This window comes from Elioraea rosea (assembly GCF_007644105.1).
Lineage (GTDB): Bacteria > Pseudomonadota > Alphaproteobacteria > Acetobacterales > Acetobacteraceae > Elioraea_A > Elioraea_A rosea.
The window spans coordinates 171,137-223,826 of record NZ_VFAC01000002.1; the positions used below are offsets into that span (position 1 = coordinate 171,137).

General features: G+C 69.2%; 65 protein-coding genes, 1 tRNA gene and 1 pseudogene (2 of these 67 cut by a window edge). 34 read left to right on the forward strand and 33 right to left on the reverse strand.

Going from position 1 to position 52,690, the window contains the following annotated elements:
• The 6 genes from FIF60_RS02440 to FIF60_RS02465 form a co-directional block, all read right to left on the reverse strand.
• A protein-coding gene (locus tag FIF60_RS02440; protein WP_204251070.1) for a prolyl oligopeptidase family serine peptidase crosses the window boundary here: on the reverse strand, positions 1-1,081 show its 5' portion. It extends 1,094 nt beyond the left edge of the window; 1,081 of the gene's 2,175 nt are visible here — the first part of the coding sequence; the start codon lies at positions 1,079-1,081; its stop codon lies off the left edge, out of view.
• A 2-nt stretch (positions 1,082-1,083) separates the two neighbouring features.
• Complete coding sequence (locus FIF60_RS02445; RefSeq protein WP_144183485.1) at positions 1,084-1,482, reverse strand: RidA family protein; 399 nt, start codon at positions 1,480-1,482, stop codon at positions 1,084-1,086.
• Between the two features lie 86 nt (positions 1,483-1,568).
• The gene (locus FIF60_RS02450) at positions 1,569-2,405 is read right to left on the reverse strand and encodes an alpha/beta fold hydrolase (protein WP_204251071.1); all 837 of its coding nucleotides are present in this window, start codon (positions 2,403-2,405) and stop codon (positions 1,569-1,571) included.
• A gap of 301 nt (positions 2,406-2,706) precedes the next feature.
• Positions 2,707-4,173, reverse strand: a complete 1,467-nt coding sequence (locus tag FIF60_RS02455; RefSeq protein WP_204251072.1) for a carotenoid oxygenase family protein — start codon at positions 4,171-4,173, stop codon at positions 2,707-2,709.
• Complete coding sequence (locus FIF60_RS02460; protein ID WP_144183489.1) at positions 4,173-4,589, reverse strand: DUF6220 domain-containing protein; 417 nt, start codon at positions 4,587-4,589, stop codon at positions 4,173-4,175. The genes FIF60_RS02455 and FIF60_RS02460 overlap by 1 nt, the downstream gene beginning before the upstream one ends.
• Complete coding sequence (locus FIF60_RS02465) at positions 4,586-5,050, reverse strand: NAD(P)H-dependent oxidoreductase (RefSeq protein WP_204251073.1); 465 nt, start codon at positions 5,048-5,050, stop codon at positions 4,586-4,588. The genes FIF60_RS02460 and FIF60_RS02465 overlap by 4 nt, the downstream gene beginning before the upstream one ends.
• A 233-nt stretch (positions 5,051-5,283) precedes the next feature.
• Between FIF60_RS02465 and FIF60_RS02470 the strand changes: the two genes are divergently transcribed.
• Positions 5,284-6,171, forward strand: a complete 888-nt coding sequence (locus FIF60_RS02470; protein ID WP_144183491.1) for a LysR family transcriptional regulator — start codon at positions 5,284-5,286, stop codon at positions 6,169-6,171.
• 16 nt (positions 6,172-6,187) lie between these two features.
• On the opposite strand, the gene FIF60_RS02475 is transcribed toward FIF60_RS02470, so the two are convergent.
• Complete coding sequence (locus tag FIF60_RS02475) at positions 6,188-7,087, reverse strand: LysR family transcriptional regulator (RefSeq protein WP_144183493.1); 900 nt, start codon at positions 7,085-7,087, stop codon at positions 6,188-6,190.
• A gap of 99 nt (positions 7,088-7,186) precedes the next feature.
• On the opposite strand from FIF60_RS02475, the gene FIF60_RS02480 reads away from it, so the two are divergent.
• Both FIF60_RS02480 and FIF60_RS02485 read left to right on the forward strand, forming a co-directional pair.
• Complete coding sequence (locus tag FIF60_RS02480; RefSeq protein WP_144183495.1) at positions 7,187-8,269, forward strand: aldo/keto reductase; 1,083 nt, start codon at positions 7,187-7,189, stop codon at positions 8,267-8,269.
• Positions 8,270-8,271: 2 nt separating this feature from the next.
• On the forward strand, positions 8,272-8,610 hold the full coding sequence (locus FIF60_RS02485) for an Atu4866 domain-containing protein (RefSeq protein WP_144183497.1): 339 nt from the start codon (positions 8,272-8,274) through the stop codon (positions 8,608-8,610).
• A 62-nt stretch (positions 8,611-8,672) separates the two neighbouring features.
• Here the strand turns inward: FIF60_RS02485 and FIF60_RS02490 are convergent, their stop codons facing one another.
• Complete coding sequence (locus tag FIF60_RS02490; RefSeq protein WP_144183499.1) at positions 8,673-9,101, reverse strand: VOC family protein; 429 nt, start codon at positions 9,099-9,101, stop codon at positions 8,673-8,675.
• Positions 9,102-9,169: 68 nt separating this feature from the next.
• Positions 9,170-10,018 carry a helix-turn-helix domain-containing protein gene (locus FIF60_RS02495; RefSeq protein WP_204251074.1) on the reverse strand — a complete coding sequence of 283 codons (849 nt, stop codon included), beginning with the start codon at positions 10,016-10,018 and terminating at the stop codon, positions 9,170-9,172.
• On the opposite strand from FIF60_RS02495, the gene FIF60_RS22310 reads away from it, so the two are divergent.
• From FIF60_RS22310 to FIF60_RS02520, 5 genes and pseudogenes are all read left to right on the forward strand, one after another.
• Positions 9,959-10,393, forward strand: a complete 435-nt coding sequence (locus FIF60_RS22310) for a VOC family protein (protein ID WP_338032056.1) — start codon at positions 9,959-9,961, stop codon at positions 10,391-10,393. The two genes, FIF60_RS02495 and FIF60_RS22310, sit on opposite strands and share 60 nt — an antisense overlap.
• 13 nt (positions 10,394-10,406) lie before the next feature.
• Positions 10,407-10,757: pseudogene (locus tag FIF60_RS02505) on the forward strand (DUF1428 domain-containing protein).
• A 133-nt stretch (positions 10,758-10,890) separates the two neighbouring features.
• The gene (locus tag FIF60_RS02510) at positions 10,891-11,439 is read left to right on the forward strand and encodes a glutathione S-transferase family protein (protein WP_204251075.1); all 549 of its coding nucleotides are present in this window, start codon (positions 10,891-10,893) and stop codon (positions 11,437-11,439) included.
• Positions 11,440-11,524: 85 nt separating this feature from the next.
• Positions 11,525-11,920, forward strand: coding sequence for an anthrone oxygenase family protein (locus FIF60_RS02515; protein ID WP_204251076.1), 396 nt, complete (start codon positions 11,525-11,527; stop codon positions 11,918-11,920).
• 7 nt (positions 11,921-11,927) lie between these two features.
• Positions 11,928-12,338 carry a hypothetical protein gene (locus FIF60_RS02520; RefSeq protein ID WP_144183505.1) on the forward strand — a complete coding sequence of 137 codons (411 nt, stop codon included), beginning with the start codon at positions 11,928-11,930 and terminating at the stop codon, positions 12,336-12,338.
• A 9-nt stretch (positions 12,339-12,347) separates the two neighbouring features.
• Here FIF60_RS02520 and FIF60_RS02525 read toward each other — a convergent pair whose 3' ends face one another.
• The 3 genes from FIF60_RS02525 to FIF60_RS02535 all read right to left on the reverse strand — a co-directional run bounded on the left by FIF60_RS02525 (position 12,348) and on the right by FIF60_RS02535 (position 14,540).
• Positions 12,348-12,812, reverse strand: coding sequence for a cupin domain-containing protein (locus FIF60_RS02525; protein ID WP_144183507.1), 465 nt, complete (start codon positions 12,810-12,812; stop codon positions 12,348-12,350).
• A gap of 4 nt (positions 12,813-12,816) precedes the next feature.
• A complete protein-coding gene (locus FIF60_RS02530; protein WP_144183509.1) occupies positions 12,817-13,233 on the reverse strand; it encodes a hypothetical protein in 417 nt (138 codons plus the stop codon).
• Between the two features lie 200 nt (positions 13,234-13,433).
• Positions 13,434-14,540: an alpha/beta fold hydrolase gene (locus FIF60_RS02535; protein WP_204251077.1), complete on the reverse strand. Its 1,107-nt coding sequence runs from the start codon at positions 14,538-14,540 to the stop codon at positions 13,434-13,436.
• On the opposite strand from FIF60_RS02535, the gene FIF60_RS02540 reads away from it, so the two are divergent.
• The gene (locus tag FIF60_RS02540) at positions 14,539-14,871 is read left to right on the forward strand and encodes a glutathione S-transferase family protein (RefSeq protein WP_158639030.1); all 333 of its coding nucleotides are present in this window, start codon (positions 14,539-14,541) and stop codon (positions 14,869-14,871) included. The two genes, FIF60_RS02535 and FIF60_RS02540, sit on opposite strands and share 2 nt — an antisense overlap.
• A gap of 28 nt (positions 14,872-14,899) precedes the next feature.
• Here the strand turns inward: FIF60_RS02540 and FIF60_RS02545 are convergent, their stop codons facing one another.
• From FIF60_RS02545 to FIF60_RS02555, 3 genes are all read right to left on the reverse strand, one after another.
• Entirely contained in the window at positions 14,900-15,793 is an 894-nt protein-coding gene (locus tag FIF60_RS02545; protein ID WP_144183515.1) for a sigma-70 family RNA polymerase sigma factor, read from the reverse strand.
• A 2-nt stretch (positions 15,794-15,795) separates the two neighbouring features.
• On the reverse strand, positions 15,796-16,257 hold the full coding sequence (locus FIF60_RS02550; RefSeq protein WP_144183517.1) for a carboxymuconolactone decarboxylase family protein: 462 nt from the start codon (positions 16,255-16,257) through the stop codon (positions 15,796-15,798).
• A 91-nt stretch (positions 16,258-16,348) separates the two neighbouring features.
• Entirely contained in the window at positions 16,349-17,212 is an 864-nt protein-coding gene (locus tag FIF60_RS02555; protein WP_144183519.1) for an NmrA family NAD(P)-binding protein, read from the reverse strand.
• 84 nt (positions 17,213-17,296) lie between these two features.
• Here FIF60_RS02555 and FIF60_RS02560 point away from each other — a divergent pair, with 84 nt between their 5' ends.
• Positions 17,297-18,244 (forward strand): LysR family transcriptional regulator, encoded by a 948-nt coding sequence (locus tag FIF60_RS02560; RefSeq protein ID WP_144183521.1) that lies wholly within the window; start codon positions 17,297-17,299, stop codon positions 18,242-18,244.
• Positions 18,245-18,278: 34 nt separating this feature from the next.
• On the opposite strand, the gene FIF60_RS02565 is transcribed toward FIF60_RS02560, so the two are convergent.
• From FIF60_RS02565 to FIF60_RS21475, 4 genes are all read right to left on the reverse strand, one after another.
• On the reverse strand, positions 18,279-18,842 hold the full coding sequence (locus FIF60_RS02565; protein WP_158639031.1) for a GNAT family N-acetyltransferase: 564 nt from the start codon (positions 18,840-18,842) through the stop codon (positions 18,279-18,281).
• A gap of 722 nt (positions 18,843-19,564) precedes the next feature.
• Positions 19,565-19,641 (reverse strand) — tRNA-Arg (locus FIF60_RS02570).
• Between the two features lie 82 nt (positions 19,642-19,723).
• On the reverse strand, positions 19,724-20,137 hold the full coding sequence (dksA, locus tag FIF60_RS02575) for an RNA polymerase-binding protein DksA (protein WP_239451472.1): 414 nt from the start codon (positions 20,135-20,137) through the stop codon (positions 19,724-19,726).
• A 189-nt stretch (positions 20,138-20,326) separates the two neighbouring features.
• Positions 20,327-20,770, reverse strand: a complete 444-nt coding sequence (locus tag FIF60_RS21475) for a flagellar assembly protein FliX (RefSeq protein WP_158639032.1) — start codon at positions 20,768-20,770, stop codon at positions 20,327-20,329.
• A gap of 178 nt (positions 20,771-20,948) precedes the next feature.
• On the opposite strand from FIF60_RS21475, the gene FIF60_RS02585 reads away from it, so the two are divergent.
• The 12 genes from FIF60_RS02585 to otnC all read left to right on the forward strand — a co-directional run bounded on the left by FIF60_RS02585 (position 20,949) and on the right by otnC (position 30,028).
• Complete coding sequence (locus FIF60_RS02585) at positions 20,949-22,058, forward strand: flagellar basal body P-ring protein FlgI (protein WP_144183529.1); 1,110 nt, start codon at positions 20,949-20,951, stop codon at positions 22,056-22,058.
• A gap of 1 nt (position 22,059) precedes the next feature.
• The gene (locus tag FIF60_RS02590) at positions 22,060-22,401 is read left to right on the forward strand and encodes a rod-binding protein (RefSeq protein WP_144183531.1); all 342 of its coding nucleotides are present in this window, start codon (positions 22,060-22,062) and stop codon (positions 22,399-22,401) included.
• Positions 22,402-22,430: 29 nt separating this feature from the next.
• Positions 22,431-22,829, forward strand: a complete 399-nt coding sequence (locus FIF60_RS02595) for a hypothetical protein (protein ID WP_144183533.1) — start codon at positions 22,431-22,433, stop codon at positions 22,827-22,829.
• Between the two features lie 76 nt (positions 22,830-22,905).
• The gene (locus FIF60_RS02600) at positions 22,906-23,460 is read left to right on the forward strand and encodes a permease (protein ID WP_144183535.1); all 555 of its coding nucleotides are present in this window, start codon (positions 22,906-22,908) and stop codon (positions 23,458-23,460) included.
• A 5-nt stretch (positions 23,461-23,465) separates the two neighbouring features.
• Positions 23,466-23,981, forward strand: a complete 516-nt coding sequence (locus FIF60_RS02605) for a hypothetical protein (RefSeq protein WP_144183537.1) — start codon at positions 23,466-23,468, stop codon at positions 23,979-23,981.
• A gap of 10 nt (positions 23,982-23,991) precedes the next feature.
• Entirely contained in the window at positions 23,992-24,807 is an 816-nt protein-coding gene (locus tag FIF60_RS02610; protein ID WP_239451464.1) for a RibD family protein, read from the forward strand.
• Positions 24,804-25,793, forward strand: coding sequence for a zinc-dependent alcohol dehydrogenase (locus FIF60_RS02615; RefSeq protein ID WP_144183539.1), 990 nt, complete (start codon positions 24,804-24,806; stop codon positions 25,791-25,793). Before FIF60_RS02610 ends, FIF60_RS02615 begins: the two co-directional genes overlap by 4 nt.
• Before the next feature lie 13 nt (positions 25,794-25,806).
• Complete coding sequence (locus tag FIF60_RS02620) at positions 25,807-26,208, forward strand: 6-pyruvoyl trahydropterin synthase family protein (protein WP_144183541.1); 402 nt, start codon at positions 25,807-25,809, stop codon at positions 26,206-26,208.
• Entirely contained in the window at positions 26,205-27,248 is a 1,044-nt protein-coding gene (locus FIF60_RS02625; RefSeq protein ID WP_144183543.1) for a glycosyltransferase family 4 protein, read from the forward strand. The genes FIF60_RS02620 and FIF60_RS02625 overlap by 4 nt, the downstream gene beginning before the upstream one ends.
• The gene (locus FIF60_RS02630; RefSeq protein ID WP_144183544.1) at positions 27,245-28,105 is read left to right on the forward strand and encodes a class I SAM-dependent methyltransferase; all 861 of its coding nucleotides are present in this window, start codon (positions 27,245-27,247) and stop codon (positions 28,103-28,105) included. The genes FIF60_RS02625 and FIF60_RS02630 overlap by 4 nt, the downstream gene beginning before the upstream one ends.
• 4 nt (positions 28,106-28,109) lie before the next feature.
• Positions 28,110-29,393: a 3-oxo-tetronate kinase gene (gene otnK / locus FIF60_RS02635; RefSeq protein ID WP_144183546.1), complete on the forward strand. Its 1,284-nt coding sequence runs from the start codon at positions 28,110-28,112 to the stop codon at positions 29,391-29,393.
• Positions 29,390-30,028 (forward strand): 3-oxo-tetronate 4-phosphate decarboxylase, encoded by a 639-nt coding sequence (otnC, locus tag FIF60_RS02640; protein WP_144183548.1) that lies wholly within the window; start codon positions 29,390-29,392, stop codon positions 30,026-30,028. Before otnK ends, otnC begins: the two co-directional genes overlap by 4 nt.
• Before the next feature lie 82 nt (positions 30,029-30,110).
• Here the strand turns inward: otnC and FIF60_RS02645 are convergent, their stop codons facing one another.
• The 5 genes from FIF60_RS02645 to FIF60_RS02665 all read right to left on the reverse strand — a co-directional run bounded on the left by FIF60_RS02645 (position 30,111) and on the right by FIF60_RS02665 (position 34,991).
• Positions 30,111-30,566 carry a hypothetical protein gene (locus FIF60_RS02645; RefSeq protein WP_204251078.1) on the reverse strand — a complete coding sequence of 152 codons (456 nt, stop codon included), beginning with the start codon at positions 30,564-30,566 and terminating at the stop codon, positions 30,111-30,113.
• Positions 30,563-30,829, reverse strand: a complete 267-nt coding sequence (locus tag FIF60_RS02650) for a hypothetical protein (RefSeq protein ID WP_144183550.1) — start codon at positions 30,827-30,829, stop codon at positions 30,563-30,565. Before FIF60_RS02650 ends, FIF60_RS02645 begins: the two co-directional genes overlap by 4 nt.
• Before the next feature lie 230 nt (positions 30,830-31,059).
• Positions 31,060-32,016 (reverse strand): branched-chain amino acid transaminase, encoded by a 957-nt coding sequence (locus tag FIF60_RS02655; protein WP_144183552.1) that lies wholly within the window; start codon positions 32,014-32,016, stop codon positions 31,060-31,062.
• A gap of 119 nt (positions 32,017-32,135) precedes the next feature.
• Complete coding sequence (locus FIF60_RS02660; RefSeq protein ID WP_239451465.1) at positions 32,136-33,266, reverse strand: bifunctional 2-methylcitrate synthase/citrate synthase; 1,131 nt, start codon at positions 33,264-33,266, stop codon at positions 32,136-32,138.
• Between the two features lie 60 nt (positions 33,267-33,326).
• Positions 33,327-34,991, reverse strand: coding sequence for an MmgE/PrpD family protein (locus FIF60_RS02665; protein ID WP_144183556.1), 1,665 nt, complete (start codon positions 34,989-34,991; stop codon positions 33,327-33,329).
• A gap of 173 nt (positions 34,992-35,164) precedes the next feature.
• Between FIF60_RS02665 and FIF60_RS02670 the strand changes: the two genes are divergently transcribed.
• The 3 genes from FIF60_RS02670 (at position 35,165) to FIF60_RS02680 (ending at position 38,574) form a co-directional block, all read left to right on the forward strand.
• Positions 35,165-36,541, forward strand: coding sequence for a dihydroorotase (locus FIF60_RS02670; RefSeq protein ID WP_144183558.1), 1,377 nt, complete (start codon positions 35,165-35,167; stop codon positions 36,539-36,541).
• A 5-nt stretch (positions 36,542-36,546) separates the two neighbouring features.
• Positions 36,547-37,530 (forward strand): N-carbamoyl-D-amino-acid hydrolase, encoded by a 984-nt coding sequence (locus FIF60_RS02675; RefSeq protein ID WP_144183560.1) that lies wholly within the window; start codon positions 36,547-36,549, stop codon positions 37,528-37,530.
• Between the two features lie 63 nt (positions 37,531-37,593).
• Positions 37,594-38,574, forward strand: a complete 981-nt coding sequence (locus FIF60_RS02680) for an N-carbamoyl-D-amino-acid hydrolase (protein WP_144183562.1) — start codon at positions 37,594-37,596, stop codon at positions 38,572-38,574.
• Between the two features lie 6 nt (positions 38,575-38,580).
• Here the strand turns inward: FIF60_RS02680 and FIF60_RS02685 are convergent, their stop codons facing one another.
• Both FIF60_RS02685 and FIF60_RS02690 read right to left on the reverse strand, forming a co-directional pair.
• Positions 38,581-39,015, reverse strand: coding sequence for a tetratricopeptide repeat protein (locus tag FIF60_RS02685; protein WP_144183564.1), 435 nt, complete (start codon positions 39,013-39,015; stop codon positions 38,581-38,583).
• The gene (locus FIF60_RS02690) at positions 39,012-39,713 is read right to left on the reverse strand and encodes an aspartate/glutamate racemase family protein (protein WP_239451466.1); all 702 of its coding nucleotides are present in this window, start codon (positions 39,711-39,713) and stop codon (positions 39,012-39,014) included. The genes FIF60_RS02685 and FIF60_RS02690 overlap by 4 nt, the downstream gene beginning before the upstream one ends.
• A gap of 96 nt (positions 39,714-39,809) precedes the next feature.
• Between FIF60_RS02690 and FIF60_RS02695 the strand changes: the two genes are divergently transcribed.
• From FIF60_RS02695 to mtnA, 3 genes are read left to right on the forward strand one after another with little or no spacing between them, the layout of a single operon-like run.
• Complete coding sequence (locus FIF60_RS02695; protein WP_144183566.1) at positions 39,810-40,244, forward strand: DUF983 domain-containing protein; 435 nt, start codon at positions 39,810-39,812, stop codon at positions 40,242-40,244.
• Between the two features lie 7 nt (positions 40,245-40,251).
• Complete coding sequence (locus tag FIF60_RS02700; RefSeq protein WP_144183568.1) at positions 40,252-40,731, forward strand: UPF0262 family protein; 480 nt, start codon at positions 40,252-40,254, stop codon at positions 40,729-40,731.
• Complete coding sequence (gene mtnA, locus FIF60_RS02705; RefSeq protein WP_144183570.1) at positions 40,731-41,816, forward strand: S-methyl-5-thioribose-1-phosphate isomerase; 1,086 nt, start codon at positions 40,731-40,733, stop codon at positions 41,814-41,816. The genes FIF60_RS02700 and mtnA overlap by 1 nt, the downstream gene beginning before the upstream one ends.
• Here mtnA and FIF60_RS02710 read toward each other — a convergent pair.
• Together FIF60_RS02710 and FIF60_RS02715 are read right to left on the reverse strand one after the other, a co-directional pair.
• The gene (locus FIF60_RS02710) at positions 41,798-43,825 is read right to left on the reverse strand and encodes a TRAP transporter permease (RefSeq protein WP_144183572.1); all 2,028 of its coding nucleotides are present in this window, start codon (positions 43,823-43,825) and stop codon (positions 41,798-41,800) included. The two genes, mtnA and FIF60_RS02710, sit on opposite strands and share 19 nt — an antisense overlap.
• 68 nt (positions 43,826-43,893) lie before the next feature.
• Positions 43,894-44,907, reverse strand: coding sequence for a TAXI family TRAP transporter solute-binding subunit (locus tag FIF60_RS02715; RefSeq protein ID WP_144183574.1), 1,014 nt, complete (start codon positions 44,905-44,907; stop codon positions 43,894-43,896).
• A 168-nt stretch (positions 44,908-45,075) separates the two neighbouring features.
• Between FIF60_RS02715 and FIF60_RS02720 the strand changes: the two genes are divergently transcribed.
• The 4 genes from FIF60_RS02720 to FIF60_RS02735 are packed head-to-tail and all read left to right on the forward strand — an operon-like array spanning position 45,076 to position 48,039.
• On the forward strand, positions 45,076-45,918 hold the full coding sequence (locus FIF60_RS02720; protein WP_144183577.1) for a transporter substrate-binding domain-containing protein: 843 nt from the start codon (positions 45,076-45,078) through the stop codon (positions 45,916-45,918).
• On the forward strand, positions 45,915-46,667 hold the full coding sequence (locus FIF60_RS02725) for an amino acid ABC transporter ATP-binding protein (RefSeq protein WP_275426702.1): 753 nt from the start codon (positions 45,915-45,917) through the stop codon (positions 46,665-46,667). Before FIF60_RS02720 ends, FIF60_RS02725 begins: the two co-directional genes overlap by 4 nt.
• A gap of 13 nt (positions 46,668-46,680) precedes the next feature.
• On the forward strand, positions 46,681-47,361 hold the full coding sequence (locus FIF60_RS02730; RefSeq protein ID WP_144183582.1) for an amino acid ABC transporter permease: 681 nt from the start codon (positions 46,681-46,683) through the stop codon (positions 47,359-47,361).
• 6 nt (positions 47,362-47,367) lie between these two features.
• Complete coding sequence (locus FIF60_RS02735; RefSeq protein WP_144183584.1) at positions 47,368-48,039, forward strand: amino acid ABC transporter permease; 672 nt, start codon at positions 47,368-47,370, stop codon at positions 48,037-48,039.
• 181 nt (positions 48,040-48,220) lie between these two features.
• On the opposite strand, the gene FIF60_RS02740 is transcribed toward FIF60_RS02735, so the two are convergent.
• The 3 genes from FIF60_RS02740 to FIF60_RS02750 form a co-directional block, all read right to left on the reverse strand.
• Positions 48,221-48,784: a D-Ala-D-Ala carboxypeptidase family metallohydrolase gene (locus FIF60_RS02740; RefSeq protein WP_144183586.1), complete on the reverse strand. Its 564-nt coding sequence runs from the start codon at positions 48,782-48,784 to the stop codon at positions 48,221-48,223.
• An 86-nt stretch (positions 48,785-48,870) separates the two neighbouring features.
• The gene (locus FIF60_RS02745) at positions 48,871-49,251 is read right to left on the reverse strand and encodes a winged helix-turn-helix domain-containing protein (protein WP_144183588.1); all 381 of its coding nucleotides are present in this window, start codon (positions 49,249-49,251) and stop codon (positions 48,871-48,873) included.
• 4 nt (positions 49,252-49,255) lie between these two features.
• Entirely contained in the window at positions 49,256-49,672 is a 417-nt protein-coding gene (locus FIF60_RS02750; RefSeq protein ID WP_144183590.1) for a rhodanese-like domain-containing protein, read from the reverse strand.
• Positions 49,673-49,771: 99 nt separating this feature from the next.
• On the opposite strand from FIF60_RS02750, the gene FIF60_RS02755 reads away from it, so the two are divergent.
• Together FIF60_RS02755 and FIF60_RS02760 are read left to right on the forward strand one after the other, a co-directional pair.
• Entirely contained in the window at positions 49,772-50,788 is a 1,017-nt protein-coding gene (locus tag FIF60_RS02755; RefSeq protein WP_239451467.1) for a cysteine synthase A, read from the forward strand.
• 16 nt (positions 50,789-50,804) lie between these two features.
• A complete protein-coding gene (locus FIF60_RS02760; RefSeq protein WP_144183594.1) occupies positions 50,805-51,545 on the forward strand; it encodes an SDR family oxidoreductase in 741 nt (246 codons plus the stop codon).
• On the opposite strand, the gene FIF60_RS02765 is transcribed toward FIF60_RS02760, so the two are convergent.
• Both FIF60_RS02765 and FIF60_RS02770 read right to left on the reverse strand, forming a co-directional pair.
• A complete protein-coding gene (locus FIF60_RS02765; protein ID WP_144183596.1) occupies positions 51,539-52,321 on the reverse strand; it encodes an ABC transporter permease in 783 nt (260 codons plus the stop codon). The two genes, FIF60_RS02760 and FIF60_RS02765, sit on opposite strands and share 7 nt — an antisense overlap.
• Positions 52,318-52,690 carry the 3' portion of an ABC transporter permease gene (locus tag FIF60_RS02770; protein WP_144183598.1) on the reverse strand. 809 nt of this gene lie beyond the right edge of the window, so only the last 373 of its 1,182 coding nucleotides appear in the window; its start codon lies beyond the right edge, outside the window — the gene reads right to left on this strand; its stop codon occupies positions 52,318-52,320. Before FIF60_RS02770 ends, FIF60_RS02765 begins: the two co-directional genes overlap by 4 nt.

The following is a 52,690-nucleotide window of genomic DNA, read 5'->3' on the forward strand; positions in this document are numbered from 1 at the left end:
CGAATTCTGGATCGGCGGCAGCCAGATCAAAAGTGACGATCCTGCTGCGCGCAGCACCTTGCTGCGTGGCCAGGATGACACTCGTGCCGATGCACCCGATCACGGCCCAGAAGTGATCGAAGTTCGACACGAGCGTGCGCGACGGCCAGCCGGGGCGCGTGAGATCGACGATCGTAGGTGTGCTTCCGCCCGACCCGGGGGACGAGAAGATCGCGGCGTGGCGGCCATCGTCGGTCACTGTCGTGATGATGTGCACGAGATGCGGCTGGTCGGGCGTCGCATGGAGGACGCGGTCGTGGGCCTGCGCCGTTCCGAGCGCATGGAAATGCACAGCATGGCCACCCACCGGCGCCGCCGACGGCGTGTTGTCGGCGGGCGCAGGAAAGCCCGAATAGAAGAATCCGGAGCCGTCCTTGGCCCAGGCGATGGTCGTGAACCGCGCCCAGCGAATCTCGTCCTCAAGAAATACGCCGCTCGCGACGTCGAGGATGCGGATCGTCCGCCAGTCGCTGCCGGACTCCTGCACCCCAAAAGCGACGAGCCTGCCGTCCTCGGAGGGTGACCATTCCGCGAGTGCGGTCGTGCCGTCGCTCGACCACGCATTCGGGTCGATCAGCACACGATCAGGCCCGTCCACTCCCTCACGCATGATGAGCACGGCTTGGTTGTGGAGCCCGCCGTTGCGCGTGAAGAAGTAGCGGCCGCCCCGCTGCAGCGGCGCGGTGAGCCGCTCGTGATCGAACAGCGTGGTCAGCCGCGCGTGGAACGCATCGCGCATAGGCAACGTTGCGAGATAGGCACGGGTGGTGCGGTCCTGCGCGGCCATCCAGGCGGCGACCTCGCGATCACTGCGCGCGTCGTTCTCGAGCCAGCGGTAGGGGTCGGCGATCCGGTAGCCGAAACGCTCGTCCACGACATCGCTGCGCCGCGTTTCCGGGTAGCTGATCGCCGGCATGGCGGCCTCCGTTGCCTGGCCTTGGGCCAGACGGATGGGAAACAGACGTGACAGCGCGGTGACGAGAGCGGTGCCGAGCATGCCGGCGAGCAAGGCACGGCGGCGCGATGCGGGCAGGTCTCGCATTGTCAGGGACTGACCGGACTGCGCGCGATCACCTTGATCTCGAAGTCGAACCCGGCGAGCCACGTGACGCCGATCGCGGTCCAGGTCGGATGCGGCGGGTTGGGGAAGTGCTGGTTCTTGACCTTCATGAAGGTCTCGAACTGCACCTGCGGGTCGGTGTGGAAGCTGGTCACATCGAGGATGTCATCGAAGCCGCAGCCGGCCGATCCGAGCGTCGCCCGGAGGTTCTCGAAGGCGCGCTGCACCTGGCGCTCGAAAGCGGGCTCTGGGCTGCCATCGTCGCGGCTGCCGACCTGGCCGGAGACGAACAGCAGGTCGCCGGATCGGACTGCGGCGGAATAGCCATGCTTCTCGTACAGGGCGTGGCGGTTGGGTGGAAAGAAGGCTTCGCGTTGGGTCATTGGCTCACTCCTTCGATTGCGGTGGACAAGGGTGCTGTCGTGGCGGCGCGTCACGCGGCCGCCGCTGCCGTCGGCCGCACTCCCGCTCAGCTCTTTACAAAGGCGAGCAGGTCACGGTTCAGCACACCGGCGTTGACCGTGAGCATGCCGTGGGAGAAGCCCGGATAGGTCTTCAGCGTGCCGCTCTTCAGCAGCCGGACCGCGATCCTGGCCGAGCTGTCGATCGGCACGACCTGGTCGTCCTCGCCGTGCATCACCAATGTCGGCACGGTGATCGCCTTCAGGTCCTCGGTCTGGTCGGTCTCCGAGAATGCCTTGATGCCCTCGTAATGGGCCTTGGCGCTGCCGCTCATGCCCTGCCGCCACCAGTTCTGGATTACGCCTTCATGCGCGGTCGCACCCGGGCGGTTGAAGCCGTAGAACGGCCCCGCCGGCACATCGCGGAAGAACTGCGCACGATTGGCCGCCAGCGCATGGCGGAAGCCATCGAACACCTCCATCGGCAGGCCGCCCGGATAGGCATCGGTGCGGAGCATGATCGGCGGGATGGCTGCCACCAGCACGGCCTTGGCGACGCGGCCGGCCGGCTGGCCGTGCTTCGCGACGTACCGCACCACTTCGCCGCCGCCCGTGGAATGCCCGATATGGACGGCGTTGCGGAGGTTGAGGTGCTCGGCCACTGCGAACGCATCCGCCGCGTAATGATCCATGTCGTGGCCGTCCGACACCTGGGCCGAGCGGCCATGGCCACGCCGGTCATGCGCGACGACGCGATAGCCGTGCTGCAGGAAGAACAGCAACTGCGCGTCCCAGTCGTCAGACGAGAGCGGCCAGCCGTGATGGAACACGATGGGCTGGGCGTCGCGCGGGCCCCAGTCCTTGTAGTAGATCTCGACGCCGTCGTTTGTCGTCACGGTTGGCATGGTGGCTCGTCCTTCTGTGGAGGTGGTGCTCTGTGCTCCTGCCGCGCGCGGCAGGCCGGCGAGAGCGACCATCGCGGCCGCTCCCAGTTCGATGATCTCGCGCCGTGTCGGCGCCTAGCTCATGGCGGAGGCCTCGTGTCCTGCCGACAACGCGCCTCTCCACATGAAGGCTTCGCGTTGGGTCATGAGAATTGCTCCATGATCGTTGGTGGGCGATGCGCGCTGGAAAGGTCACGCCTCTCTCGCAGCGATCACGCTCGCCGCAGGTGTCGCCTTCTGGCTCGATCAGTGGGCTCGGAGCCTACGTCTCGCGATCATCGAGCCAGGAACCATGGACCCCGGCGGGAACCCATGCCGGCATCTCGATCGCGGCGATCGGTCCCGCTGCTACCCGCGTGGCATCGAGGATCCAGAGTTCGGCCTGTCGTGTCCGCAGATCGGTGATGTAGGTGAGGAGCCAGCCATGATCCTCGCCCTGGCCAGTCGGGTCGGCCGCGAAGCACGGTTCGCCGGCATAGACACCCATCGGCAACGAGAGGTGCTGGCGCTCGCCAGTCGAAAGGTCGTACTTGGCGATACCGCAGGTCTCCGTCCCACCCCCCGGGAACGAGCAGGCGTATGAGTAGCGGCTCTCACGCCCCGTATAGGCGAGGTTCATCGTAGGGAACTCGGTGACGAGGTCGTCCATGATCTCATTGCGGGCCGTGCGCTGCGCCGGATCGATCGTCCAGCGCGAGCGGTAGCAACCGCCGACCGGCATCGCGTCATGCGGCGCAGACCCATTGATGAAGTCGCTGGCCGACCTCCACGAAGGCTCGTGCATGAACGGGCCCTCAATGACGATCCGCCCGCTCCCATCCTCCCAGGAATTGGCGAGGTGGATGGAGACGTGCGGATCGACGGCGATCCAGACCGGCGGTTCACCGCCGGAACGATCACGCTTCATGACGCCGACGCGCCCGCGATAGCCGCGGTCGAAATCATAGGGGAAGGCGAGACCGTTCTGGAGATTGAGGACGAGCGAGCCGTCAAACCAGATGACGTGGTTTTTCGTGATCGCGAAGTCGTGGATCACAGACGGACCAGGTCCCTCGATGATCTCGGACGTCACGAGCCGACCCGCCTTATCCGCGACGTGATAAGTGAGATGGGGAGGCAGCGGCGAATTGCCGATGAAGATCATCTCACCGGTCGCGGGACAGATCTTCGGGTGTGCCGTCATCATCGTCTTGAGCGCACCGTCGAAATCGTACGCGCCGACGGTCTCGAGCTCGGGCGTTATTTCGAAGGGCAGGTTCACCTCCTGCAGAGCGAGGATGCGGCCCGCATGGCGCACGATGCTGGTCGCCGCAGCACTGGCGTGGAGGTCCATCGTCCCGTCCTCGCGGAAGAGCTTGGCGCCATCCAGCGCTGGTGTGCGCATCCACCTGTTCCGGTACCATTCGACGCGGCCGCCGGAGAGACGGATGCCGTGCACCATGCCCGAACCGTAGAACCAGGCGCCCGGGTTGATCCCGTCCTTTGGGTTGTGACCATTGCGGAAGTAGCTGCCCGACAGGGCCGACGGGATCACGCCACGAACAGGAAGCGTGAAGGAAGTCGTCTCGTCCATGACCGGCTTGAAATGGCCGGTCATGAAGGCGGGCAGCCTGTCGCCGTCCGCGTGCCGGCCCGCGGCCAGCGCTTCGAAGGTGAGGATGGAAGAAGCTACGGTGGTTGCTGCAAGGCTGCTTGCTATGCGCAGGACGTCGCGGCGGGTGGCGTTCATCAGTTCGATCCCTTCGTCGCCTGGACGTGAGCCCGGCGGCGCTCGATCTTTGCGAGAAGAACGAGACTCGCGACGAGCACGAGCGCACCGTTGACGGGATGATAGGCAAGGAGCGGTGAGCCATCCCCGCCGGCCAGCACGAACTGCACGAGGGTGATGACGGCGAGGAGTCCTGCCCACCAGCCGAAGCCGCGCAGGCAACCCACGGAAAGCGCGCCGAGAAGCAGCACCAGCACAGGGAGTGCGAGAAGCGAGCCGAGGATGGCATGCGTTGAAAAATCGCTTCCTCCGAACAGCGCTTGTCCCGCCAGGAGGAACTGACCGAGGACCCCGGCCGGCACGAGCCATCCGCTTGCGGTGAACCAGAACGGCGTGCCGCGCTCGAGGTCCCGGAGGGTGTCGTGGACCGGCTTCATCGCGCGGCCCCTGCAACGATGGGCGACGTCGCGAAGCGGGAGAGCGCGTCGCGGTAGTCCCGCCCGGCATTCGCAAGGGCCACCGCGTCCAGGTCGGCGGTGCCGTACAGGAGAAACGTGTCCCGCCAGTCCATCGCAAAGCGGTTCACCGTGGCGCGAAGCGGCACGAGAAGCTCAGCAACCGTGAAGCGGTTGCGCCCTTCCCGCCGATAGGTGGCCTCGGCGGCGCCCATTGACGCTGCGATCATGACGGGCTTTCCGGAGAGACCGGCGCCCTCCGTATCCGGGCGGATGTAGCCCATCCGGGTGAGCACCTTGTCCTGCCAATCCTTCATCACCGCAGGGGTCGAGTACCACTGCATTGGGAACTGAAGGACGATGCGCTCAGCACCGAGAAGCCGGGCTGCTTCGCGCTCGCCGTCGCGATCCATGTCGATGCCCTGCGGGTAGAGGGCCGTCATGTCGGCGATCTGGACGTCGCGAGGCCTCTGGCCGCGCTCGCCAGCGCCGCATTGACGCGGGACCGAGACAGGTCAGGGTGTAAAAGAAGGATCAGGGTCATCTGATGCAGTCCACCTCTATCGAGCCTGTCGCAAAGGATCGGTTCGGGTCCGTCGGATACGGACAGGGCGGAAAATGACCCCGTGAGCGAAATCCTTCCAATCGATTGTTGATCTGATCTATTATCCACCTTGTGAATTTACGCTCAGTCGATCTCAACCTCCTGGTCGTTCTCGACGCGCTTCTCGACGAAGGACATGTCGGCCGCGCCGGCGATCGCGTCGGGCTCTCGCAGCCGGCGACGTCCGCGGCGCTTCAGCGCTGCCGCCACCTTTTCCGGGATGATCTCTTGGAAAGACGTCATGGGACGATGCGGCTGACGCCGAAGGCAGAAAGTCTCCGCCAGCCCTTGAAGGCCCTGCTGGCCTCGGCAGCGGCGCTCATCGATCCCCCGAAGGTCCCGCTTGCCGAAATCCAGGCGACGATACGCCTGACGATGGCAGACGCTCTCGCGCTTCTGCTGGTCGAGCCACTCCTTGCCGACCTCGCAGGTTCCGCTCCAGGCATCGATATCGTTCTGCAACCGTGGCGCGGAAACGAAGCGGCGAAGCATGCCCTGGCCGATGGCTCGACCGACCTTGCCGTCTCCGTTTCCCCCCCCGCCGACGACGAGTTGCGCCGCGAGCCATTGAGTGAGGAATCCTATGCCGTCGTCATGCGGGAGGGCCATCCGGCCGCGCGTCGCTTCACGCTCGAGCGCTGGCTCGCGTATCCGCACATCGTTGTCTCAGGGCGCGGCGAAGCGCGCACGCCGCTCGATACGGAGCTCGCAAAGCGCGGTCTCCGGCGACGCGTCAGGCTCGTCGTTCCGACATTCGACATGGTGGCGCCACTGCTACGGTCCACCACAATGATCGCGATGCTGCCGAAGCGAGTGGCGGAGCGGGCGACAGGTCTCGCCGTTTTCGAGCCGCCAATTCCCGTGGCGGGTTTCACGCTCTCGCTCGTCTCGCACCGCCGCCGCGAGCACGACCAGGCTCTACGACACGTCGCGGACCGGCTGGCAGCATTGTTCCGGTAGGCGACCGCTTCCAGGATCAGGGCGTCGTGCCGCGCCACCTGACATGCTCGATCAACGCGCGCAGCTTCGGCGCGAGGTTCCGCCGGTTCGGAAAGTACAGGAAGAAGCCGGGAAAGGGCGGGAAGAACATCTGCAGCAGCGGCACCAACTGACCGGACGAGACAAGGGGCCTGAACGTTTCCTCCATGCCGAAGGTGATGCCGCCACCGGCGCAGGCCGTGCGGATCATCAGCCCCATGTCGTTGGTGGTGATCTGCGGATCCACCGCCACGTCGAACTCCCGCCCGTCTTCGCCGAATTCCCAACGGTAGGGCGCGGTGTGCGGCGCCGCGCGCCAGCCGATGCAGCGATGCCGTACCAGCTCCGAGGGATGCGCGGGCACACCGAAGCGCGCGATGTAGGACGGCGCGGCGACGGCGGTCTGACGCTGCTCGCCCGACACCGGGATGGCGATCATGTCCTGCGCGATCACCTCGCCAAGTCGCACGCCTGCGTCATAGCCCTCGGCGACGATGTCGAATTCCTCGTCGGTGACCGTGACATCGATCTGGACGGCAGGATGGGCATCCACGAAACCCGCCAGCAGCGGCCCCGCGATGAAGCGCTCGGCAATGGAGGACACAGCAAGCCGCAGTAGCCCGCTCGGCGCGCTGTCGCGATCCGCCGTCGCATCCAGCGCCGCGCCGATCTCGCCGATGGCGGGCGCCATGCGCTGGTGCAGCTGCGCTCCCGCCTCCGTCAGGCTGACACTGCGCGTCGTGCGCTGCACGAGCGCGACGCCGAGCCGATCCTCGAGGCGACGGATTGCCTGGCTCACCGCCGATCGCGTGACACCCAGGTGCTCGGCAGCCGCGCGGAAGCTTCGCGCCTCCGCGACGGCGAGGAACACGGAGACGCCGGTCAGGTCCACGGCCATTGGTTACTCCACCTTACCACCGTGGGCAGCATTGGGCGAGTTCTCCGCTGGTTCAACCCTCTCTAGATGTCGCGCCGTTGATCAGAGAGGAGCCACACGATGATGCTCGATACCTACAGGCTGCTGGGCCGTTCTGGCCTGCGCGTCTCGCCCATGAGCCTGGGCACGATGACGTTCGGATCGGAGTGGGGGTGGGGTGCCGAGATCGGCGAGGCCCGCCGCATCTTCGACCTCTATGTCGATCGCGGCGGCAACTTCGTCGACACCGCGGTGAACTACACCGACGGCGCGTCGGAACGCTTCCTCGGCGAGTTCATCGGCGGCAAGCGCGAGCGGATCGTGCTTGCGACAAAGTTCACCATGGCGCGCGATCCCGGCAATCCGAATTCGGGCGGCAACCACCGGCTGAACATGATCCGCTCGGTCGAGCAGAGCCTGCGCCAGCTTGCCACCGACCGGATCGATCTTCTCTACCTGCACGCCTGGGACATGACGACGCGGCCGGAGGAAGTGATGCGGGCGCTCGACGATCTCGTCCGAGCGGGCAAGGTCCTCTACGCCGGCATCTGCAACACGCCCGCCTGGCGGGTCGCCGAAATGCAGACACTCGCCGAGCTGCGCGGGTGGTCGCCCTTCGTCGGGCTGCAGATCGAATACAGCCTGGTCGAACGCAGCGTCGAGCATGAGCTGATGCCGATGGCACGGGCTCTCGGGCTCGGCGTGCTGCCATGGTCGCCGCTCGGCGGCGGCTTGCTGGCGGGTAAGTACACGCGGGCGGACGTGGTGGATTCCCGCGAGGCGGCAGTGTCGCCCAGCCGCAAGGGCGTGATCGCCGCCTCCGGACACCTCAATGCGCGCGCGATCGCGATCGCGGAAGAGGTTCGCGCTGTCGCCGCGGAAGCGGGCGCGACTCCGTCGCAGGTCGCACTGGCCTGGACGCTGACGAATCCCGCGGTGGTGTCGCCCGTCCTGGGCGCCCGCACCGTTGCCCAGACGGAAGAAAACCTGGCGGCGCTAGAGGTGGTGTTATCGCCGGACCAGGCCGACCGCCTCAATCGGATCAGCGAACCCGATCCGATCTTTCCAGCCCGCTTCGTGCGGCGCCCGCTGGTGCAGCAGTTGATCCACGGCGGCGCCGCCGTGGCGCGCTGCCCGATCGCCACCCATGCAACAGGAGCCTGACGATGCGCCGCCAATTCGCAGTCCTGCTGACTGCGACCCTGCTGGGCGCACCGGTTCACGCCGAGGACACCGCCATGCGAGCGAGCCATCCCTATGTCGGCATGTGGGTCACCGATGACGGCCATGTGCGCCACGAACTCCTGCCGAACGGGCGCTATGTCGAAGCCCGTGGCCGGCGAGAGCGCGCCTATCTCGGGCGATACGAGGTCACCGGCACGCACATCGAATACTGGGACGACACCGGCTTCACCGCCGATGGCGATTTTGTCGACGCGGATACGCTGCACCATGGCGGCATGGTGCTGCGCCGCAGGCCCGCCGCGTCCCCTGCACATCGCTGACCGCACAATGCGATGCAGCGCACACGGTGTCTCGTCATCGGTCTCCTGCGTGCTTCGCGCCGTCATCCGTTGGCGTCGCTGCGCGCCTTGGGCCAATACGTCCCGAAGGACCAGAGATTGCCCTCCGGGTCACGGCAGGCGAACTCCCGGCTGCCGTAGTTCGTGTCGCGCAGCGGCATGGTAAACTCGGTACCCGCTGCCGCCAGCGTCGCATGCAGTGCGTCAGGATCGGCGATGGCGACGTAGAGCGCATCGGTGCGCCGGCCGGCCGCATCGCCGACGAGCCGGCCATACGCATCGTCGCGGCTCTGGCCGAGCATCAGGATCGAGGAGCCGAGGGCGAGTTCGGCGTGCTCCACGATGCCGCCGTTGCGGTGGACGGCATGCTCGGTGAAGCCGAGCTGCTCCTTCAGCCAGGTGATCATCGCCTCCGCGTCCCGGCACCGCAGTGTCGGAAAGATGCAGGGGGCTTCGGTGGTGGGCGTTGGCATCGGCTGCTCCTGTCGAACGTCGTCGCGCCCAGCATCGTCGCCGCCGGCGCGGCAGGCTTGAAGATTTGTCAACCGAAGGCGGGATCGTCCGGCTGCCGCAGGCGCGGGTCGCGCAGGGCGACGCGGCGGGCCCAGGCGCCGGGCGGCTCTCCGGCCAGCGCCACGAACTCCCGGATCAGGTGCGCCTGGTCGGCATAGCCACAGGACGCGGCGATCCTGGCCCAGCGGCCGGCAGCCTCAGCCTGTACCTGTGCCTGCACGCAGGCCCGCCGGAAGCGCATCATCCGCGCGATCCGCTTAGGGCCGACGCCGATCTCGACCCGGAACCGCTCGGCCAGATGTGTGCGGCTCCAGCCAATTTCCTCGGCGAGGCCGGCGATCCGCGCAGCACCACCAGTCGCGGCGAGGCGGCGCCAGGCGTAGGCGATGGCGGGCGAGGGCGCGAAGTCGTCGCGGCTGGCGACGAAGTCCTCGACCAGATCGAACCGGGCGTGCCAGGAGGGCGTCGCGCGGACGCGCTCCACCAGCGCCCGTCCCGCCGCGCGGAACACATCCCCGGCATCGACCATGCGCGCGCAGAGATCGACGACGGCGCCGCCGAGGCAGCGATAGGCGCCGAGCGGCGTGAAATCCACCTGCACGCAGGCGGCACTGCCGTCGGAGCGGATGTCGACCGGCCCCGCATACAGGCCCGCTGCGAAACTCCCCACGCGATCCGCCTCATGCGGTTCGCGGCCCAGCGCGATCCGGAATGGCGTGCCGAGGCTGATGATGAGCGGCACGACGAGGCCCGCCGTCTCGCGCTGGTGATGGTCCGCTGCGCGTGTCTCCCGGTAGCCCGCGATGGCGGAGACGAGATGGCGCGTGCGTTCGGACGGCGTGCGGCGGATGATCTCGAAAGCGTCCGGCGTTTCCATGCGCGCCATCCTCGCCTTGGCCAGGGCCGCGAGACAACGTCCCAGCTGGCTGCCGTCATCGCGCCTTCGCGAGCCCTTGCTGCAGGGCCTCGGCCGTGTCGTGGCCGAGGGTCGCGTCAAGCGCTGCGGTTCCAGATCGCGACCGACGACCAGGCGGAGACCGACCGGTACTGGGATGCCATCGTCGCCAACGGCGGGCAGGAGAGCGCCTGCGGCTGGTGCAAGGACCGCTGGGGCGTGAACTGGCAGATTACGCCGCGCGTATTGACGGAGGCGATCGCCGCCGGCGGTGGCGAGGCGAAACGGGCCTTCGAGGCCATGATGACCATGCGCAAGATCGACATCGCCGCCATTGAGGCGGCACGGCGCGGATAGAGGAGGACAAGCGATGTATGTCGATGGGTTCGTGCTGGCGGTGCCCACCGCAAACAACGAGACCTACCGCAGCCTCGCGGCCGACGCCGCGGTGGTGTTCAAGGAACATGGCGCACGGAGCTACGTCGAATCCTGGGGTGACGATGTGCCCGAAGGCAAGGTGAACTCGCTGCACACCGCCGTGCTGCGCAAGCCCGATGAGACGGTGGTGTTCGCCTAGGCCACCTGGCCCGACAAGGCCACGCGTGATGCGGGCATGCGCAAGGTGTTCGACGATCCGCGCCTTGCCCAGTCAAAGGAGCAGATGCCGTTCGACGGCACGCGCATGATCTTCGGCGGGTTCGAGGTGATCGTGCAGGCGTGACGCGCGGGAACGCGTGCGGTGATCCCCACCATCACGGCGTTCGAACGCTCGCCCGATCGCGGCAGGGGGCTCGCGCGCGACATGCGCGTGCGCTGGGCGCTGGGCGCTGGAGTAGGTGGGGCAGCCGTATGACGTGCGGCTCGTGTCGTTCGATGCCATGATGCAACCAGCGCACCGCGCGCTGCATCCGTTCGGACAGATCCCGACCTGGCAGGAAGGCGGTCTCGTCCTGTTCGAATCAGGCGCAATCGTGCTCCATGTCGCCGGGCGCCATCCGGGCCTGCTGCCGGATGACGCGCAGGCGCGGGCACGGGCTGTCGCGTGGATGTTCGCTGCCCTCGATACGGTCGAGCCGCCGATCTGGGAGTTCAATATGGCGCGGGTGCTCGAGGGCGACATGGCCTGGCACGCTGCGCGCGAGCCGATGCTGAAGCAGCGCGTGCATGTGCGGTTGAGCCAGCTCGCGACGCGGCTGGGCGATGCCGACTGGCTCGATGGCGGCTTCACCTCTGGCGACCTGATGATGATCACGGTGCTGCGACGGCTGGCCGGGTCGGGGCTGCTCGAGCAACACCCCACCCTTGCCGCCTATGTCGCCCGCGGCGAGGCGCGGCCTGCGTTCGGGCGCGCATTCGCTGCGCAGCTGGCGGTGTTCACCGGCCAGCCGGGCCATGAGGGGTGAGACACTCGCCACCGCGCTGCTCTGGGCTGGTGCGCTCGGCTGCAGTGCGATCGGGGGCGTCTACTTCGCCTTCTCGGCGTTCGTGATGACCGCGCTGCGGGCCATTCCTCCCGCGGCCGGGATGGGCGCGATGCGCTCGATCAACCGCGTGATCCTGCGCTCCGCCTTCATGCCTCTGTTCTTCGGCACGCCGCTGGCGGCGCTGCTGCTGTTGCTGCTTGGCATCGTGGGACTGTGGGGGGCCCGCTCGTGGCCGGTGATGCTCGGCGCCGTCGTTCATCTCGCCGGGATGACGGGCGTGACCGCCGCGTTCAACGTGCCGCTGAATACGCGGCTCGACGGGGCCGGCGAGAACATTGCGCGGGCCGAAGCGAAGTGGCTGCACTACCTGAGCGCCTGGACACGCTGGAACCATCTGCGCACCATTTCGTCCATCACCGCCTCTGCCCTGTTCGTTGTGGAGCGGGTTCGTTCCGGATAATGTTGGAATGTCATTTGTCATCAAGACCGCCATCGCTGACCCGGAAGCGCAAACCTTCGTCTTCGTGGCACAGAAGACGATGTACGGCGGCAGGCTCATCGCTGCCGGAGACGTGGTGTATGTGTTCGCGAGCGAGAACACCGGCGGTGCGGGGCTCGTCGCACGCGGGATCGTGACCGCCGCCGAGGCGGTACCGCGACGACCCGGCATCACACGGCAGACGCCGCGCGTCAGCATCACCGTCCAGCATACCGCGCTGGCGAAGCGCCGGCTTGGCCGGAACGAGCTGAAGCCACTGAAGGGTGGGGCCGGCGGCGAGCCGGGAGCCGAACTGAACTTCAAGCTCTATCGCCAGGCGACCGACAAGATCGTTGGCATTTCCGACGCGGCGGCGGCCTTTCTCGATGCATGCTTCTGAGGCCCCGCGTCACCGGTACGGGTTCGATGCCGGCTGCCCCGTGCCAACGGTCCAGACATCGTCAGGCAACGAACGATCGCGATGGCATACCCTGTCGTGGTCTGGATATTGGATCGCGTCGATTGGCGCGCGTGTGCCGACGATGAGGCAACGTGTCGGGCTGGCGCTACGATTGTGCAGGTAATGTCCGACCGCGACGCCTGCTCTGAACGTTGCCGCGTCGCCAGTGCGCAACAGGGTCACGAAATCGCCCTCGATCAGTGTGACCTCGCCTTCGAGAACATAGACCATCTCGTCTTCCGCCGCGTGCCAGTGCTTGAGCGAGGACCGCGACCCGGGATGCAGGATCTCGATGTTCGCACCGAACTGCGTCAGGCCGCCCGGCTCGCTGATCCATAGAGTCTGTGCCGGACCGCACGCATCGTCCGGCTCGCGCTCCTCCACGATGAACCGGTCCTGAGTGAAGGATGGCATTGGCTCAACTCCGTTCGTCAGGGCGAGATGCCCCAGAATGCCGGTCTCCCGCCGTGGGATGAAAGGCGAGATGAAACGCCTCGGGCCGCATGATCTTGGCGAAGTAGTGCGCTTCCGCTGCATGCCACTGCCGCTCCCACGGACCTATCGTCTCCTCGCGCGCGATCAGTCTGGCCTCGCGTTCGGCATCCTGCGCGACGGCGAGGATGCGAAGGTCGAGCAGATCGGCCAGTTCGGGGCGCGCTGCATACACGCCTTCCAGAATGACCACGGTGCGAGGTGTCAGCACCGTCAGCGCATCGACCAGCCGACCGTCGAAGGCGTCCCAGTCGAAGGCGCGCCAGTTTGCCGCGCGCCCGGCGCGCACCGTCGCCAGCACGTCGCGCTGGCGTGTCCAGTCGATGCAGGTCGCGGAAAGCACAGCCGGCTCGTCGTCGTGCAGGGCGGTGCCGCCGGAGTAGAAATCATAGCCGGCGATCAGCGCCGCATCGGGCCGCTCAGCTAGCGCAGCGGCCAGCGTGGACTTGCCCGTCCCGCTCCGCCCGTCGATCGCGACGACGAACGGTCGCGACGATCCACGCGCCCACCGCGCGATGGTCTCCGAGAGTCAGTCGGCAACGGTCATTGTTGCACCGACACGCCGGCGGGCAGGTTGGGCGTCGCGGCGGCACAGTCCGATCCGGCAAGCGGGGTCACGTGGCGTACGATCACCTCGACGAAGGCGGCGGGCTGCTCGAAGGGCGGATTGTGCGCGCTCTCCTCGAACGGGAAGAGCCGGCGAAACGGCGCCGACACGGTGCGGAACCAGGTCTCCGCCAGCGACGATGGCACCTGCCGGTCATGACGACCCTGGATCAGGAAGACCGGCACGTCGAGGTGGCGCATGTGCCACAGGCGAAGCTGGGAGAATTCCGGCCAGAGGCGTTCGAGGGACCAGCGGTTGCCGCGGCCGAACAGCCAGAGATCGTAGAGCCCCACCTCGCTCTGCTGGAGTGCACGCCAGATCAGCGCGCCGGTCGAGAGGTCAGGCGCGTGGAACGCCCCGCCCAGACGCTCGTTCCAGCGGCGTGACACCAGCATGGCGTCCACGTCGTGCGGCGGCGGCCCGATGGTGCGCAGCGCCGCGATCGCCGCGGCGTCGCGGCGACGCTCCGCCTCATCCAGCGCGGCCTGCCAGGACATGCGCTCGCCCGCCGGCATGTCCACCACCTGCGCGATGCCGACATAGGCCAGCACGTCGCCGGGATGCCGCGCGGCGTGCAGCAGCCCTGGCGCGGTGCCCCAGGAATGCGCGACGACGATGGCGGGCCCCGCGCCGAAGCGGGTGCGCATCGCGTCGATCAGCGCGTGAAGGTCGGCGACGAACTGCTCAATTCGCATGGTCTCACCAGGGATCGGCGGGTCGAACGACCGGCCAGTGCCGCGCTGTTCCCAGTAGACGACCAGGAAATGCTGCTCGAGCTCCGGCACGAAGGCGCGGAACAGCGGGGATTCCGACGCGCCGGGGCCGCCATGCACCAGGACGAGCAGCGGGTTGCGCGTGTTCGTTCCCCGCAGCCAGATGCGCTGGCGCACGCCGTTGAGCATCAGGTCGGTCATCTCCGCGACGCTGCCGTCGCGTGGGCGCCCATCCGGCCCGCGAAAGGCGGGGGTGCTGGTGCAGGAGCCGAGCGCCAGCAGCAGGGCCAGCCCGGCCACAGTCAAGGCGGGCCACAGCCAGCGGCGCATGGCGCTGCACATCTTCATCTATCCCGAAGCCGAGCGGCGCGTGGATGAGGTGCGGCGTGCTGCGCGCGACTGCCGCGCTTTGCTGGCGCCGCTCGACGCCCACATGACCGGGCGCAAATGGTACGTCGGAACCGAGCCCAGCGTCGCCGACTTCGTCGCGGCCTGTACGCTGGATTGGGCCGACGAGGAGGGCCTCCTGGACACGGCGCCTGCCCTGAAGGCTTTCCTTGAGCGCATGTACGCCCGGGCAAGCGCACCGCCGACGATTGCGGAGGAGTTCGCGGCGCTCCGGGCTGGCAACTTGCCCGGGCGGATGCGGTGCGCCGCCTGACGGCGTCGATGCGCGGCATTCGAACGCCTCACGCGCGCAGCCGTGCCTGGACGGCGGCCAGCTTCTCCGGGTTGCGCACGACGTAGATCGCTGCGATGCGGCCGTCGCGGATCTCCAGCGCGGTGCTCTGCGGCAGGCCATCGGGCTCCAGCGTGACGTAGCCGGGCAGTGTATTGACCAGGCCGAGATGCAGCAGCGCGGTGATGCCCTCATCCCGCCGGCGCGCGAGGCCAACGAAGAAGCGCACGATCCTGTCGGCCCCCTCGATCGGGTTGAGCGCGGCCAGCCGGATGCCACCACCATCCGTATGCAGCACGGCGTCCTCCGTCAGCAGTTCGCGCAGGACCGTTTCGTCACCCGTCTGGGTCGCGGTGAGGAAGGCGCGGGCTATCCGTTCGGCCTCGGCGCTGGTGACGCGGTGTCGGGGCGTGGCGTCGCCGAGCCGCGCCCGCGCACGGCTCGCGAGCTTGCGGCACGCCGCTTCGGCCCGGCCCAGCAGGCCGGCGATCTCCGCGAACGGCGTCTCGAACAGGTCGTGCAGGATGAATACGGCGCGCTCGGCCGGTGAGAGGCGCTGCAGCGCCAGCAGGAACGCCACGGACAGGTCCTGCGCGCGCTCGTGCGCGGCCTGCTGCGGCGGATCCCGTGACTCCAGAACGGGCTCGGGCAACCAGGGGCCGACATAGATCTCCCGGCGGTGGCGGGCCGACTTCAGGTGGTCGAGGCTGAGCCGGGCCGTCGCCTTGAGCAGCCAGGCGCGCGGCACCGCGATGCTGCTTCGCTCGGCGCCCTGCCAGCGCAGGAACACGTCCTGCACGATGTCCTCCGCGGTCGCGAGCGAGCCGGTCATGCGATAAGCGAGCCCGATCAACTCGGCACGGAGCGGAACGTAGTGCTCGGCCGCGTCGGGCTCGCCCTGCATGGTCAGGCGGCCGCCGGCGCGGCGGCCTGCGGCGGCACCGCGCGGAAACCGATCGCGAGGCGGTTCCAGCCATTAATCGTGACGATCAGCAGGGTGAGCTTCACGATCTCCTCATCGTTGAAATGCGGCTTCAGCCCGTCATAGTCACCGCCCGGCGCACGGGTCGTGGCGACTAGCGTCAGCGCCTCGGTCCAGGCGAGAGCCGCGCGTTCCCGCGGCGTGTAGTGCGGCGCCTCCCGCCAGGCGTCGAGCAAATAGAGCCGGGCCTCCACCTCGCCGGCCTTGCGCGCGTCGCGTGTGTGCATGTGGATGCAATAGGCGCAGCCGTTGATCTGGGAAGCGCGTGTCTCCACCAGCTTGATCAGGCTGTGCTCAAGCCCGCTCGAGGACACGGCCTTGTCGAGGTTCAGCATGGCCTTCATGAGCTGGGGAGCGGCTGCAAAGTAGTCCAGGCGGGTCGTCATCGGGGACCGTCCTTGCTGTGGGTTGTCCCCATAGGACGAGGCAGGGGCGCCGGATGTGACCGGCCGCGCAGGATGCGGCGCAGATTCCCCGTCACTTCGTTGGGACGATCCGCTCGATGGCCGTCTTCAGGGATGTCGTGCCGCGCCGATGTTCGTTCCCGGCCTGCTGCGTGACCAGGCCGTTGGCGATGCCTTCGTACATCCCGAGCAGGGCGGCCGCCACCTCGGCGGGCACGCCCTGCTCCGCGAGCATGGCGGCGCGGCGTTCCGCCGGAACCAGGATCGGCGCCACGGGATGCCCGAGCACTGCGGCAAAGGCCGTCGCCACGTCGCCTGCGCTCCAGTCTTCCGGCCCACTCAGCTCCACGATCCGCTTGCCGGTCCATTCCTCGCGCAGCAGGCCTGCCGCCGCCCGCCCGACATCGATCGTGCTCACCATCGGGATGCGCTTTGCGGGATCGAGGAAGGTCGGGAGCGTGCGGTCCGCCTTGGCCGCCGGCGCCACTTCATCCCAGGTCTCGACGAAGTACCCGGGCCGCAGGAAGGCCGTTGCCGGCGATGCCCCATCCAGAAGGGCTTCGAACCGGTTGAGCGTGGCGATCACGCCGGTGCCGGAAGCGTGCTGCGCCCCGACCGACGACAGGATCACAGCCTTGGGCAGGCGAGCGCGCCGCACCGCGGCGGCCAGAGCCGCGCCAAGCTCTCCGGTGCGCACGAAAGGATCGCCGTCCGCCGGCGGTGGGTTGAGAAGGAAGGCCCCGGATGCGCCCTTCAAGGCATGGGCCATGGCATCGGCAGCCTCGATGCGTGCGACCGCCACTTCGGCGCCGAGAGCGGCCCATCTCTCACCGTGGCGAGCGTTGCGCAGGACGACGCGCACCGGCTCGCCAGACTCCAGCAGGGCGCGCGCCGTCTCGCCGCCGGCCCGCCCATTCGCGCCAAGAACGACATGCATGGTCGACACTCCATCCGTTGCGTGATGGCGCTTGGGGTAGCGACGCCGCTTACATGCGTCCAATGCATGTGAAATATTGTACGTATGCGCGAAGCGGATTTACGCCGGGCCGACCTGAACCTGCTCGTGGCGCTGGACGCCCTGCTGGAGGAGCGAAACGTCACGCGCGCAGCGCAACGGCTGGGCATCAGCCAGCCGGCCGCGAGCCGTGCGCTGGGGCGGTTGCGCGCGCTGTTCTCGGACGCGCTGCTGGTCGATGGTGCCGGCGGCTACGTGCTCAGCGCCCGCGCCGAGGAGGTCCGCCCCCAGCTGCGCACGATCCTGGGGAGCGTCGGCGAATTGCTCGACTCGCGCGCCTTCGATCCGAAGGCGGCGACGGGCCGCGTACGGCTTCTCATGCCCGATCTCCAGGCCGCCGCGCTGACACCCGGTCTGCTCGCCCTGCTTGACCGTGAGGCGCCGTCCCTGGATCTCGAGATTGTCGCGCCGGGCGCCAACCCGATCGAGGCGCTGGAGCAGGGTGTCGCGGATGCGATGGTCGGGCTGATCGACGAAGCGCCGGCCGGCACCCAGCGCCGCCGCCTGTATGACGAAACCCTCGTCACGCTGCTGCGCGCGAACCACCCCGCGCTTGCGAGGAAGCTCACGCTCGATCGCTACCTGGCGCTCGACCATATCGTGGTGAGCGTCACCGGCGTCGGGGCCGCACCGGTCGACGAGGTGCTTGCGCGCATGGGGAGAACCCGACGGGTCAAGCTGCGCGTGCCGAACTTCTTCGCGGCGGTCGAGATCGCCGCCCGCTCCGATCTCGTCATGACGCTGCCCGCAAGCCTGGCACGAGCGGCCGCCGACATGCGGCGCTTCGTGTCGCTGCCGCCCCCCCTCGATCTCGGGCGCTATTCGATGAGCCTCGTCTGGCATGCGCGGCAGCAGGACTCGCCCAGACACCTCTGGCTGAGGCGCGCGATCGTCACGGCGGCGACGGGCATGTCGTCCGCCGATCACCGCGTTGCGGCAACGCCGCGCCGATAGCCTGACACTCCCGTCACTCGTCCGAAGTCACGCCTTATCCTACGGCGACCTTGATGTGAGGCAGGTCGCGCGTCAGGGCGCGGAAGCCGACGCCGTAGTACATGTTCCGCGCGGCGGAATGCGCCGGTGCGCCGCGACAGGCTGCAAGCATGCGGGTCGCGCCCGCTGCCCTCGCCAGATGCATGCCGTGCAGCTGTAACGCAGTTCCCAGGCCGCGTCGCCTGAACTCCCGATGCGTGCCCACGGGCTCAAACTCCGCGGTGCGCGTCACCTCGTCCATCCAGATGATCGTGCTCGCGACGAGCGTTCCGTCCGGTGCCGCGATGAGCGTATGCAGGTCGGCCCGATAGGGCCAGGTCCGGCGGACCCGATCGAACGCCGCCTCGGTGAGGGGGGATGAAGGCCAGGCGGCCCGATGCGCTTGGACCGCCTCCGTCGCCGATATGTCGCCGCCGCTCACGAAGCGGAAGCCTTCGGGCAGGACGGGAGCAGGCAGGTCGGTCAGTCCACGCGCGTTGAACTGCACCCAGGGCCCGTCATCGCCGCCGGCATCGGCGTCGAACACGTAACCGTGTTCAGTGATGATGGGCGGCGCCACGGCATCCGCCGACTGCGCGGTCACCGACCGGTCGACGTCGCCTGCAACCTGATCGTGCCAGTCCAGGATCTCCGTCAGCAGCGGCGCGTCGTCCGGATGCAGCTGCCAGGTCAGGTTGGCCGTCGTCGCTTCACCGAACGTCCCGTCGCCGCGCGCGATCCGATACGGCAGGCAGGCCCACGCCCAGGCGACCAGCCGGTCGCCGGTGAACTACAGCCGGTGCCGCCAGAACGGGTGAAGCGCATCGAAATCCTTTGCCCAGACCCAGGCAAGTTCGCCGACGCAGGTCGATCGCGCCTTGAAGCGTCGCACTTCGCTTCTGCCGCTGCGGCCGTTGCGGCACCTGTGCCAGCCTCTAACGCCGGCCGACCCCGATCCCGGTCGCACGCGGGCCATGGAGCGCGCCGCCGGCGCGCAGGACCGGCCCTCTTGAGACGCTAAGGTCAGGAACGTGCCCGAGTAGATGAACTGCTTGCAATCACATTCCGGAGCGATCGGCCGAGGCGGGCTGTCCGCGCACTCGGGGGGCACCGATTTCGCCCCCGGGGACGACGCGCACGGCGTCTCATCAGGGTCAGCATCTCACGTGCCAGAGCGAATCCGAGACTCGACCAGAGGCCGGCGGATTCTCGCTGACTGCTTCCGTGGTGCTTCCGTGAGCACTTGCAGCACGCGGCAGCCGAAAAACGCTTCCGCTAGACCCTTGATTAGCGTAGATAATTTGGCGGACCCGATTGGATTCGAACCAACGACCTCTGCCTTCGGAGGGCAGCGCTCTATCCAGCTGAGCTACGGGTCCGTGCCGCCTAGGTAGCCGAAGCGGACGTGGGAGGCAAACGGCATGCGTGCCCCCCCCGGTGCCGCAACGCCCTGCGAGACGGTCAGTCGTCGCGGTGGGTGCGTTCCATCCGCTCGTGCCGCTCCTGCGCCTCGATCGACAGCGTCGCGATCGGCCGGGCCTCGAGCCGGCGGAGCGTGATCGGCTCGCCCGTCTCCTCGCAGTACCCGTAGGTGCCGTTCTCGATGCGCTCGAGCGCCTGGTCGATCTTGCTGATCAGCTTGCGGGCACGGTCACGCGTGCGGAGCTCGAGGGCACGGTCGGTCTCGGCGGACGCACGGTCGGTAATGTCGGGCTCCTGCATGCCGCCGTTCTGCAGGCTTGCGAGGGTCTCGTCCGCCTCCTTCAGAAGCTCGGCCCGCCAGGCAAGCAACTTGCGCCGGAAGTACTCGAGTTGCTGGGGGTTCATGAACTCTTCGGCGTCGGAGGGCCGATAGTCGGGCGGCAACGTCACGATCATCTCACGTCCCCTTGGGTCGGGCGCTACCGCCCCTTGGCCTCTCCCCCCGGCGCTTTCCCGGGGCCGCGAGGCGGGCGGACTATACTTGCGCGCCCCGTCGCCGCCAAGCCTGCAAAGCAGGCGCCAACCCATTGAGACAAAACGGTTTCAGTAAGCGTCGTCCCGGCCTGCCCCGCCACTGATGCTTCAGGCGGGTATCGCCTCCCGCCGCGCGCGCGCCACTTCGAGCCGTGCGAGCTCGACCTTCGCGCGAAGGCTGACGGCGGCGACGACGTCGGCCAGCCGCGGATCGGCCGCGACACCCGGCTCGTCGGCAAGCTGTGCCAGTGCGGCGAGCCTCTCGGGCGAGATGCGGCCGCCGAGCATCGCGCGCTGCAGCCCGGCGAGCTCGTCGAGCATGCTCTCGGCCCGCTGCCGCGCCTCGCGGTCACGCTCGCCCCCGGCGATCGTTTCCTGAAGCGCGATCAGCGACGCGGCGATCGTCACGCCCTCGGCCGACGCAGCCTCGCGCGCCTCGGACGCCGCGCCCGCAAGACCGTCTGCCGGTACGCGGAACCGCCCTTGCGCACCCGTGGCGCGGCCAAGCCGCGCGGGCGGCGCGATCGGGCCATAGCCTGTGATCTTCACCATCACCCACCTCCAGGCTGCACAGTGACGATAGGCAGCTTCGTCCGCAATCGGCAGGTTTTGCCGGGTCCGGAACGGCTGCGAGGGGCGGAATCCCTGGCTTTTCCTTGGCCTCGACGGTGGCACGGCGGTTGCGACCGGAAAGGCGACTGACCCTCGCCGCGAAGGACGACGCATTCCGATGCCCGGCCGCCTGCTCATCACCCTCCTCGCGCTCTCCCTCGCCGCGCTTCCGGCCGCGGCGCAGGTCCGCATCAAGGACATCGCCGACGTCGAGGGCGTGCGGCAGAACCAGCTCGTCGGCTACGGCCTCGTCGTCGGCCTCAACGGAACGGGCGACAGGATGGCCGCCGCCCCCTTCACCCGGCAGAGCGTCATCGGCATGCTCGAGCGGCTTGGCGTGAACACGCGCGACCAGGAGCAGCGGCTCGACACCAAGAACATCGCCGCCGTCATGGTCACCGCCCAGCTCCCCGCCTTCTCCCGCGCCGGCGCGCGGATCGACGTGCATGTCGCAGCACTCGGCGACGCGACGAACCTCACCGGCGGCACGCTTCTCGTCACCCCCCTGCTCGGCGCGGATGGCGAGGTCTACGCCGTCGCCCAGGGCCAGGTGGCCACCGGTGCGATCGCCGCGCGGGGTGCCGCGCAGAGCATCACCCGCGGCGTGCCCACCGCCGGCCGCGTCGCCTCCGGTGCGACGATCGAGCGCGAGCTCGCCTTCACCCTTGGCAACGGCAACGGCATCCGGCTGACGCTGCGCAACCCCGATTTCACCACCGCGCGGCGCATCGCCGAGGCGGTGAACCGCTTCGCCCGCAGCCCCGTCGCGCGCCCGACCGACCCCGGCACGGTGCAGATCGCCATCGCCGGGCCCGCGGCCGCGAACCTCGTCGGATTCATCACCGACATCGAGCAGCTCCGCGTCGAGCCCGACCAGGTGGCGCGCGTCATCATCGACGAGGCGAACGGCATAATCGTTATGGGTGCGAACGTACGCGTCTCCACCGTCGCGATCGCGCAGGGCAACCTCACGATCCGCGTCACCGAGACCCCGCAGGTGAGCCAGCCAAACCCCTTCGGCAACGGCGAGACGGTGGTCGTGCCGCGCACGGAGATCGAGATCCAGGAGGACAACAACCGCCGCCTCGGCGTGGTACCCGGCAACGTGACGCTGCAGGACCTCGTGCGCAGCCTCAACGCGCTCGGCGTCGGGCCGCGCGAGATGATCCAGATCCTGCAGGCCATCAAGGCAGCCGGCGCGCTGCAGGCCGAACTCGAGGTGATGTGAGATGCAGCTCGGCCCCAATCCTGCGGCGGACGCTGCCCTGCGCGGAACGCCGGAACTGCGAAGCACCGGCCAGGATCTCGCCGCCATGCGGAAGTCGGCGCAGGATTTCGAGGCGATGGCGCTCGGTGCGCTCCTGCAGCCGATGTTCGCCGGCACCGGCGATGGCGGGGCCTTCGGAACGGGCGGCAAGGGCGAGGCCGCCTGGGCGCCGATGCTCGTCAACGAGTACGCGCGCCTCACCGCTGCGAGCGGCGGCCTCGGCATCGGCGAGATGGTGCTGCGCCACATGATCGCTGCGCAGGAGAGGCTTCAACCCGCGATGCAGGACGCGACGGCGCCATGACAACCGGCGCATCCATGAGGGAGACGACCATGCTTCAGGCCTTGATTGCCGCCGGCGTGCGGCTGTCGGATCTTCTCGTCGCGGAGAACCGCGCGCTGACCGACCTCGATCTCGCCACGGCGGCGATGATCGCACCGGAGAAGCGCCGCGCGGTCGAGGCCTTCACAGCCGCAGAAGCCGCCGTGCGCAAGGGGGGCAGCCAGGCAGCCGGCGGCGAGCGCGATGCCTTGTCAGAACTCTCGACCCGGCTCGGCGAGCTCGCCGCCGCCAATCGCCGAATGCTCGAGCGCGCGCTCGCTGCGCAAGACATGGTGGTGCGCACCCTCACCGCCGCCGCGACGCCGAAGCCCGCCCTCTACGCACCGCCGCGCCCCGCCCCGGGCCATGCCGCTCCGCCCCAGCCGGTCGGGTTCTCCGCGAACGCCTGAGCGGCGGATGCCATCGTTGCGGCCGCGTTAGGGCGGTGGACGGACGGTGCGCCGCGGCGCATCGTCGCCCGGCCCGATGACGTCTCCTCCGTCCCCGCCCGTACCGAACCTGCCTGCGCGCAACGGCGGCACGCGCTCGAGCCTGCTCGTGGTGGCAGCTCTTTCCGGGGCAAGCGGGCTCGCTGCCTGGGCGGTGAAGGGCTCGGACAGCGTCGTCCAGGGCCTCGCCATCGCCTGGGGCCTCGCGCTCACCATCCTTCCCGTTCTCGGCGCGGCGCTGCTGCTCGCGGGCTTCGTCCAGGCCGGCATCGCGCGCGACACGATCAGCCGCTGGCTCGGTGCGGAGTCGGGGTTTCGCGGCCTCGCCATCGCCACCGTGGCTGGTGCGGCGACCCCCGGCGGGCCGATGGCGGCGTTCCCACTCGTTCTCGCCCTCGCCGCGGGCGGAGCCGACCGTGGCGCGCTGATCGCCTACATCACCGCGTGGTCCCTTAACGGGTTCCAGCGGATCCTCGTCTGGGAGATCCCGATCCTCGGCCCGGAATTCGCGGCCCTCCGCTTCCTCGCCTCGCTGCCTCTGCCGATCCTCGCCGGGCTGCTCGCGCGGCGCCTGCCGCCCTGGCGCGTCTGAGGCCGATGACCGCGACGGGCATCCTCATCTGGGCCGTGACGATCGCAACCGGGCTCGCGCTCTGGCGGCGCGACCCGCCTGCCATCGCCTCGGGCGTGCGCTTCGCGTTCGGCACGTTGAAATCGGTTCTGCCGGTGATGATCCTCGCCCTGCCGATGGCGGGGTTTCTCACCGTGTTGGTGCCAGAGCGCTTTGCCGCGGTGCTGTTCGGCGCCGAGACCGGGCTTCGCGGGCACCTGCTTGCGACCGTCGTCGGCGCCTTCATCCCGGGCGGGCCCTTCGTGTCCTTCCCGATCGTGCTTGCGCTCTGGAACAGCGGCGCGGGCGCGCCGCAGATGGTCACGCTCATCTCCGCCTGGTCGGTCCTCGCAATCAATCGCGTGATCGTGTGGGAAGCGCCGCTGATGGGCTGGCGCTTCGTCTGGCTCAGGCTGTTGACCGGCTTCTGGCTTCCGCTCGCGTCGGGGCTGATCGCCGAGGCGCTGCTTGCGCTTCTTCCGCCCGGCAGCATCGGGCGGTAGAAGCCCCTGCATGGGAAATCTCGTACGGGGCGCCGATGCGGCGGTGATGTGGGAAGCGCTGCTGCGGCGGCGCGGTGGCAAGGCAGGTCCCCTGCCAGTGCCGGCCGATGCCGAGGCAGCGCAGCTCGCCGCGCTGCTCGGTCCCGTCACCGCGCCGCCCGTCGCCCCGGATGGGATGTGGGTGACGGCCCATCTCGCGCAGAGCCTCGACGGTCGCATCGCCACGCGCTCGGGCGTCTCGCAATGGATCAGCGACCGTGCCGACATCATCCACACACACAGGCTTCGCGCGCTGCACCACGCGATCCTCGTCGGCGCCGGGACCATCGCTGCCGATGACCCGCAGCTGACGACGCGCGAGGTGAAGGGCGAGACCCCGGTCAGGATCGTCCTCGACACCGAGCGTCGCCTGTCTCCCGCCTACCGCGTGTTCTCCGGCGGCGCGCCCACACTCCTCGTCTGCGCCGCCGATGTCGCCGGGCCGCAGCGGCACGGCGAGGCGGAGGTGGTCCGCCTGCCCCGCGATGCGAGCGGGCGGCTCGATCTCGCCCTGCTCCTGCGCAGGCTGTGGCAGCGCGGACTGACGCATCTCTTCGTCGAGGGAGGTGGCGTCACGGTCGGGCGCTTCCTCGCCGCGGGGCTGCTCGACCGCCTGCACGTCGCCGTCGCGCCGCTGCTGATCGGCTCCGGCCTTTCCGCGCTCGTCCTGCCTGAAGCGACGCGGCCGGAGGACGGGCTGCGGGCAGAGGCGAAGACCTACACGCTCGGCGCGGACACGCTGTTCGACCTCGCGCTCGCCCGCGCCCGCCCGGCCTGCGCGCGATGACGACGCCGACCGACGAGGCGCGGGCCTTCTGGGTCGTCGCCGCCGGAAAGGGCGCGATCCGCGCCGAGACGCTGCAGCCACCGCGCGAAGGCGAGGCGGTCGTCGAGACACTGGCCTCCGGCATCTCGCGCGGCACGGAGAGCCTGGTCTTCACCGGGCGCGTTCCGGAGAGCCAGCACGCCGCGATGCGCTGCCCGATGCAGGAGGGCACGTTCGGCTTTCCGGTGAAATACGGCTACAGCGCCGTCGGCATGGTCCGCGAAGGCCCAGCGCCGCTGCTCGGCCGGCGCGTGTTCTGCCTCGCCCCGCATCAGACGCGGCTGGTCGTTCCCGCGACGCTGCTGAGCCCCGTGCCCGACGCCGTGCCGACCGATCGCGCGGTGCTTGCGGCCAACATGGAAACGGCGCTCAACATCACCTGGGACGCCGCGGCACTGCCGGGCGAACGCATGTTCGTCGTCGGCGCAGGCGTGGTCGGCCTGCTCGCGGCGCATCTGCTCGCGCAGATCCCGGGGGTTCGCCTGACCGTCGTGGATGCCGACAGCGGCAAGGCAGGCGCGGCCGCGGCGCTCGGCCTCCCCTTCTCCGCGCCAGGCGATGCAGCGGGCGAGGCAGACCTGATCGTGCATGCCTCCGGGTCGGCAGAAGGGCTCCGCTTCTGCCTCGCCCATGCTGCATTCGAGGGCCGGATCGTCGAGGCGTCCTGGTTCGGCGACAGGGAGATCGCCCTGCCGCTCGGCGAGAACTTCCACAGCCGCCGCCTGCGCCTCCTCTCCTCCCAGGTCGGCAATGTGGGCGGCGCGATGCGCGGGCGGCGCAGCCATGGCGAGCGGCTCGCGATCGCGCTCGCGCTGCTCGAGGACGCGCGGCTCGACGCGCTTCTGGACGGCCCTTCGGCCTTCGACGATCTTCCCGCCACCATGGCGCGGCTTGCCGCCACGCCAGGCGTGCTCTGCCATGTCGTGCGCCACCGCAACGACGATTAGGGGATATCCAACCGTGTTCAGCCTTACCGTCTGCGACCACGTGATGATCGCCCACTCCTTCAAGGGGGACGTGTTCGGCCCGGCCCAGAAGCTGCACGGCGCGACCTATGCGGTGGAGGCCGAGTTCCGCGTCGCCAGCCTCGACGCCGACGGGCTCGTCGTCGATATCGGGCTCGCCCGTGCCGAGCTTCGCCGCGCGCTTGACAGCTTCGACTACGACAATCTCGACGTGCTGCCGCAATTCTCCGGCAGGAACACGACGACGGAGTTCATGGCAGCGCATGTGCATCAGCTCCTCGTCGCCGCGCTGAAGGAGGGGCGGCTCGGCGCGGGTGGCAAACGCGTCACCGGGCTGAAGGTTCTGCTGCGCGAGAGCCCGCTCGCCTGGGCGGCGTTCGAGGGGCCCGTGGGATGACGCTCGCCCTGGTCGTTCCCGCGCCCTTCTCGGCGGTGAGCGGCGGCTATGCCTATGACCGCCGGATGGTCGAGGGGCTTCGCGCGCGCGGACACGCGGTTCGTGTGGTCGAGCTGCCCGGCCGGCACCCGCTGCCCGACGCGGAAGCCGAGGCCGCGGCATGGCAGGCGCTGGCTGATCGCGCGCCGGATGAACGCCTCATCATCGACGGGCTCGCGCTTCCGGCCTTCGCGTCCTGCGCCGAGGCCGTCGAGGGCGTCGGCGCCGTCGGTCTGATCCACCACCCCACCCCGCTCGAGAAGGGCCTGACGGACGCCGAAGCGGCGGTGCTGCGCGAGAAGGAGGCGAGCCTGCTTCCCCGCCTCGCGCATCTCATCGCGACGAGCCGCAGCACGGCGCGGCAGCTCAGCGAGATGGGCATCGATGCTGGCCGCATCACCGTCGTCGAACCTGGAACCGAGGACGCACCGCGCTCGCAAGGAAGCCGCGCCGCTGGCTGCGCCATCCTCTCCGTCGGTGCAGCGGTGCCGCGGAAGGGGCATGACCTGCTTCTCCGCGCCCTCGGGCGGCTGACCGACCTTCCCTGGAAACTCACCATCGCGGGCAGCCTCGAGCGCGACGCGGTGCATGCGAAGGGGCTCGCGGCAATGGCAGAGGAGCTCGGCATCGCGGCGCGCGTCACCTTCGCGGGCGAGGTGGACGACGAGGCGCTTGCCAGGCTCTGGCGCGAGGCGGATGTCTTCGCCCTGGCCACCTGGCACGAGGGATACGGCATGGCGGTGGCCGAGGCGCTGAAGCGCGGCGTACCGGTTGCGCTGACGGCCGGCGGCGCGGTGGCGGAGCTCGCGCCCGTCGAGGCCTCGGTGATCGTCCCGCCAGGCGAATGGGCGGCGCTGTCCCGCGCGATGCGCCGGCTGATCCATGACGGCGAGCTTCGCAGACGGATGGCAGACCACGCCTTCACGGCAGGCCAGAAGCTGCCGAACTGGGACGCGCAGGCCGATGCGTTCGTGGCCGCGATCGCGCGCGAGGCAGCGTGAGCGAGGGGTTCAGCGCCGACTGGCTCAGGCGCCGCGAGCCGTTCGATGCCCTCGCCCGCGCGCCGCATCTCGCCGAGCGCCTGTCGGCCGCGTTGCCGCAGCGGCCGCGCCTGCTCGAGCTCGGCGCGGGCGCGGGCTCGCTGTTCCGCTGGCTCGCCCCGCGCATCGGCCGCGCCCAGGCCTGGACCATGCTCGATGCCGATGAAACGCTTCTCGCCTATGGCTTCGAGCGTACCGCCGAATGGGCCGAACGCCAGGGCTGGAAGGTGACGGCGCCCTCAGGAGCGCTGCTCGTGCACGCACCGGGCGGTGCCTGGCGCATCGAGGCACGCGTCGCCGATTTCGGCGACAGCCCCGATGACCTCCCGCTCGAGGGGCACGATGCGGTGGTCTGCTCGGCGCTGATGGACCTCGTCTCCCCCGCATGGTCGCGCCGGCTCGCAGCACGGCTTGCCGTGCCCTTCCTCGCCTGCCTGACGGTGGATGGGCGTGACCGCTTCATCCCCGGCCATCCCGATGACGCGCTGATCCGCCGCGGCTTCGCGCGGCACATGCGGAGCGACAAGGGGTTCGGCCCCGCGATGGGCCAGGCCGCGCCTGCGATGCTCGCGCGCATTCTCGCCGAGGAAGGGTTCAGCGTCGCCACAGCTGCGAGCGACTGGCTGGTGCCGCGCGTCGCGACAGCGCTTCTCGCCGAGATGGTCGAGGGCCATGCGGGTGCTGCGGCGGACGCGCTGCCCGCCTCAGCCTCGCGCATCTCGGCTTGGCGGACGGCTCGGCTCGAGGCCGTCGCTGCCGGTCGGCTCTCGCTCGTCATCGGCCATCGCGACCTGCTCGCGCTTCCGGACAAGGAGTGATGTGATGCCCATCCTGCTCGGCGCCGTCGCAGACGACTTCACCGGCGCGACCGACCTCGCCAACACCCTCGTGAAGGCGGGCATGCGCACGGTGCAGATGATCGGCGTGCCGGACGGATCGGCGCCCCTTCCGGACGCCGATGCGGTCGTCGTCGCGCTGAAGTCGCGTACCGCGCCGGTCGGCGAGGCGGTATCCGACAGCCTCGCCGCGCTTGCCTGGCTTCGGAAGGCGGGCGTGCGGCAGGTCATCTTCAAGGTGTGCTCGACCTTCGACAGCACCGATGCGGGCAATATCGGGCCAGTGGCCGATGCACTGCTCGATGCGCTCGATGCTCCCTTCGCGCCCGTCTGCCCTGCCTTCCCGACGAACGGGCGCACCGTATACCAGGGCCATCTCTTCGTCGGTTCTGCCCTCCTGAACGAGAGCGGCATGGAGAACCACCCGCTCACGCCGATGACGGACGCGAACCTCGTGCGCGTCCTCGGCCGGCAGAGCACCGGCACGGTCGGCCTCGTTCCGTTTGCGACCATCGAGGCGGGAGCGGACGCGACGCGCCGGGCGATGATGGCGCTCCGCGAGCGCGGTATGCGCTACGGCATCGTCGATGCGGTGTCGGACGCGCACCTGATGACGCTCGGCGAGGCTGCAGCGAACATCCCCCTTCTCGTCGGCGGCTCTGGCATCGCCATGGGGCTTCCCGCGAACTTCGTGCGTGACGGAAGCCTCGCCGCGACCGCGGGCGCCGACACGCTGGCGCTGCCGGCCGGACATGCCGCCGTCGTCGCCGGCTCCTGCTCGCGCGCAACGCTCGCCCAGATCGGCCTCGCGCGCGATGCCGTGCCGACACTCGAGCTCGACGCGCTGGCCGAACCCGATGCCGGGGCGCTCGCGGCCCGCGCACTCGCGTGGGTGGAGGGCAGGCTCGGCGCGACGCCGGTAGTGATCGCCGCCTCCGCCACGCCGGACAAGGTCGCCGCGCTGCAGGAGAAGCTCGGCCGCGAGGCGGCGGGCGCGCTCGTCGAGGCAGCGCTCGCGGCCGTCACGGAGGGGCTCGTGGCACGCGGCGTCCGCCGCCTCGTGGTGGCCGGCGGAGAGACATCGGGGGCGGTCGTGCAGCGGCTCGGCGTCAGGCGCCTGCGCATCGGGCCCGAGATCGACCCCGGGGTGCCCTGGACGCTCGCCGACGGAGCGGGCGGCGAGCCGCTGCTGCTCGCTCTGAAGAGCGGCAATTTCGGCGCCCGCGACTTCTTCCTGAAAGCCTTCGCCATGCTGGAGCCGGGGCGATGACCGGAGCCGAGCGCGCCGCACGCGAGGAGATGGCCGCCCTTGCCGCCTCGCTGTTCGCGCGCGGCTTCTCCGTCGGCAGCGCGGGCAACATCTCGATGAGGCTCGATGACGGCTTCCTGATCACCCCGACCAATTCCTGCCTCGGCCGCCTCGCGCCGGAGCGCATCGCGCGGCTCGATGCCTCCTTCGCCCATGTCGCGGGAGACAAGCCGTCGAAGGAGGTGTTCATGCACCGGGCCTTCTACGCGGCACGGGAGGATGCCGGCGCAGTGGTGCACCTGCACAGCACCTGGGCCACCGCCGTCTCCTGCCTTGCGGATGCGGACGCGGCGAACCCGATCCCACCGCTCACGCCCTATTTCGTGATGCGCATCGGCCGGGCGATGCCCGTGGTCCCGTACTACCGGCCAGGGGACGCGGCAATGGAGCCGGCGATCGCCGAGGCGGCGCGCGGCGCACGGGCGGTGCTGCTCGCCAATCACGGCCCGGTCGTTTCCGGCCGCAGCCTGACCGATGCCGTCTATGCGGCGGAGGAACTCGAGGAGGCGGCGAAGCTGTTCATGCTGCTCCGCGGCGAGAAGGCGCGGCTGCTGACGCCCGCGCAGGTGGACGACCTGCTCGCCACCTTCGGCTGAGGCCACGTACAAACGAAACGCGCCGGCGGGGGCACCGCCGGCGCGCTCGCGATCGCCACCCCGGGGGATGGCGTGACGCGTATCAGGTGCTCGGCGATTCGGTCGCCGGCGCGGCAGGCGTTGTCGTCTTGCGCGGACGGCGAACGGCCGGCTTCTTCGCGGCGGCCGCCCGCTTCGGCGCGGCCTTCCTGGCGGCCGGCTTCTTCGCAGCAGCTGCGCGCTTCGGCGCGGCCTTCTTCGCCGCGGGCTTCTTCGCAGCGGTCGCCCGCTTCGGAGCAGCCTTCTTCGCAGCCGGCTTCTTCGCGGCAGCAGCGCGCTTCGGCGCGGCCTTCCGTGCGGCCGGCTTCTTCGCGGCAGCCGCCCGCTTCGGCGCGGCCTTCTTCGCCGCCGGCTTCTTGGCCGCAGGCTTGCGCTTCGGAGCGGCCTTCTTCACGGCAGCCCGCATCGCCATCGGCTGCGCGCGATCATCGCCGGCAGCCGCCTCCTCTGCCGCACGGATGGCCTCAACCGCCGCCGGCACGACCTTCGTGGTGGTCACGTGCACAAACTCCTTCTCGATGAGGTCACGGACAGGCATGCCCTTCCCCGTTGCACGGGTTCGCCGCGGCGGCGCCAGCGGGCCGCCTGGGCAACGGGGAACCGGAGCGGCTGCGACGATGCCGCACGAGGCGGACGCACCGTTGCGGCGAGGGCGATCACGGTGTCGATGCAAAGCATCTCGGCCGGGAAACGATCGCCCGCGCTGTGCTTCTCCGGGTAGGTCGTCGCCGCGGGTGCGGCTTCGACGAACATGCGGTCCATGGACCGTCCTTCCCTGCGCGGAGCGATTCGATGCAGCGATCGCGAATGCGAATCGGAATGCATGTTGCTTCCGCAACATCACGCTATGCGTGTGGTGGTGACGCGTGTCAACAAAAACGACATCGCTTGCACGCATTTCGTGCACGAAATCGCATCGCGTGTGCGCGAGGCGTGCCGATGATGTTTGCGCGGTGGCAGGAATGCGGCGCGCACGGTGCGCGCCGCGCATCTCATTCCGCCGCGCGCTTGCTTCCTTCGCTCGCGTAAACCGCCGTGCGCCACGCCGCCCGCGCATCGACGGTTCCGCGCGCGACGGCGAAGTAGCGCTCCTGCAGACGGCGCGTCACCAGGCCCACCGCACCGTCGCCGACGGCGAGGCGATCGACGGAAGTCACGGGCGTGACCTCCCACGCCGTGCCGCAGAAGAACACTTCCTCCGCCGCGTAGAGCTCGGTGCGGTCGACCTCGCGCTCCTCCACCGCGATGCCGAGATCCTCGCGCAGGAGCTCGATGACGCTGTCGCGCGTGATGCTCTCGAGGATGTCGCTCGTGATCGAGGGCGTGACGGCGACGCCGTCGCGCACCAGGAAGACGCACATGCCGGGCCCTTCGGCGAGCTTGCCGCGGCCGTTCAGGAGCAGCGCCGCGCCATAGCCGTTCGCCCGCGCCTCCTGCACGGCGAAGCGCCCGTTCTGGTAGTTGGCGTTCGCCTTCACGCGCATGGGCTGGGAACTGTCCTCCGGCCGGCGCCAGGAGACGACGCCGGCGGCAAGGCCTTCCGTAAGGGCCTTCGTCGGCGGGCGGTGCACGGCCGTGCAGGCCATGCCGACAGGGCCGGTCGCGCTCATCTCGCCGTCGCCCTCGAGGAACACCGAGAGGCGGATATGCGCCGGCGCCCTGAAACGGTTCGCGCGCAGCACCTCGAGCACGGCGCGCTCCATCTCGGCGCGCGCGGGCCCGGCGTCGAAGCGCATGACCTTCAGCCCGAAGGCCAGGCGGTCGAGATGCTCCGCGAGGCGGAACACGTAGAGCTCCTCCTCGCTGGCATTCCAGTAGCCGCGCAAGCCTTCGAAGATGCCGGTGCCGTACTTCACGACGGGGGAGAAGACATGCACGCGCGCCTCGTCCCACGGCACCAGGCGGCCGTTGAACCAGGCGTATTCGGGATTGGAGACGGCATCGGCCATGGGTCGTTCCTCCTGCGAGAGCTTCCGCAGAGGCTACGATGCGCCGGCGGGGCGCTGAAACGAGAAGGGCGCGGGGGGTGCCCCGCGCCCTCTGCACATGTCGCGGTGCCCGGAAAGGGTCAGCCGCGGGAGCGGATCGGCGTCACCGGACGCTCCGCCTCGCCGACATACTGCGAGAGCGGGCGGATCAGCCGGTTGTCCTGCATCTGCTCGAGCACGTGGGCCGACCAGCCGGTGATGCGGCTCGCGACGAAGAGCGGCGTGAAGAAGTCGATCTCGAAGCCCATCATGTAGTAGGCGGGCCCCGCCGGGAAATCGAGGTTCGGGTGGATGTTCTTCTTCGCGAGCATCTCCTCGGCCAGGATGGCGCTGATCTCGAGCCACGTCCCGCCGTCGCGCAGCTTGGCCACCTGGTCGCGGTACTTCGCCATCGTCGGCACGCGGCTGTCGCCGGTGCGGTACACGCGGTGGCCGAAGCCCATCACCAGGGCACGGTGCTCGAGCTTGTCGTCGATCCAGCCGCGCGCCTTGGCCGGTGTGCCGACCTCCTTCAGCATATGCATCACCGCCTCGTTGGCCCCGCCATGCAGCGGGCCCTTCAACGCGCCGATGCCGGCGGTGATGGCGGCATGCAGGTCGGCCTGGGTGCTCGTCACCGTCCTCGCGGTGAAGGTCGAGGCGTTGAAGCTGTGCTCGGCATAGAGCGTCATCGAGGCGTCGAAGGCCTTCACGATCTGCTTCTCGGGCACCTTGCCGAAGAACATGTGGAAGATGTTCTCCGAGAAGCCGAGCTCCGCCTTCGGGCGGATCGGGCGCTGGCCCTTGCGGATGCGCGCGATCGCGGCAATCGCCGTCGGGATCTTGGCGTAGAGGCGAAGCGCCTTGCGCCGCGTCGCCTCGAGCGACGTGTCCTGGCCCTCGGGGTCCTCCATCCCCATGAACGAGACCGCGGTGCGGATCGCGTCCATCGGGTGCGCCTTCCGCGGGAACTCCTCGATCACGCGCACCAGCGCCCGGCTGATGCCGCGCTCGGCGACTTCGGCCTTCTTGAACGCGTTGAGCTGCTTGCGGGTCGGCAGCTCGCCTTCGAGGAGGAGGTAGGCGACCTCCTCGAAGCTGCACTGGTCTGCCAGGTCCTGCACGGGGTAGCCGCGATAGGTGAGGCTGTTGGTTTCGGGCATCACCTTGGAGACGGCGGTGACATCCGCCAGCACGCCGGCGAGGCCCTTGTGGACCTCCGGTTTCGTCATCTCGTTCATCCTGCCTTCCTCACTGGGCATTGGCCTCTTTGGGGCGTCGCCGCGGGGCGATCAGCGCCTCCCCTTGGCACGGGCAGCCTTGGCGGGGGCGCGCACCGCCTTCTTCGTCGCCCGTCCCTTCTTCCGGGCCACCGTGCGGCCCTTCGCAGCCTCCGAGCGGGCGACGCGCTTGGCCTTCGCCTCGGGCTTGGGCGGCAGGGGCGCATCGAAGATGCCCTTGCCCGGTGCGAGGGTAAGCCCCTTCGGCGGCACGGCGACGTTGAGCACCGCAAGCCCGCCGGCTGGGATGGCTGCGAGGTCCTGAACGTCGGCGAGGAACCGGTTGGCCTCGCGCGTCGTGATGATCCCGTCCGTCAGCGTCTGGAACTTGCGGATGTAGTCTTCTCGGCCGAACGGGCGCGCGCCGAGGCTGTGGGCATTGGCCACCGCCATCTCGTCGACGAGCCGGGTGCCGTCCTTGAACAGGATCTCGACGCGCGCGCCGAAGGCCTTCTCGTTCGGATCATCGGAGTGGTAGCGGCGCGTCCACTCGGGGTCCTCGGTCGTCTCGATCTTGTGCCAGAGCGCGACGGTGGAGGGCCGCTTGGCCCGGCGCGGCGTGTAGCTGTCGACGTGGTGCCACCGCCCGTCCTCGAGCGCGACGGCGAAGATGTACATGATGGAGTGGTCGAGCGTCTCGCGCGAGGCGTTCGGGTCCATCTTCTGCGGGTCGTTCGCCCCGGTGCCGATCACGTAGTGCGTGTGGTGCGAGGTGTGGATGATCACCTTCTCGATCGCCGAGAAGTCCTCGATCTTCTCGCGCATGCGAAAGGCGAGGTCGATCAGCGCCTGGCTCTGGTACTCGGCGCTGTGCTCCTTGGTGTAGCTGTCGAGGATGGCGCGCTTGGCCTCGCCAGGCTCAGGCAGAGGCACGTGGTACTCGTGCGAACGGTCCTCGCGGCCGGCGAGCATCCAGGCGATCACGCTGTCCTCGCCCTCATAGATCGGGTTCGGCGCACCCTCGCCGCGCATCGCGCGATCGACCGCCTCCACCGCGAGCTTGCCGGCATGCGCAGGCGCGTAGGCCTTCCAGGAGCTGATCTCGCCCTTGCGGCTCTGGCGGGTGCCGAAGCTCACATGCACCGCCTGCTGTACGGCCTGGAACACCACCTCCTGCTTCAGCCCGAGCAGCGTGCCGATGCCTGCCGCTGCGGCGGGGCAGAGATGGGCGATGTGGTCGATCTTGTGCCGGTGCAGGCAGACCGCCTTCACCAGGTCGACATGGATCTCGTAGGCGGTGGCGAGGCCGCGGATCAGGTCCTTCCCCGAGCGGCCAACCGTCTGCGCGACGGCGAGCACGGGGGGGATGTTGTCGCCGGGATGGGAATAATCCGCCGCCAGGAACGTGTCGTGGAAGTCGAGCTCGCGCACCGCCGTGCCGTTCGCCCAGGCCGCCCATTCCGGGCTCACCGTCGTTGCCGCAGGCAGCCCGAACACGGTCGCCCCGCCCTTCCGCGGATGGGCGAGCGCCATCATCCGCGCCGAGACGACGGGGCGGCGGTTGACCGCTGCGATCGCGACGGCGGCGTTGTCGATGATCCTGTTCACGATCATCTCGGCGACGTCCTTCTGGACGGCGACCTTGTCTGTGGCCACGCCCGCGATCTTCCAGGCGAGCTGTTCCTCGCGCGGCAGCAGATCCTTCGACGGGTGGACGCGGACGGAATGGAGCTTCATGGGGGGCTTCTCTCCTCGCTCGCCAGTGCGCGGCCCGCGCTCATGAAGAGGCCTGCACTTGATCAGCGCCGGGATGCGTTCTTGACTGGGATGTCCACCGGCGCCGCGCCTTCCTAGACCCGCCGCTCGCGCGCACGCAAGACGACCTCATGCCCCTGGGAGACAGATCACCGATGACCGGAACGCCCGACGCCAGCTTCGACAGCCTCGTCATCGGAGACATCGTCACCTCCGACACCGTTCTCGAGGGCGGCTATGTCGCCGTGCGCGACGGCCGCATCGCAGCGATCGGCGCCGGCACGCCGCCGCAGGCACGCAGCGTGGCAGACCATCGCGGCATGAAGGTCCTGCCTGGCCTGGTCGATGGCCACATGCACACCTCCTCCGCCATCGGCTGGCCCGGCATCGAGCATGCGACACGCTCGGCCGCGGCCGGCGGCGTGACCACCGTCGTCGACATGCCCTACGACATCCCGAAGGCCGTGACGGATGCGTCGATCTTCAGGGAGAAGGTCGAGGTCGTGAACGGCAGCGCGCATGTCGATGTCGCGCTCTACGGCACCATCACCAAGTCCGGCGGAACGGGGGCGATCAAGGGCCTCGCCGATGCCGGCGCCTCGGCCTTCAAGCTCTCCACCTATGAATATGACGCGGTGCGCTTCCCGCGCATCGACCACCCGGAGATGGAACGCGCCTTCGCCCTGATCGCCGAGACAGGGCTGATGGTGGCGGTGCACAACGAGGACCAGGAGCTCGTCGAGCGGCTGACCGCCGCGGCGCTCGCCTCCGGCCGCACCGACCCGATCATGCACTGCCGCACCCGCCCCCCTCTCGCCGAGAACCTCGCCAACGTCACCATCTTCGAGATGGGGCTCGCGACGGGCGCGCATGTGCACATTGCCCACTCCTCGCTCGCCCGCGGCTTCGACCTCGCCGCGATCTACTGCGACCTCGGCATGCAGGCCTCGGGCGAGGCGTGCATCCAGTATCTCTGCATGACCGAGGACGACATCGTCCGCCTCGGCGGGCGGGGCAAGTGCAACCCGCCCTTCCGCACGGCCGAGGAGGTCGACCGGATGTGGGACAGGCTGCTGAAGGGCACCGTCGCCTATGTCTCGACCGACCATGCGCCGTGGCCGGCAGACCGCAAGAAGGATGCCGACATCTTCAAGTGCGGCGCGGGGCTGACGGGCCTGCAGAGCTTCGCGCCGCTGATGTACACGCTTCTGGCCGAGCGCGGCCTTTCGCCGACGCTGATGGCGAGGTACTGCGCGGAGGAGCCCGCGCGGTACCACGGGCTCCTGCCGAAGAAGGGCCGCATCGCCATCGGCTACGACGCCGATCTCTGCGTGCTCGAGCCCGGCGAGTTCAGCTTCGACGAGGCGACCATCGTCGACCGCCCCGAGTGCCGGTGGAGCCCCTACCACGGGCGGGCGATGAAGGCGCGGGTCGCTGCCGCCTATCTGCGCGGCGAGGCGGTGTGGGACGGCAAGGCCGTGAAGAACAAGCCGGGCCATGGCCGGTTCGTTCCGCGCCAGAAGAAGGGTTGAGGACCGTGGCAAGGGTCGTTCGCGTCGCCGCCTGCCAGATGGGCCCTGTGCAGCGGGCCGACACGCGCGAGGCAACGCTCGCGCGGCTCATCGCAATGCTCCAGCAGGCGGCGAAGCAGGGTGCGACACTCGCGGTATTCCCGGAGCTTCCGCTCACGACCTTCTTCCCGCGCTGGCCGATCGAGGACGAGGCGGAGCTTCTCTCCTATTTCGAAGCCGCGATGCCGAACCCGAACGTGCAGGCGCTGTTCGACCGCGCGAAGGCGCTCGGCGTCGGCTTCTATCTCGGCTATGCCGAGCTCGACCGCGCCGCGTTCGATGATGGCCCGGGCGGGAACGGGGCGGTGCGACGGCGCGGCTACAACACCTCGATCCTCGTCGCGCCCGACGGAACGATCCTCGGCAAGTACCGCAAGGTCCACCTCCCGGGCTCCGAGCAGGTCAAGCCTGGCCAGAAGTACCAGCAGCTCGAGAAGCGCTACTTCGCCTACGGCGATCTCGGCTTCCCCGGCTTCCGCACGCCCGCAACCCTCGGCGCAGGCATCATGGGCATGCTCATCTGCAACGACCGGCGCTGGCCCGAGGCCTGGCGGTCGCTCGCGCTGCAGGGGGCGGAGATGGTGCTCGTTGGCTACAACTCCGCCGCCTATGACCCGAATGGCGGAGAGAGCGAGAGTGCCGAGCTCCGCACCTTCCACTCCACCCTCGCCGCGCAGGCCAATGCCTACATGAACGCCTGCTGGGCCGTGGCAGTGGCCAAGGCCGGCAACGAGGATGGCGCGGGGCTGATCGGCGGCTCGTGCATCGTCGACCCGAACGGGCTCGTGGTCGCGCAGGCCAAGACGCTCGGCGACGAGGTGCTGGTGGCCGATTGCGACCTCGACGCGACCGAGCAGGGAAAGACGAAGATGTTCAACTTCGCCGCCCATCGCAGGCCGCAGCACTACCGGCGGATCGTCGAGCAGGTGGGCGCCGAGCCTCCGCAGTGAAGCGGGATTTCCTCCCGCTCCCTTCCATGCTGGACTGCGGGCGCAGGACACAGGGAGGGGCGGATGGCACGTCGCATCACCGTTGGCGCAGCGCAGCTCGGCGCGATCCAGAAGGCCGACAGCCGCCAAGTGGCGGTCGACCGCATGCTGGCGCTGATGGCGGAAGGGCATCGCCGCGGCGTGGAGCTGATCGTCTTCCCCGAGCTCGCGCTCACCACGTTCTTCCCGCGCCACTACCACGAGGACATCGCCGAGGCGGACAGCTGGTTCGAGACGGCGATGCCGTCGAACGAGACCGCGCCGCTGTTCGAGGCCGCGCGCCGCTACCGGATGGGCTTCCACCTCGGCTATGCGGAGTTGACCACGGAAGCGGACGAGACCGGCACGGTGCGCCCGCGCCGGTTCAACACTGCCATCCTGGTCAATCCGGACGGGAGGATCATCCTCAAGTACCGCAAGGTGCACCTGCCCGGCCACGCCGAGTTCGACGAGAAGCGCAAGGTGCAGCACCTCGAGAAGCGCTACTTCGAGGTCGGCAATCTCGGCTTCCCCGTGATCCGCTCCGCCATGGGGCGGGTGTCGGACGGGCTGAACATGGGCATGATGATCTGCAACGACCGGCGCTGGCCGGAAGCCTGGCGCGTGATGGGGCTGCAATCGGTCGAGATGGTTCTGCTCGGCTACAACACGCCCTCGATCAACCAGGACGCCAAGGGCTGGGAGGCGCACCACCTGCGCGTGTTCCACTCCCACCTCTCAATCCAGGCTGGCTGCTACCAGAACGCCACCTGGGGCGTCGGCGTCGCCAAGGCGGGCATCGAGGACGGGGCCGAGCTGTTCGGCCACTCCATCATCGTCAATCCGCAGGGCGAGATCGTCGCGATGGCTGACAGCTGGGAGGACCAGCTCGTCACCCATGATTGCGATCTCGACATGTGCAGGCTGGGCCGCACGAGCATCTTCAACTTCGCCGCGCATCGCCGGCCGGAGCACTACCAGCGCATCGTCTCGCAGGTCGGCGCCGTCGAGCCGCCGGTCGTCTGAGGCGGGTCAGGAGCGGGGTGCGAAGGCGCGCTCGAGCTCGTCACGCTCCGGGCAGGTCGTCTCGCAGACGCGGCGGAGGGTGGCGAGCATCTCCGTCGCCTCCGCCCGCTCGCCCTGCTCGAGGAGCATCACGCCGTAATAGGCGAGCGCCCAGCGGTTCTCAGGCTCGAGGCGGAGCGCGAAGCGGTAATGCGCGCCCGCCTCGTCCAGTCGCCCGACATTTCTGAGCGCGAAGGCGAGATAGACGTGCAGGTCGGCGACCATCGGGTCACGCTTCGTCGCCTCGATCAGGAAGGGGATCGAAAGGTCGAACCGGCCCTGGCGCACATACTCCTCGCCGGTGATGCGGTCCTGCCCGGCCTCGTCCTGGGCGGGCGGCGGCGGCATGGCCGCTGCCGCCCCCGCGGCGCAGAGCATGGCGAGGAGGGCCAGCGGCCTCATTCCGCAGCCCGGTCCAGGGTTGCGGCCCCGAGCGCGAGCACGCGGGAGAGAGCAAGCGCCGCCGCGGCCTGCGCCGGCTCGACCACCGGCACGCCGATCGCCTGCTCGATCGCCGCGCGGTGATGCGCCATGCCCGCGCAGCCGAGAACCACCGCACCCGCGCCGCGCGCGACGAGCTCCGTGCCGGCGGCGATCATCCGCGCCCGCACGGCCACGGGGTCGAGCAGCGTGTCCATCGTCACGTCGAGCGGCACTTCCGCAGCAAGCCGCGCCTCCACGCCGAGCTGCCTGAGCGCGAGCGCATGGCGGGCGACGGACGCCGAGACGATCGCGATGACCCCGAACCGCTCCGCGAGCCCGAGCGCCTGCAGCACAGCGGAGGAGAACATGCCGAACACGGGCCGGCGCGTCGCCTCGCGGGCGGCAGGCAGGGCGGGGTCCGACGCGCAGGCGATCACGAAGGCGTCCGTCCGCTCCTGCTCGCGCCCGATGCAGGCGAGGATGGGGCCGGCGGCAGAGAACCAGTCCGCCCATGTGTAGATGGCCGGCGGGCCTTCCGGCAGCGAGACGACCTCGAGCGTTGGAAGGCCGGGCGCCCGGAACGGCGCGAGCGCCGCGGCGATGCCGGCGCCGCAGGCGGTGCTGCTGTTCGGGTTGATGAAGAGGATGCGGCCGCTCATGTCCGGCAGTGTGGGCATGCCAGCCGCCCGCGCAAGCCTCTCCGTATTGACTTGCACCGCTGCAACCAACAGATCACCATGGTGCAGCGCAACACAACAGGAAACGCCGGCGCCATGACCCAATGGCAACCGAGCACACGCTCGGTCGAGGCTCCCGCCTGGACGCCGCCGCCGCTCTGGCAGGCGCTGCGGCGCGGTGCTGCCAACCGCTGTCCGGTCTGCGGTGAGGCCCCGCTCTTCGACGGGTTCCTGAAGGTCCGGCGCGCGTGCAGCCACTGCCATGCGCCGCTCGGCCGCGTGCGGGCGGATGACGCTCCCCCCTACTTCACCATCTTCATCGTCGGTCACATCGTCGTGCCACTGATGCTGTGGATGGAGCGCGCCTACGAGCCGTCGCTCTGGGCGATGGCGGCGATCTTCCTCCCCCTCACCCTCGTCCTCTGCCTTCTGATCATGCGCCCGGTGAAGGGCGCGACGGTCGGGCTCATGCTCCGGCTCGGCGTCACGGGAACCGAGAACGGACCAGACCTGCCTGACCGACCGGCCTGACCGGGCGATGCCACACCACAGCCGCATTGCTGAGGTGGTGCTGGAAGGCGAGGCGCTGACGCGGCTGAACGACGAGCTCGAGGCCGACCGCGCGACCGCGGTGGCCGACATCCTCCACGAGAACCGTTTCGTTCCCGCCGGCGCCCCCAAGGGGCCGTACCGGCTGCATCTCGGACTGATCGAGGGTCGCCTCGCCTTCGACATCCGCCGGGCGGACGGCGTGCCGATCACGGCGATCGTGCTCGCGATGGGTCCCTTCCGGCGGCTGATCAAGGACTACCTGATGATGGTCCACGCCCATGTCGAGGCGGTGGGCGAAGGGCGCGAGACACGGATCCAGGCCATCGACATGGGCCGCCGCGGCCTTCACAACGAGGCGGCAGAGCTCCTCCGGCGCCGGCTCGACGGCAAGATCGAGGTCGATTTCGACACGGCGAGGCGGCTCTTCACGCTCATCTGCGTCCTGCACCAGCGGCTCACGCACTGATGCGCATCGGCGGCGAGACAACGAGGAGCATCGTGCCCGGAGCCGACGGCGCGTCGTTCCGCGTGCTCGACCAGACGCTGCTTCCCTGGCGCGTCGAGTGGCTGACGATCCGCGATGCCGGCGCCGCGGCGCACGCCATCCGCTCGATGCAGGTTCGCGGCGCGCCGCTCATCGGGGCCACGGCCGCCTTCGGCCTCGCCCTCGCGCTTCGGGAGGGTGCCTCGGACGCGGCGCTTGCTGAGGCCGAGTCAGCGCTCGCCGCCACACGGCCGACGGCGGTCAACCTTGCCTGGGCGCTCGCCCGCGTGCGCCGGGCGGCGGCGTCGGTCCCGCCGGCCGACCGTGCAGCCCGCGCCTGGGCCGAAGCCATCGCCATCGCCGACGAGGACGAAGCCGCCTGCGCAGCGATCGGCCGGCATGGTCTGCCGCTTCTCTCCGCGATCGCTGCCCGCAAGGGGCGGGTGAACGTGCTGACACACTGCAACGCCGGGTGGCTGGCGACCGTCGATTGGGGAACGGCGACCGCGCCGATCTACGCCGCGCACGATGCCGGGCTGGACATCCACGTCTGGGTGGACGAGACGCGGCCGCGCAACCAGGGCGGCGCGCTGACGGCGTTCGAGCTCGGCGCGCATGGGGTGCCGCACACCGTCATCGCCGACAATGCGGGCGGGCACCTGATGCAGCGCGGCGCGGTGGACATCGTGCTCGTTGGCACCGACCGGGTGGCCCGCAACGGGGATGTCGCGAACAAGATCGGCACCTACCTCAAGGCGCTCGCAGCGCACGACACCGGCGTGCCCTTCTGGGTCGCGCTGCCCTTCTCGACGATCGACTGGACGGTCGCTGACGGGCTTCGCGACATCCCGATCGAGGAACGGTCGGCACGCGAGATGACGCATGTGCACGGCCAGGCGGAAGACGGCACGCCGATGACGCTCCGCGTCGTCGCGCCCGGCAGCCCTGCCGCCAACCCCGCCTTCGACGTGACGCCCGCGCGGCTCGTGACCGGCCTGATCACCGAGCGGGGGCGATGCGCCGCCTCCGAGGGGGGACTTCGCCGCCTCTACCCGGACGCCGCCTGAACCCTGCCGCGCCCGGCCATGTAGTTGATGGCGAGGATCGGCACCACGATGCAGGTTCCGATCAGCGTCGGCGTCGTTCCGGGGGCGATCATCAGCAGGCTCGCCGCCAGAAGCGGCGCGCGAGACAGCCAGCCCATCGGCGCGAACGCATAGCCGGTCAGCGCGACGCCGAGCGCGCAGACACCGAGCGCGCAGGAGGTCGTCACCAGCAGGAACTCGCCGATCGTGAAGCCTGGCGCGACAATCAGCATCGCCGGCGAATAGGCGAACACGAACGGCACAAGTGCCTTGGCGGAGCCGAGGCGGAAGGCGGTCAACCCCGTCTTGAACGGGTTGGCGCCGGCGATGCCGGCCGCGGCATAGGCGGCCACGCAGACGGGCGGCGTCAGGTCGGCCAGCAGCCCGTAGTAGAAGATGAAGAGATGCGCGGCGATCGGCGGCACGCCCAGTTGCTCCACAGCCGGGGCGGCGATCGCTGCGAGCACGATGTAGAGCGCAGTCGTCGGAATGCCCGCTCCCATCGCGATGCAGGTGAGCGCCACGAAGAGCAGCGTCAGGAACAGGGTGATGCCCTGCATCGAGGCAAGCTCGAACGGCAGGATCGCAAAGATGGGGTAGATCTCCGCGGCGAGGTTGCCGGCCGCCTGCGTCACCATGAAGGAGAGGCGGAACGCCGCGCCCGTCAGCGTGATGACGCCGACGACGATGCCCACCGCCGCCGCCGCGACGCCGACGGCGAGGGCATATTTTGCACCCGTCTCGAGCGCGTCCCAGAGGTCGCGCAGCGTGATCCGGTTCATCGGGTTCAGGAAGCCGACGACAACGCAGGCGGTGATGCCGTTGAAGGCGGCGAGGTAGGGCGTGTAGCCCTCCATGATCGTGCCGACGAGGATGATCAGCGGGATCACCGTCGGCCAGCCGCGCTTGATCGTGGGCCAGACCCTCGGGAGCTCGTGCTCCTCCATGCCCCGGATGCCGCTGCGCTTGGCCTCGAGGTGCACCTGGATGAGCACGCCGAGATAGTGCATCGCCGCCGGAACGATGGCCGCGATGATGATGGTGGTGTACGGCACGCCGAGGAACTCGGTCATGATGAAGGCGGCCGCACCCATGATCGGTGGGGTGATCTGCCCGCCAGCGCTCGCCGCCGCCTCGACTGCGCCTGCGAAGGTGCCGCGATAGCCGATCTTCATCATCGCCGGGATGGTGAGGCTTCCCGTCGTCACCGTGTTGGCGATCGAGGAGCCCGAGATCGTGCCGAAGAAGGCCGATGAGAGCACTGACACCTTCGCCGGGCCGCCCGGGTAGCGGCCTGCGGCGGCGGTCGCGATGTCGATGAAGAACTGGCCGAGGCCCATCTTCGTCGCGATCACGCCGAACAGGACGAAGTGGAACACGAAGGTGGCGACGACCTTGATGGGGATGCCGAAAATCCCCTCCTGCGTCATGTAGAGCTGGCTGATGAAGTTGCCGAAGCTCGCGCCCGGGTGGGCCAGCACGCCGGGAACCAGGTACCCGAACAATCCGTACAGGATGAAGATGATGACGATGATGGGCAGAACGATGCCCATAGACCGCCGCGTCGCCTCCAGCACAAGGACGATGAGGATCGTCCCCATGACGAGGTCCCAGGTATTGGGCACCCCGATGCGGAAGGTCAGGTTGCTGAAGTCGTAAGGCAGGTACATGACCACGACGATCGACACCGCCGCGAGCAGCCAGTCGGTCACCGGCACGCCGCCGAGGCGGGGCATCATCCCCGGCGTGTCGGTCCGCCCCGCGCCGAACAGGACGAAGATGAGCGCGAGCACCGCGCCGAGATAGATCGCGTTGTGCCAATGCTCCGGCGGCACGCCGAAGCCCGCCGTGTAGTACTGGTAGAGCGAGAGCGCCACGAGCGTGAACGACACGAGCACCCCGGCGGGGCCGTGCAAGGTCCGGAAGTTCAGCTCCGGGTCGTACTGCCGCTCGAGTTCGGAGGCCTTGTCGTAGTCGATCGATGTGGTCATGCGGCGCCCTGCTTCAGGCGCGGCGGGTGGCGCGCTGCCGCACCACCCGCCACGTGGTCAAAGGACGCTCAGCGCAGCATGCCGGCTTCGCGATAGAACCGCTCCGCGCCCGGATGCAGCGGCACCTCGCCCCGCCCTTCGAGCGCGGTCTGGGCGACGATGTCGCGCGCCCGAACATGGCCGCGCTGCAGGAGGCTCTTCGTCGTCTCGCTCCAGAGGCTCTTGGTGATCTCGTAGACGAGATCATCGGCAACCTGGGAGCTGACGATCCACACCGCGCCGACCGAGAGGGTCGGCACGTCCTCGGTCACGCCCTCATACGTGCCCTTCGGGATCACGCCGCGGCTGTAGAACGGCGCGCGCTGGTTCACCGCCTGGATCTGCGCATCGGTGAACGGCAGGACGCGGCAGCCCGCGCGGCTGCAGAACTCGGTGAAGGCGGCAGCCGGCGCGGCGACGACCTGCAGAACCGCATCGAGCCCGCGGTCCTGCATCCGCTCCACGCCCTGCGCGGCGGAAAGGTACTCGGGCGTGTATGCCCCCCTCAGCCCCGCCGCATCGAGCACGAGCTCGGACCCGATGCGCGCACCGGACGCCTGGAGGCCGACGACCACCCGCTTGCCGCGAAGGTCCTCGAGCCTCTGCACCGGGCTATCGCGCCGCACCACGGCGTGCAGCTGCTCGCCGAAGAGATGGGCGATGAAGCGAACCCGGTCTGCCTTCGGCCGCCCCTCGAACAGGCCCGTGCCGGTATAGGCCCAGTGCGCGACGTCGGACTGCGAGAAGCCGCTCTCTGCCGCGCCGGACTGGATGAGGTTCACGTTCTGGACCGAGCCCTGGGTCGCCTGAGCGACGGCAACGAGGCCCGGAACGCCGGCCGTGCCGCCGGCATCGCGGCACGGCGCTCCAGGCGGGCAGGAGATCGCGTTCGCGATCATGCCGCCGATCGGATAATAGGTGCCGCCGGCCGCACCGGTGCCGATGCGGAAGAATTGCGGCGCCTGCGCGGTGGCAGGGCCGGCGAGCGCCAGCCCGGCGAGTGCGGCTGCCGCCATGAGCGTGCGGCGCGGTGTGATGGGCATCTCGATACCTCCCGTGACGATGCATCCCTGGCCCGGACGCTACAGGCGCCGCCCCCCATGATCAACGCTCCGGGTAATCGGCCCTCCCGCGGCGAAGCGGTGCGGTTGCCGGCTGGCGCCTGCTGCGCAATGCTGGCCTGAACCGACGAAGAACAGGTGGTGTTCATCATGGGTAGATCACGGCTTCTCCTCGCCGGCGCGGCGGCAGCCTGCCTCGGCCTCGCAAGCCCGGCCGCAGCGCAGGCGCCGCTGCGCTGCGCGGTCGACGGCACGTTCGCCCCGCATGCGATGCCGAAGCTCGGCGGCGGCATCGAGGGCTTCAACGTCGACCTCTTCAACGAGGTGGCCAAGCGGATGGGCCGGCCGCTGCAGATGGACAGCGCGAGCTTTTCGGGCCTGATCCCCGCGATGAATGCCGGCCGCTACGACTTCCTCTGCGCGCCGACGACGGCGACGGCGGAACGGGCCCAGAACATGCTGTTCACGGAAGGCTACATCTACACGGCCTTCCAGTTCGGCATCCGCCGCGGCTCGGCTCCGATCAAGGACCTCGAGGAGCTTCGCGGCAAAACGATCTCGGTGAACAAGGGCAGCGCCTACGACACGTGGGCCCAGGCGAACGCGGCGCGGTACGGCTTCACGGTGCAGGCCTACGACACCAACACAGACGCCGTGCAGGCGGTGATCGCCGGCCGGGCCTATGGCAATCTCGCGGGCAACACGGTGGTGCGCTATGCCGCGACCCGCACTCCGCAATTCGTGCCCGACCTCGTGCTGCGCGACACCCGCGCGCACTGGGCCGCGCCCTTCCCGCTCCAGTCGAAGGAGTTGCGCGACGAGGTGGACCGGGTGCTCGAGTGCATGAAGAAGGACGGCACGATCGCCCAGCTTTCCGAGAAGTGGTTCGGTGTGAAGCCCGAGGCAGACGACGCCGAGAACACGCCCTTCCCGGGCCGCGGGGTGCCTGGCCTCGCCGGCTACGACGCCACGCCGCACGAGAAGGGGTGCTGAGCGGGGTGGCGACAGCGCGCCCCATCGTCGATGCGATAGGCATCCACAAGCATTTCGGCGCCCTTCATGTCCTGAAGGGCGTCGATCTCGTCGTGTCGGAGCGGGAGCTCGTCTTTGTCATCGGCCCGTCCGGAAGCGGCAAGTCGACGCTTCTGCGCTGCTGCAACAGGCTCGAGACGCCGTCCTCCGGCTCGGTGATGGTCGATGGCATCGACCTGCTCGACCGCCGGACCGACATCAATCTCGCCCGCCAGCGCATCGGCATGGTGTTCCAGCAATTCAACCTCTACCCGCACATGACGGCGCGGGGGAACGTGACGCTGGCGCTGCGCAAGGTCGCCGGCAAATCGCGCGCGGAGGCAGACGAGCTCGCCGACGCCGCGCTCGCGCGCGTCGGGCTCGCAGAGAAGGCAGAGGCCTACCCGCTCGAGCTTTCGGGTGGCCAGCAGCAGCGCGTCGCCATCGCGCGCGCCATCGCGCTCGAGCCGCGCGTGATGCTGTTCGACGAGCCCACCTCGGCGCTCGACCCCGAGCTTGTGGGCGGCGTGCTCGCCGTGATGCGGTCACTTCGCGAGGCCGGCATGACGATGGTCGTCGTCAGCCACGAGATGGCCTTCGCCCGTGCGGCGGCCGACCGCGTGGTGTTCATGGACCATGGCGTGATCGTCGAGCAGGGAACGCCCGCCCAGGTGTTCGGCGCCCCGCAGCAGGAGCGCACCCGCGCCTTCCTCCGCCAGCTCGACCATTGAGCCCAGCCGTGCGATGACCGACTGGGACCGTTTCGTCTTCACCTTCTTCAATTGGAAGGTGATGGCCGAGTACCTGCCGAAGATCGTCGAGGGGTTCATCCTGACGGTCGAGCTCGCGCTTCTCATCGTCGTCTCCGGCCTCGCTCTGGGGCTTGCGCTCGCCGTCATCCGCAGCTTCGGCATCCGACCGCTAAACTGGCTGATCGTGTTCGTGGTCGATCTGTTCCGCGCGCTTCCCCCGCTCGTGATCATCGTGCTGATCTACTTCGGCCTGCCGAGCCTCGGGCCGGCGCCGTCGGGCTTCGTCTCGACCTGGATCAGCCTGACGCTCGTTCTCGCCGCCTTTGCCGAGGAAATCGTCTGGGGCGGCATCCTCGCCGTGCCGAAGGGGCAGTGGGAAGCCGCGCGCTCGACCGGCCTCGGCTTCACCGCGACGCTAACCCATGTCGTTCTGCCGCAGGCGCTTCGCATCTGCATCCCGCCGCTGACGAACCGGACGATCGCGATCACCAAGGGAACCGCGCTCGGCAGCGTCGTGGCGGTGGCGGAGATCCTGTCGGTCGCCTCGGGAGCCGTCGCCTTCTCCTCGAACCCCTCGCCGCTCACCCTGGGCGCGATCGCCTACCTGATCCTGTTCATCCCCGTCGTCGCGTTCGGCCGCTGGGTCGAGACGCGGTTCGCCTGGAAGCGGTAGCCGGCGATGGAGGAGTTCCTCTTCACCTTCTTCAACATCGAGGTGATGCGCGCGGCCTCGCCGATCCTGCTGCAGGGCTTGTGGATGACGCTGCTGCTCATCCTCGCCGCCGTGCCGCTCGGCCTCGCGGGCGGCGTGGTGCTCGCGGTGCTGTCGGTGTTCCGCCACCCGATGATCCGCTGGCCGCTGATCGCGTGGGTGGATTTCTTCCGCGCCTTTCCACCCCTCGTGCTGCTCGTGTTCATCTACGCCGGCCTGCCCTTCGCCGGCATCGAGATCGGCGCCTTCGGCTGCGTGGCGATCGGCTTCTTCCTCAACACCTCATCCTATTATGGGGAGATCCTGCGAGCGGGCATCGAGAGCATCCCGCGTGGGCAGGTGGAGGCGGCACGGTCGACGGGGCTCTCCGCCACGCAGACGATGGGCTACGTCATCCTGCCGCAGGCCGTGCGGAACGTCCTGCCGGACCTCGTCTCGAACACGCTCGAGGTGGTGAAGCTCACCTCCATCGCCTCCGTCGTCGCACTGCCCGAGCTGCTGTTCCAGGCACGCCAGGCCCAGAGCGTGACCTACAACCCCTCGCCGATCGTCGCCGCGGCGATCGTCTATTTCCTCATGCTCTGGCCGGTGGTGCGCCTGCTCAGCCGGCTCGAGCACAAGGCCGTCGCGCGGCGATAGCGTTCAGAGCCGGCCTGAGCATTCGCTGCCGTGAGCCGGATGGCGCGGTTTCCGAGAACCGGAGCGGAGCGGGCTTCCGGCCCGTGAGCACCGGAAGCACGGGAACCCGATGCCAGGCGAAACCGATGCCAGACGAAACCGATGCCAGACGGCCGCGGCAGTAGAATGATCGGGCCGGCTTTCACTCGCCGTCGTCATCCTCGCCAGACAGCATCCCGCGCGTGTCGAGATGGGTGAAGTTCTGCTTCATGTAGGGCTTCACGAAGCCGCGGAAGGTGAACCAGCAGCCGAGCACGCCGGCAGAGACCTTGCGTGGCATCTCACCGAACGGAATGTTCCCCTTGCTCACCTTCACCGCCTTGCGCTGGAAGTCGAGCGGCGACCAGAACCACTCGCTGTTCTCCCAGCCCTTGAGGATCGGCACCACCTTGTCCGGCTTCATGCCCGTGACGCGGAAGTCGATCGCCGTGAAGGCCTGGTGCTGCGAGAGCGGGGCCCTGCCCTTGTTCTTCTCCGGGTCGTTGTACGCCTCCGTTCGGTAGACGCTAATCAGCTTGATGCCGCAGCCCGTATGCTCGCGCAGATGATCGAGGATGAGGATCGTCGGCACGATGTTGTGCCAGATCGTCACCGGTGGCGGTCCGTTGTCCGGCCTGTAGCGGCCGACGAGAAGCTCGTCCGCGTTGAAGAAGTTGAGGCCCAGGCTGTCCACGAAGGTCTCGAACTGCGTCTTGCTGAAAGCCATCGTCGCGCTCCTTACCCATGGCTGCAGGGCAGCTCTTGTGGAGGGCGGACGATAGCGCGTTCAGGAGGCCGATGACGTGAGGTTCGTCACCCGCCGTCGCTCGGGGCTTCGCGCGCGGCATGCCGCAGCGCAGCGAGGTCCTCCGCCGTCGCCGCGGCCGCACCTGCCTGGATGGCCCTGTAGCGGGCGAGCACCGCCTCGCCGTCGCCCGTCAGCGTCGCGCCGCCTCCGGCGGCCCCACCCTTCGTCGCGGCCACGAGCGGGGAGCGGAACATGGCGTTCAGCGTCTCGACGAGCGACCAGGCGCGCTTGTAGCTCATGCCGAGGCGGCGCCCGGCGGCCGCGATCGAGCCCGTCTCGGCAATGCCCTGCAACAGGTCCGCCTTGCCGGGGCCGAACGAGACGCCCGGCACGAGATCGACGCGCACATGCAGGGCGGGGAGCGTGCCGCGGCCCCGGCGTTTCATCCGCCTAGCCCTGCTTCCAGGGCAGGCCCGCGGCGATCCAGCCGGCACGCGTGCGCCGGTGGCCGGCGGGATCGAGCGGCCCCTCGAACCCGTCGGCGATGTTGAAGCACGCGCCGTATCCGGCCTCCCTCGCGGCCTTAGCTGCGGCAAGGCTGCGCGCGCCGGAACGGCAGAGGAAATAGAGCTTGTGGCCGGGGGTGAGCCCCTGCTCGCCGAGCGCGGTGACGAACCCGTCATTGACAGACATGGCGGGAAACAGCTGCCAGGCGATGCGGTGGACCGGCTTGCCAACCTCCGAGAGGTCGGGCACGCCCACATAGGTCCACTCCGCATCGGTGCGGACATCGACGAGGGCGGCCGCCGGGTCGCGCTTCAGGGCCTCCCAGGTCTCCCGCACCGTCACGTTCGGGATGTCGCTCATGCAGATCCTCCCATGCGGCGGCCGGGCCCAGGTTGCATCCGCGCCGCTCTGGCGCTTGTGTAGCGTCGCGCTGGCATTGGCGAAAGCATGGAGAGACGCGTGGAGACAGGTGCGGGCGGCGTTGCGGACGGGCTCATCGGCGCCATCGGCAACACGCCATTGATCAGGCTTCGGCGCGCATCCGAGGCCACGGGCTGCACGATCCTCGGGAAGGCCGAGTTCATGAACCCGGGCGGGTCGGTGAAGGACCGCGCCGCGCTCGCGATCGTGAGCGATGCCGAAGCCAAGGGCCTGCTTCGTCGAGGCGGGACGATCGTCGAAGGCACGGCCGGCAACACCGGCATCGGCCTCACCCTCGTCGGCAACGCGCGCGGCTACCGGAGCGTAATCGTGATGCCGGAGACGCAGAGCCGGGAGAAGATCGAGTTCCTGCACATGATCGGCGCCGAGCTTCGCCTCGTCCCGGCAGCCCCGTTCAAGGACCCCGGCAACTATGTCCATGTCTCGCGCAGGCTCGCCGAGGAGCTCGCGACGAGCGAGGCGAACGGGGCGATCTGGGCGAACCAGTTCGACAATCTTGCCAACCGCGAGGGCCACCGCACCACGACGGGGGAGGAGATCTGGCACCAGACCGGCGGGTCGGTCGATGCCTTCACCTGCGCCTGCGGCACGGGCGGGACGCTAGCCGGCGTGGCGATGGCGCTGAAGGCACGGAAGCCCGCCGTGCGCATCACGCTCGCCGACCCGATGGGCAGTGCACTCTATTCCTGGAAGAGCAGCGGCACGCTGGAGCTCTCGGGCAGCTCGATCACGGAGGGAATCGGGCAGAGCCGCGTTCCCGGCAACCTCGAGGGCGCGCCGATCGACGATGCGATCCAGGTGACGGACGAGGAGATGCTCGAGCAGGTCTTCGACCTGACGATCCACGAGGGGCTTTCCGTCGGCGGCAGCGCGGGGCTGAACGTCGCGGCGGCCATCCGGGTGGCGCGCGCGCTCGGACCTGGCCACACGGTGGTCACGATCCTCTGCGACGGCGGCGCGCGCTACCAGAGCAAGCTCTTCAATCCCGAGTTCCTGAGCGGCAAGGGGCTTCCCGTGCCGCCGTGGATGGCCTGACCAGGAGAGAACCATCATGGCATCGGATCGTTTCGCAGGCCGCGTCGCCGCGGTCACCGGCGGGGCGCGCGGCATCGGCCTGGCCGTCGCCGAGCGCATCGCGGCCGAAGGCGGGCGCGTCGCCCTCTGGGACGTCGACCTCGCCGAGGCGGAGAAGGTCGCCGCACGGCTCGGCGGCGCGGCCGTGAAGGTCGATGTGGCGGACGATGCGTCCGTCGCGGCGGCGGTGGCGGCAACGGAGGCGGCGCTCGGGCCGGTCGACATCCTCGTCAACAATGCCGGCATCACCGGGCCGAACGGGCCGGTCGAGAGCTATCCGGTCGATGCCTGGCGGCGGGTGATCGACATCGACCTCACGGGGGTGTTCCTCTGCTCGCGTGCCGTGGTGCCTGGCATGCGCGCGCGCGGGCGTGGGCGGATCGTCAACGTCGCCTCGATCGCCGGGAAGGAGGGCAACCCGAATGCGGCGGCCTATTCCTCTGCCAAGGCGGGCGTGATCGCGCTGACCAAGGCGCTCGGCAAGGAGCTCGCCGATACGCCGATCCGGGTGAACTGCGTCACGCCTGCTGCGGTGAAGACCGACATCTTCGCGCAGATGAGCGAGCAGCACATCGGCTGGATGCTCTCGAAGATCCCGATGGGCCGGTTCGGCCTGGTCGAGGAGGTGGCCTCGCTGATCTGCTGGCTCGCCTCGGACGAGGCGTCGTTCTCGACAGGCGCGGTGTTCGACATCTCCGGCGGCCGTGCGACCTACTGACGCCGCCGGGCCCAGCTCGTCAGCGCGAGCAGCACCGTGGAGCACAGGAAGAGCATGACGGAGGCTGCACAGATGGCAGGAGAGAGGAACTCGCGCACGCTCGCATAGATCTGCCGCGGCAGGGTGTACTGCGCCGGGCCGGCGATGAAGAGCGTGATGATGAACTCGTCGAACGAGGTCGCGAAGGCGAACACCGCGCCCGTGAGGATGCCCGGGGCGATCAGCGGCACGACGACGCGGCGAAAGGCGACATGCGGCGGCGCGCCGGAAGCCGCAGCGGCGCGGAGCAGCGTCATGTCGAAGCCCTTCAGCGCCGCGAGCACGGCGATCAGCACGAACGGCACCGCGACGACGGTGTGGGCCAGCACGAGGCCGGCGAGCGTGCCGGAAAGCCCCGCAAGCGAGAAGGCGAGGAAGACCGAGGCGGCGGTGACGATCGAGGGCGTCACGATCGGCAGGCTGAACAGGGCGATCAGCACGGCCTTGCCACGGAAGCGCCCGAGCGTGAGCCCGAGCGCTGCAAGCGTGCCGAGCGTCGTGGCGACGACAGTGGTGGCGACGGCGACGACGAGGCTGTTGCGGGCGGCGAGAAGCCATCGGCCGGAGGTGAAGATCTCCTCATACCAGCGGAGCGAGAAGCCCTCCGGCGGAAAACGCATCACCTCGGTCGGTGCGACGGACAGCGGGATGATCGCGGCCATCGGCGCCAGCAGGAAGGCGAGCACGAGGAGGGCGAGCGCCCCGATCGCCACCCGCCAGGCCCAGGCGGCGCTCATGGCGACAGCCGCCCCTTGAGCGCCGCCGGAAGCAAGAGCCGCGCCGCCGCGATCGCGCAGGCGGCGAAGCCCATCAGGAGCACCGACAGCGCAGCCGCCATGCCCCAGTTGACCTCGCGGTTGATGAACAGTGCGATGAAGGAGGCGACGAGCTGGTCCCTCGGCCCGCCGAGCAACGCGGGCGTGATGTAGAACCCGACGGCGAGCAGGAACACGATGAACCCGCCTGCGGCGATGCCGGGGAAGGCGAGCGGCAGGTAGACGCGCAGCGCCACCTGCACAGGTGAGCCCCCCAGCGAGGCCGCGGCGCGGATGAGCGCACGGTCGATCCCCTTCATCGCCGCATAGGCGGGTAGGATCGCGAAGGGG

Bases quoted from the DNA above. Each gene is read 5' to 3' on its own strand.
- FIF60_RS02485 (WP_144183497.1), top strand. From the start codon at position 8,272: ATGCGCCGCCAATTCGCAGTCCTGCTGACTGCGACCCTGCTGGGCGCA.
- FIF60_RS02745 (WP_144183588.1), bottom strand. From the start codon at position 49,251: ATGAAACGCCGGGGCCGCGGCACGCTCCCCGCCCTGCATGTGCGCGTC.
- FIF60_RS02720 (WP_144183577.1), top strand. From the start codon at position 45,076: ATGGGTAGATCACGGCTTCTCCTCGCCGGCGCGGCGGCAGCCTGCCTC.
- FIF60_RS02665 (WP_144183556.1), bottom strand. From the start codon at position 34,991: ATGAAGCTCCATTCCGTCCGCGTCCACCCGTCGAAGGATCTGCTGCCG.
- FIF60_RS02480 (WP_144183495.1), top strand. From the start codon at position 7,187: ATGATGCTCGATACCTACAGGCTGCTGGGCCGTTCTGGCCTGCGCGTC.
- FIF60_RS02610 (WP_239451464.1), top strand. From the start codon at position 23,992: ATGGGAAATCTCGTACGGGGCGCCGATGCGGCGGTGATGTGGGAAGCG.
- FIF60_RS02615 (WP_144183539.1), top strand. From the start codon at position 24,804: ATGACGACGCCGACCGACGAGGCGCGGGCCTTCTGGGTCGTCGCCGCC.
- FIF60_RS02680 (WP_144183562.1), top strand. From the start codon at position 37,594: ATGGCACGTCGCATCACCGTTGGCGCAGCGCAGCTCGGCGCGATCCAG.
- FIF60_RS02495 (WP_204251074.1), bottom strand. From the start codon at position 10,018: ATGGAAACGCCGGACGCTTTCGAGATCATCCGCCGCACGCCGTCCGAA.
- FIF60_RS02655 (WP_144183552.1), bottom strand. From the start codon at position 32,016: ATGGCCGATGCCGTCTCCAATCCCGAATACGCCTGGTTCAACGGCCGC.
- FIF60_RS02765 (WP_144183596.1), bottom strand. From the start codon at position 52,321: ATGAGCGCCGCCTGGGCCTGGCGGGTGGCGATCGGGGCGCTCGCCCTC.
- otnC (WP_144183548.1), top strand. From the start codon at position 29,390: ATGACCGGAGCCGAGCGCGCCGCACGCGAGGAGATGGCCGCCCTTGCC.
- otnK (WP_144183546.1), top strand. From the start codon at position 28,110: ATGCCCATCCTGCTCGGCGCCGTCGCAGACGACTTCACCGGCGCGACC.
- FIF60_RS02490 (WP_144183499.1), bottom strand. From the start codon at position 9,101: ATGCCAACGCCCACCACCGAAGCCCCCTGCATCTTTCCGACACTGCGG.
- FIF60_RS02660 (WP_239451465.1), bottom strand. From the start codon at position 33,266: ATGACGAAACCGGAGGTCCACAAGGGCCTCGCCGGCGTGCTGGCGGAT.
- FIF60_RS02545 (WP_144183515.1), bottom strand. From the start codon at position 15,793: ATGCAGGGCGAGCCCGACGCGGCCGAGCACTACGTTCCGCTCCGTGCC.
- FIF60_RS02460 (WP_144183489.1), bottom strand. From the start codon at position 4,589: ATGAAGCCGGTCCACGACACCCTCCGGGACCTCGAGCGCGGCACGCCG.
- FIF60_RS02670 (WP_144183558.1), top strand. From the start codon at position 35,165: ATGACCGGAACGCCCGACGCCAGCTTCGACAGCCTCGTCATCGGAGAC.
- FIF60_RS02710 (WP_144183572.1), bottom strand. From the start codon at position 43,825: ATGACCACATCGATCGACTACGACAAGGCCTCCGAACTCGAGCGGCAG.
- FIF60_RS22310 (WP_338032056.1), top strand. From the start codon at position 9,959: ATGGCGCGTGCGTTCGGACGGCGTGCGGCGGATGATCTCGAAAGCGTC.
- FIF60_RS02555 (WP_144183519.1), bottom strand. From the start codon at position 17,212: ATGCATGTCGTTCTTGGCGCGAATGGGCGGGCCGGCGGCGAGACGGCG.
- FIF60_RS02560 (WP_144183521.1), top strand. From the start codon at position 17,297: ATGCGCGAAGCGGATTTACGCCGGGCCGACCTGAACCTGCTCGTGGCG.
- FIF60_RS02585 (WP_144183529.1), top strand. From the start codon at position 20,949: ATGCCCGGCCGCCTGCTCATCACCCTCCTCGCGCTCTCCCTCGCCGCG.
- FIF60_RS02760 (WP_144183594.1), top strand. From the start codon at position 50,805: ATGGCATCGGATCGTTTCGCAGGCCGCGTCGCCGCGGTCACCGGCGGG.
- FIF60_RS02535 (WP_204251077.1), bottom strand. From the start codon at position 14,540: ATGCGCCGCTGGCTGTGGCCCGCCTTGACTGTGGCCGGGCTGGCCCTG.
- FIF60_RS02525 (WP_144183507.1), bottom strand. From the start codon at position 12,812: ATGCCATCCTTCACTCAGGACCGGTTCATCGTGGAGGAGCGCGAGCCG.
- FIF60_RS02685 (WP_144183564.1), bottom strand. From the start codon at position 39,015: ATGAGGCCGCTGGCCCTCCTCGCCATGCTCTGCGCCGCGGGGGCGGCA.
- FIF60_RS02455 (WP_204251072.1), bottom strand. From the start codon at position 4,173: ATGAACGCCACCCGCCGCGACGTCCTGCGCATAGCAAGCAGCCTTGCA.
- FIF60_RS02590 (WP_144183531.1), top strand. From the start codon at position 22,060: ATGCAGCTCGGCCCCAATCCTGCGGCGGACGCTGCCCTGCGCGGAACG.
- FIF60_RS02475 (WP_144183493.1), bottom strand. From the start codon at position 7,087: ATGGCCGTGGACCTGACCGGCGTCTCCGTGTTCCTCGCCGTCGCGGAG.
- FIF60_RS02740 (WP_144183586.1), bottom strand. From the start codon at position 48,784: ATGGCTTTCAGCAAGACGCAGTTCGAGACCTTCGTGGACAGCCTGGGC.
- FIF60_RS02465 (WP_204251073.1), bottom strand. From the start codon at position 5,050: ATGACGGCCCTCTACCCGCAGGGCATCGACATGGATCGCGACGGCGAG.
- FIF60_RS02625 (WP_144183543.1), top strand. From the start codon at position 26,205: ATGACGCTCGCCCTGGTCGTTCCCGCGCCCTTCTCGGCGGTGAGCGGC.
- FIF60_RS21475 (WP_158639032.1), bottom strand. From the start codon at position 20,770: ATGGTGAAGATCACAGGCTATGGCCCGATCGCGCCGCCCGCGCGGCTT.
- FIF60_RS02700 (WP_144183568.1), top strand. From the start codon at position 40,252: ATGCCACACCACAGCCGCATTGCTGAGGTGGTGCTGGAAGGCGAGGCG.
- FIF60_RS02690 (WP_239451466.1), bottom strand. From the start codon at position 39,713: ATGCCCACACTGCCGGACATGAGCGGCCGCATCCTCTTCATCAACCCG.
- FIF60_RS02605 (WP_144183537.1), top strand. From the start codon at position 23,466: ATGACCGCGACGGGCATCCTCATCTGGGCCGTGACGATCGCAACCGGG.
- FIF60_RS02730 (WP_144183582.1), top strand. From the start codon at position 46,681: ATGACCGACTGGGACCGTTTCGTCTTCACCTTCTTCAATTGGAAGGTG.
- FIF60_RS02520 (WP_144183505.1), top strand. From the start codon at position 11,928: ATGTCATTTGTCATCAAGACCGCCATCGCTGACCCGGAAGCGCAAACC.
- mtnA (WP_144183570.1), top strand. From the start codon at position 40,731: ATGCGCATCGGCGGCGAGACAACGAGGAGCATCGTGCCCGGAGCCGAC.
- FIF60_RS02540 (WP_158639030.1), top strand. From the start codon at position 14,539: ATGGCGCTGCACATCTTCATCTATCCCGAAGCCGAGCGGCGCGTGGAT.
- FIF60_RS02595 (WP_144183533.1), top strand. From the start codon at position 22,431: ATGCTTCAGGCCTTGATTGCCGCCGGCGTGCGGCTGTCGGATCTTCTC.
- FIF60_RS02750 (WP_144183590.1), bottom strand. From the start codon at position 49,672: ATGAGCGACATCCCGAACGTGACGGTGCGGGAGACCTGGGAGGCCCTG.
- FIF60_RS02695 (WP_144183566.1), top strand. From the start codon at position 39,810: ATGACCCAATGGCAACCGAGCACACGCTCGGTCGAGGCTCCCGCCTGG.
- FIF60_RS02735 (WP_144183584.1), top strand. From the start codon at position 47,368: ATGGAGGAGTTCCTCTTCACCTTCTTCAACATCGAGGTGATGCGCGCG.
- FIF60_RS02515 (WP_204251076.1), top strand. From the start codon at position 11,525: ATGACCGCGCTGCGGGCCATTCCTCCCGCGGCCGGGATGGGCGCGATG.
- FIF60_RS02550 (WP_144183517.1), bottom strand. From the start codon at position 16,257: ATGACGACCCGCCTGGACTACTTTGCAGCCGCTCCCCAGCTCATGAAG.
- FIF60_RS02445 (WP_144183485.1), bottom strand. From the start codon at position 1,482: ATGACCCAACGCGAAGCCTTCTTTCCACCCAACCGCCACGCCCTGTAC.
- FIF60_RS02450 (WP_204251071.1), bottom strand. From the start codon at position 2,405: ATGCCAACCGTGACGACAAACGACGGCGTCGAGATCTACTACAAGGAC.
- FIF60_RS02715 (WP_144183574.1), bottom strand. From the start codon at position 44,907: ATGCCCATCACACCGCGCCGCACGCTCATGGCGGCAGCCGCACTCGCC.
- FIF60_RS02600 (WP_144183535.1), top strand. From the start codon at position 22,906: ATGACGTCTCCTCCGTCCCCGCCCGTACCGAACCTGCCTGCGCGCAAC.
- FIF60_RS02650 (WP_144183550.1), bottom strand. From the start codon at position 30,829: ATGGACCGCATGTTCGTCGAAGCCGCACCCGCGGCGACGACCTACCCG.